Origin of the sequence: Rickettsia endosymbiont of Rhinocyllus conicus (assembly GCF_964026465.1) — a bacterium.
Taxonomy (GTDB): Bacteria; Pseudomonadota; Alphaproteobacteria; order Rickettsiales; family Rickettsiaceae; genus Rickettsia.
This window is the reverse complement of sequence record NZ_OZ032155.1, coordinates 807402-865072: the sequence shown is the minus strand read 5'-3', so window position 1 is coordinate 865072 and position 57671 is coordinate 807402. Positions and strand designations below refer to the sequence as shown.

Genomic DNA, 57671 nt, shown 5'->3' with positions numbered 1-57671 from the left:
CTCTTAGCCAATCGAAAACTTTGTTAATCCAGCTGCTATTTTCATCAAGTTTCATATGGGAAAATTCTTTTTGCTGTTTTAGAGCATGAATTTTTAGCATACCTATAACTGCCGAATAAGCAGCTGGATTATAATCTTCAGTAAAGCCATCAATAAGCTCTGGCTTACCTATTCTAGTTTGCTTCTCAAAAACTTTACTTGAAAGCTCCTTTAAACCTCTAAGCTGCGATCCGCCTCCAGTAATAACAGTGCGGTACACTGATATTTGTCCTTTTATTGCCTTATCATATTCAGATTTTACCATTAATAATATCTCTTCTGCTCTTGCTTTTATTACTTCAGCAAGTTTATAAACCGTTACTGCTCCTGCAGGGCTATGGTGAGCATCAACATTAAAATCCTCCATATTAATAATACTGTCTTTATCAAAAGAGGATAAAATTGCGTTACCATATAAAATTTTTAATTTTTCAGCCGTAGCAAGATCAGTACCGAAAACTTTTGCAATATCAGAGCTAATATGAAAACTACCTATATTTACGTGTCCTGTATATATCAATTTACCGGCAAAGAAAATACCAAAAGAAGTGGTTTTATCACCTATATCTATAATTAGTGAACCGAGGTTTTTTTCATCATTTGTAAGACAGCTGATTGCAGAAGCATAAATCGCTAGAGTAATATTGGTAACTTCAATATGGCATTTGGCAAAACACTGCACGATATTTGATAGCATATTTGACTCAGCTGCAATAACATGTAATTCACAACCAAGTTCTTTTCCATACATACCTACAGGGTTTTCAACCCTATTATTATCAAGAATAAACTCAAGAGGAAAGTAATGAATAATTTCTTGATCCTTAAATTTAAACTCCTGTAATGCTTTTTGTAAAAGCTTTTTTATATCTTGCTCGGTTATAGTTGCTGTACTAATTTTAATAGTATAATTTATATAATAAGATTTAGTAGCAGCTCCTGATAGCGATAATATAACTTTCTTGATATTTTTATTACAATCTTTTTCTAACGCATAAATTGCTGAAATAATACTACTTTCAGCATTTTTTAAGTCTGTTATAACCCCTGATTTTATGCCTTTAGAATGATGTAAATTTTGACTTGCTACCTTAATCTCACCTTTTTTACTAATATAGGCAGCAATGGCAGCAATTTTACTACTGCCAAAATCAAGTGCTACAAAATTCGATATTTTCTCTTTCATTTTTTATGTTTGTTGTAATTCCAAAAACGTCATTGCGAGGAGCATAGCGACGAAGCAATCTAGTTAAATGTCCTGAGCTTGCTTTCGCCCTCTGCTATGCATCTCCTCGCAATGACGAATCTAATTAATACTTCTCTATATAATATTTATTCTTGTCCCTCAAATCTAACTGTTTATAGTTTTGATTAAATAGTTTATTTGCTTTATTGAGTGCATCTATATATTTTAAGGCTTCTTCAAAATTCTTTGCCGGTAATTTAATATTTATTCCACCCTTAAGATTTAAATCCCACCTTCTATCCCCACATCTAATAGCAGATGAAGTTTTATTTATTAATGCCGGATATTTTTGTAGCTCATTTACTAGCTTGCTAGCATATATATTTGCCCCCTCTCCTACAACATGTAATAAATGAGGAAAAGGCTCTATGTTCTTACTGATTTCATAACCCTCTTCATCAATTAAGAAGAGTTGGTTATTGATCTGCCAAATGGCAATAGGTTCTCTTTCAAACAGTTTTATATATATCGTGTTTGGTAATCTTCTTGAAACATATACTTCCTTAATCCATCTATTATTCTTTAAATTATTCCTAATTTCATCTAAATTAAGAGCAAAAATAGAACTACCTTTTTTAGCATTTAAAACTTTTAATATTGTAGGTTCATCAACATTTTGTTGTCCCTCAATTATTACATTCTCAAGTTTAAAGCCAAATTCTGTAGTTGTTTGATATATATTTGTTTTTAAATAGCTTTTTAACGAAGCAAAATATTTTGTGAAAGCAAACAAACATATAAAGATAATTAAAACGATTTTAAGTATTAATATTGTTTTCTTATAGATTAATCCTAACTTCCGACGCAATGAAATGTTATTGTTTTTTTTAGCGGTATTTTTTTTATTTGAGCTTGTTTTTTTTCTCATGATTCAAAGCTTGTCGTCTTTAAAATTTCTTCAATTAAATTAACAAAATCTATACCATGATAAGCAGCTATTTCAGGAACTATAGATAAAGGAGTCATACCAGGATGCGTATTTATTTCTAAAGCATATAACTTATTTGTTCTTTCTTCTAAAATAAATTCAGCTCTAGCTACCCCTTTGCAGTTCATTGTTTTAAAAATTTTTTCTGACTCTTTAAGTAGCTTATCATATATATCGGTAGGCAAAGGAGCAGGACATAGATGCTCGGCAAATCCTTCAGTATATTTAGTTTCATAATCATAGAAACGATTTTTTAATAGCTTAATTTCTAAAGCTCCCAAGGCTTTGCCATTTAATATTGCTACTTGTAATTCACGCCCTTTTATATATTTCTCTATTATTACCTCATCACCATAAGGAAAATCATAGTTAGCAAAGTTAAAATCATCTTCCTCAAATATTACCTCAACACCAATACTTGAGCCTTGTGTAAGCGGCTTAATCACGTATGGGCGTTTTATAGGATCAGTTTTAACATTATCACCTTTACTTATGACAATACTTTCTGCCATATTAATATTGTTAGTCAAAAACCAGCTTCTAGAATGTACTTTATCAAAAGCAAGGCTTGATGCTAAAACCCCGCTATGAGTATAAGGAATTCGCATAATATTAAGAAGTCCAGGCAGGCAACCATCTTCACCATATGTGCCATGCAGACAATTAAAAACAATATCAGGCTTTATTTCATGCAGCTTAACAGCAATATCAGCTCCCATATCTATAAAAGTAACTTTATAGCCTGCTTCTATTAAAGCTTTGCCTACCCCTTCAGCTGATATTAGCGACACTTCACGTTCAGCAGACATACCACCCGCTACTAACGCTATATGCTTCTTGCCTCTATCGCTTAATATTTTGATTTCTGAGCTTTCAACCCAATGTGTTTGATATTTATGCATATTTTCATTTTTTGTTACTAGGTAAACGTCATTGCGAGGAGCATAGCGACGAAGCAATCTCGGAACATTCTTATAAGATTGCCACGCCACTTTCAGTGGCTCGCAATGACGAAGTTAGAATTTCCCAACTCTCTTTATCTCCCAATTTAATTTAATCCCACTATCTTCAAATACTTTCTGCTGGACGAAATTACCCAGATCTTCTAAGTCCTTAGCGGTAGCATTTCCATTATTTATCATAAAGTTACAGTGAAGTTCTGAGATAGAAGCATCGCCTATTCTATAGCCTCTAAGTCCTGCTTTGTCAATAAGTTGCCACGATTTAAATCCTTCCGGATTTGCAAAAGTACTGCCGCCAGTACGCTCCTTAATAGGCTGAGTAGATGATCTTGCAGCATTTATTTCATTCATCCGTGCTAATATTTCTTCACTATTGCCTTTGGTAATTTCAAAAACAGCTTTAAGAATAATTAAATCCTTTGGTAAATTATTACCACGATATTTAAAGCCTATTTCTTCATTTGTAAATGTTAGAAAGTTTCCTGCAAAGTCGATTGCTTCAATCCTAACTAAAATATCTTTAAACTCACAACCATAAGCTCCGGCATTCATCGCAACGCCGCCGCCAATAGTGCCAGGAATGCCGACTAAAAACTCAAAGCCGCTAATAGCATTTACCTGACAAAATTTAGCTAAACTAAAATTAAGGCAACTGCTGCCGACTATTAAATGACCATCATCCGTAAAATCGATATTGCTAAAATTTTGACCAAGCTTTATAACGACTCCCTCTATACCGCCATCTCGTATAATAATATTCGAACCAGCACCAAAAGTAGTTATGGGTAATTTTTGTTTATTTTGTACTAAGAAGCTTGCTAAATCTTCGTTATCTATAGGCTTAAAAAATATTTCAGCATTACCGCCTACTTTAAACCATGTTAAATGTTTTAAGTTATAATCTTTCCTATATTCACCTTTTACTATAGGGAGATTCATGACAAATTACCAAATTTTTGTGGTAATTCATTAGCAAAGTTTGAAATATTACCTGCTCCCATCATAATAATCATATCACCAGGGGATGCTTTATTCATTATAACTTCTACAGTGTCATCTAATTTTGCTAAGAAATTCGCTTGATTATGATATTTGAGCTTAATAATGTTATCAATTAAACTTTGCCCGCTAATACCCTCTATAGGGCTTTCACCTACCGCATATACATCTGTAATATAAAGTAAATCCGCATCATTAAAGCAACGCATAAAATCCTCGAATAAATGCTGCATTCTCGAATATCTATGTGGCTGGAAAATAGCAATAACCTTACCATGTTGTTTATTAGCTATATTTTTGGCAGTAGATAATGTTGCCTTAATTTCTTCAGGGTGATGAGCATAGTCGTCAATAACCGAAGCTTGATTATATTCAGCTACTTTAGTAAATCTTCTTTTTACTCCTTTAAAGCTATTAAAGCCGTTTTTAATAGCCTTAATACCGAAATCTAACTCCACCCCTACACTGATTGCGGCTAAACTATTTAAAATATTATGCCTTCCTGGGGTTGGAATAGTAATTTTCTCTATAATTGTAACACCACTTACATTTGGCAAACTAATTTTTACATCAAAGGTAGATGAAGTAATATCTGTACTAATATTAAATGCGATAATATGAGCATCATCGGAATCAATACCATAAGTGATAACTTTCCGCTCGGTAATATTATTTACTAACTCACGTACTATTTTATGGTCAATACAACAAACAGCAAAACCATAAAAAGGTAAATTTGTGATAAAACTCCTAAAGGCATTAATTAGCGTATCAAAATCTTTGTAATAATCTAAATGTTCTGGATCAATATTAGTTATTATTGCAATGGTCGACGGAATACTTATAAAAGTTGCATCTGACTCATCAGCTTCAGCAATTAAATAATTACTTGAACCGAGATAGGCATTTGTGGATCTATTATTAATAATACCACCATTAATGACTGTAGGGTGTAAACCAGCTGCCTCAAATAAGCAAGCAACTAAAGAAGTGGTAGTAGTCTTACCATGTGAACCAGATACCGCTACCGAGCATTTTAACCTCATAAGTTCAGCAAGCATTTCTGCACGTCTGATAATTGGGATTTTACGCTCCAAAGCTTCTTTTACTTCCGGATTATTTCGATTAATTGCCGAAGAAACAACAACATATGAGACATTTGTAATATTTTGTGGTGTATGACCAACAAATATTTTAATGCCATATGCTTCTAAACGTTTGGTATTATAATTTTCTGATAAATCAGAACCTTGCACCTTATAACCAAGATTATGTAATATCTCAGCAATTCCGCTCATTCCAACGCCGCCAATGCCAATAAAATGTATAGTTTCTAAAGTTTGATTAGTTTTTTTTAATTCAAGTAACAGCATTTAAGTTAATTTTTAAAATTGAGTTGTGCATATATGGTTTTAGGGGTTTTGTCAAGTACTATAAAACGTCATTGCGAGAAGATGCATAGCATCGCCGAAGCAATCTCAGAATGTTAATACTAGATTGCCGCGTCGAAACTGCGTTTCTCCTCGCAATGACACTACTCCGCCCTATCAAATTTTGCTTCGGAGTAGTAATTGCCTTGCAAGCCGCCTACTTTTAGATCTATTAAAAACTTAGCTATTTCACCGTTTTCGACAAATTCAGCTACTGTTTCAATATTTAAATCTTCTGAGATTTTAATTAATCTTTCGACAAAATATCTACTTTGTACATCACTTGTAATACTACGGACATATTTGCCATCAATTTTTATAATATCAATAGGCAAGCTTTGAAGTTGTTTAAAGGATGTAAAGCCTGAGCCGAAATCATCTAAAGCAAATTTACAACCAAATTTACGTAACTTATTGATAAATACGTTTATTTTATCATAATTCTCGTTAAAAGAAGTTTCAGTAATTTCGACAATTAAACGATCTCGAACATCATAAGTTTTTAATAAACTTTCTGCTATCTCCCATAAAGCTTCATCAGTCGTACCAATATTTGAAATATTAACAGATAGCATTAAATTAGGATTGTTTACAAGCTCGTGAATACTCATCTCTAAAACGATCTGATCAATTATAAAAATTAATCCTTTATTTTCAGCAATGGGAATTATAGGACCGAAAGAAATATAAACACCATTCTCATCCGGTATTCGAAGTAGACATTCATAATAATGTACTTTCAAAGTCTTGCGATCAATTATAGGCTGATAAGCAAATCGCATAGTTTTTTTAGCTAAAGCTTGTCTAAGCAAATTGAGTTGTAAATTAGACTTTTTTATATTCTCTAAATCATGATCATCAGAGTTATATTCACGATAATAATAATTATTATTCTGTGAAAGTAACATATTTAGTATTTTCTCAATCTCTTCTGCATTAGCACTTACTTTTGGGAACTCACTACTCGCAATACAACAATTTATATAGATTTCCGGTCGCTCCTCATTTATATAAAGCTGGGAAGATAAATATAATTTTCTAGCAAAACTTTTAATTAGATCAGAATCGGTAATATCTAGTACAAATAATATTATGTCTTTTTTTGTTTTTCTAAATTTTAGAGGAATATCAAGCTCCTTGCTTACATTTTCAATAATTTTTTCTAAATCCTGAATTATGAAATTCTTATTTGGTTCTATGAATGCAATTTCATCATAATTCAATAATTTACAAGCAAAACATACTCCCATCCCTATTTTATCCATTTCAGCTTGTAAAACTTTATATTCTGTGATTAATTCTGACATTGCCATTTTGATAATAAAATTATATATTCTAAGAATACTAAGGTATTTTTTCTATAAATAAAATAAAAATATGAGCAGAATAGACAGGATAACTAAAAGCTTAAGTGTCTTAAAACCACATTTTTGCGAAATAATAGACGAAAGTCATAAACATGCTAGTCATTATGATGGAATTCACAGCCATATTAAAATAAAAATTTCGGCAGAAATTTTACAAGGCAAAAGCCTAATTGCCAATCATCGCACTATTAATAACCTACTTGCCGATGAATTCCAAAATGGCTTGCATGCTCTATCACTTGAGGTATTTTAAATGAAAACAAATGATTTATTAAAAGTAGCGACAGGTGCTAGCAGCGTCTTACATAAAGCAATAAATAATATAAAAGATAAAAGTTGCGACGTGATTGAGGATAAAATACTTAAAGGTAATTATGTTACTAGGGAAGAATTTGAAAAATTACAAACCCTAGTAATAAAATTGAAGAAAGAAATAACGGATATGAAAAGATAATTATACTCCTAATAAATGAAAAGTTGGGTAGACGAAGTTTTATTTGAAAAAGAACATGTGGTCTGTAAGCCGAAGAGCGGAACGTATACTTAATGATAGTACCGGACAGTTTTTATTATGTGTCATTCCCGCGGAAGTGCAGTAGTGTCCGGAAAAAAATAAACGTTGTTATTATTAGGTTTTTTCGTCATTGCGAGAAGAATTACAAAGTAATTCGACGAAGCAAGGAAGTAAAAAAATGCTAAAATTAGTTATTTTTTACTATTTTTCTGGATTGCCACGCGGTCTACGACCGCTCGCAATGACGGTTTTAATAATACTCCAATTTTCTCCGGACACTACTGTACGGAAGCAGGAATCCAGCATAAAGCAAGATACCTAAGCTTTTAATTTTAAAAACTTGCTGCTTTTATATTTATTTTTCTGGATTCCCGCCTCTAGCTAAGAATGACATATAAGGTCACCTATACCTGAATAAAATATAACATTTTTTTAAAACTGTCCGGTACTATTCATAGCTAATTTTTGAAGTTCATCGAGTAGACATCTTTTGATCAGTTCTAATATATACAACTACTGACATACCTGGGATTAAATTAGCAACAGGGGCATCAAAATCAATTAAAACAGGTACACGCTGCACTATTTTAGTAAAATTACCGGTAGCGTTGTCAGGTGGGATTAAGGTAAATTTAGAACCGGTAGCAGGGGAAATATTACGAATTTTTCCATAAAATGTTTTTTTAGGAATAGCATCAAATTGGATTTTTACTTTCATGCCTGGCTGAAATTTCTTAATTTGTGTTTCCTTAAAATTAGCCTGAATATACATTGAATTATCTTGTACTATAGAGAATAAAGCTCTACCGGGCGTTATATAATTTCCTACTTCTAAACTACTATTACCAAATACACCAGATACCGCAGCAATAAGCTTAGTGTTCTGCAAGCTCCGTAAGATAATTTTTTTATTTGCTTCTAATTCTTTTAGCTTTTCTTGTTCTGCTGCTTTTTCAAGCCCAAGTAGCTGTAAGTTTTGCTTAGAGATATCTATATCTAGCTGTGCTTGTTTATAATCAGTTTTTGCTTTTTGATAAGCATTTTTAGAATCGTCCAACGCTTTAATACTGGCAAATTTTGCCTTATTTAACTCTTGTACTCTAGTAAAATCAGTTGAAACAATATTAAAACTTGTTGCGGCAAGTTTTAGTTTTTCGCCTGACTGTTCTAATTGGTTCTGCCCTATAGATATTTTTTGATCAATAATCTCTATATTTTTTTCTGAAGCTCCAATAGACGCCTCAAGTGCTGCAAGCTTGGCTTTATAGTCTCTATCATCGATTTCGCCGATTAAATCGCCTTTACTAACTTTTGTATTATTAGTCACTAATAGATTAGTTAAAACCCCATTAATTTCAGCACTAACATCTGAAATATCAGCATCAATATAAGCATTATCTGTTGATTCTGTATTTACCCAAACATAAATTTTATAACCTAAATAAGTTATTACTATAAGGGCTATAATGAGGATATATTTAGCAAATGGGTGATTTCTATATTTTTGAATATTTTGTTTTAATACATCAAGCATAATTAATTGTTATTAAATTTATGTTTTAAGAAATAACAAAACGGGATAGAAAGAATATATATAACTGCAATAAATGGCAGTGCATACCATGGATATATTATAAGATTTATGATAACAACAGCAAATAAAATCATTGCAAGCGATAAATATTCAGGCTTGATACTTAGATTTTTTGTTGAAATTGTAGGAAGTCTGCTAGCAAGGAGAAAAGCTATTATAGCTAAATATATATTAATTGTTATAGTATGAATACGAACATTTATATTTAATAATGTACCGATTTCAAAATCTATCATTACAGGAACTAAGGCAAGTAAAGCACCGCAAGGGGCAGGTACACCTGTAAAGAAATGCTCAGGTTTTTTATCTTGTTTTGGCTGATAAATACCAACATTAAACCTAGCAAGACGTAGAGCCATACATACTATGAATAGTAACATTACTGCTGAAGAAAATACTTTATACTCATATTGCTGGAAAGACCATAAATATATTAAATAAGCAGGTGCTATACCGAAATTAGCAAAATCACATAAAGAATCAAGTTCAGCACCAAAGGGGCTAGTAGCATTTAGCATCCTTGCAATTCTTCCATCAATGCCATCAATAATTGCTGCTACTATAATGCAATATACGGCAATTTCCCATTTACTATCTAATGCAAATTTCACTGAACTCATACCAGTTACTAAGCCAAGCAGAGTTACAAAGTTTGGTATTAATTTTATTATAGGTACAGGTTTAGATATTATAGTTTTACGAATTTTTAACAATGCAGATACTCAAGAAAATATGGTTTATGATATTATAACGTCATTGCGAGCGAGCGGAGCGAGTGCGGCAATCTCATAAAGTAGAATTCCTGAGATTGCCTTCGCCCTAGGCTTTGCCACTCCTCGCAATGACGGTTGCTTCTACTTTCTTTCAAACTGTAATTCAGCTGTCTTTTTGCGTCCAAAATCTGCAATAATAGTTTCGCCACCAATAGCAGTTTGTCCTTTACTTACTAATAAAGCAGTTTTTAGCGGTAGATATACATCAACTCTACTACCGAAACGAATTATACCATATCGCTCGCCTGCTTTAACTTCATTACTTTCCTCTAAATCACAAACTATACGTCTTGCTATTAATCCTGCAATTTGAACAAAAGCAATTTTTTGCCCTTGCTCTGTTTCCATTAATACAGATTGACGTTCGTTATAAACACTTGCTTTATCAAGAGAAGCATTAAAAAACTTTCCAGGGTTATAATGCAATGCTAAAATTTTACCATTTGCCGGAATTCTATTCACATGCACGTTAAAGATATTTAGGAAAATACTAACTCTAATCATTTCGACATCACCAAGCCCTAGCTCTGCCGGTGGTAAGGCTTCTTTGATTTCTTGAATTACCCCGTCCGCAGGGCTTATTACCAAATCATTACCTATCGGTACGAAACGATCGGGATTCCGGAAAAAATAAATACACCAAGCAGTAGCAATAAATCCCATACAACCAAGCTTCTCGTTGAAAGAAGCAAGTAAGAAGCTTACTAATGCAAAACTAGCAATAAATATGTAACCTTCACGGTGAATAATTTTAAATAAGTAGTTATATTGTTTCATTTTAATCTCTATAGTTATTATTTTTTCTGAATTACCACGCTCATTTCATTTGCGTAGCTCAGATGACTTGGTATCCACGCAAGCAATGCTGCCACGGGATGACATTGAGTACCCACAAGCTGATAATTTATGCTTGTTCTGCTTTATTATCTTCATCATCATTATCCTCTCTTTCTGTCTCATCTTCATCGTTACTTGTGGTTTGAGCTTCTTGAGCAGTACCAAGAGCATAAACACACAAATCTTCAAACGATACATTATTTTTTTTCGAAAGATCATATAGCTGTTTTACTGCATCCATAACAGCATCAGGAATAGTACCGCCTCTCTCATCTAATAACCATTTTGATTGGAACTGCAATGGGTGATGTCCATCTTGCGGTGTACCTATATAAATGGTAAATTTAGACTTTTGTCCTCCAAAATCGCAATCAATGTCAAACTTTTTCATAATACACTTACAGATACAATTAACATGCTTAATTATTATATCTTAATGCTAAAAATGCAAATTTAAAATAATGTTTTGCTTAAGATTTTTTTAATTCTCTAGTAATGTAACGATTTGAATATATAAATTTATCACTAGAATCTACAACTATACCACCTGCTTCTTTAATAAAAAGATCAAAAGAATAATATAGCGTAAAATTTAATAATGGTAAATATATTAAGTCAGCCTTACCTGATGCTAAAAGCATCGCTGCATAACAAGAAGAACCAAAAGTTCTACTGTTATTAATCTCTTGAAAATTATTGTTTTTTAAATCTTCAATAATTGTTAGACAATTTTCCAAATTATCATTATCAGAAACCCTTAACCTTAAACCTTTATGATTAGAGCCTAAATCATTTTTTTCTACCCAAGCCCCTCTACCCCTTTCAGCGTAATATACCTCATTAAGAACCGGAAAATATATAACAGTAGAAACAGGCGTTAGAACATCTTGATTTTGCTTCAAACAAGTTATTGATACAGCAAAAAAAGGAAGACTTCTAGCAAAATTATTTGGACTATCTATAGGATTGACTAAAAAAACAGTTTCATAATTATTGTTGGGATCAAATTGATCTTCAGGAAAAAATAAATATTTTGTATGTTTTTGTAATTCTTCACATAATAAAGTTTTTAATCTTAAATAAGATCGCTTACAAAACTCTTCATTTCTAATAGGATTTTTTTGAAGCATTTCAAGCTCTAAAAAATCTCTATGTACAAACTTAACTGCTTTACGCAGTGAATTAATTAACAAATTAGTTATAGGTTGCATTTAGTAATTATAATATTAGTATTTTTATTTATTTTTCTAGATACCGTGGTCAAGCCACGGTATGACAATGTTACTTAGACCTTTCAACATAGGTTAGATCCTCAGTCTTAACAACAATTTTTTCGCCTATCTCTAAATATTGAGGTACTTTTACCTTAACACCATTTGCAAGGGTTGCTGGCTTGTACGAAGCGGTTGCGGTTGCTCCTTTTATTACTGGATCAGTTTCAATAATTTCTAATATAACTGTTGCAGGGAGTTCAATACTTAGAGGTTTTTCATTATAAAATTCGACTTTAACAATCATATTTTCAGTTAAAAAAGGTAATTTTTCATCTAAAATTTCTTTGTTTACACTTATTTGCTCAAAAGTCTGATTATCCATCAATACTATATTATTATCTTCAAAATATAAAAATTGACAGTCTTTTTGTTCAAGTTCAGCTTTTTCTAAATGATCTGAAGAACTAAATCTTTCGTTACGCTTTGTACCAGTTTTTAGATTTTTCATCTCAACTTGCACATAAGCACCGCCTTTTCCAGGCTGAGTATGCTCAGGTTGTTTGCTTACCACCCATAAATCGTTATTATAAACTAATATATTGCCTGTTCTAATTGAATTCGCTGAAATTTTCATATATTATTACACTTAAACTTACTTTAAAAAAATATAAATATACAAATTATTTTCTTTAAAAACAAGAATTTAATCTTATGAGTGCAAACATATTAATAGTAGACGATATAGAAACGAATATTAAATTACTAGAAGCAAAGCTTTTAAATGAGTATTATACTGTTTTTAAAGCGAGCAGCGGCAAAGAAGCATTAAACATTTTAAAAAAAGAAAAAGTAGATATAGTACTTCTTGATGTTATGATGCCTGAGATGGATGGATTTGAAGTATGTAAAAAAATTAAATCTGATCCTGAAACTACCCACATACCGGTAGTAATGGTAACTGCTCTTTCTGATGTTGATGATCGTGTTAAAGGGCTAGAGGCTGGTGCAGATGAGTTTTTGACAAAGCCAATTAATGATAATGCTCTTTTTATAAGAATTAAATCATTATCAAGAATGAAAAGCTTAATTGATGAGTTAAAAATTCGTAATAGTACTAATGCATTACTTGGTGGTATTAATGTTGAAATACATGATGATTTTGCAGATAAGAAAATATTGCTAATTAACGATGATGTAGTACAAGCTAAAAACATAAAACAAATGTTGCTTAAAATTACATCTAACGTAAAAGTAATAAGTAATTCTGAAGAGACAGATACTATAAATGAATATAAACCTGATCTTATAGTAATTAGTAGTACTCTTGAAAATGAAGATCCTTTAAGAGTAGGAGCTATTTTAAGAGGCAAACCGGAAATAAGTGGAGTAATATTAATTTTACAAATTTATGAAGATGAAAACGGAAACGAAAATCAAATGCAATTAGTTATGAAAGGATTTGAGCTTGGCATTAATGATTATTTTGTTTATCCTATTGATGAAAGTGAGCTAGCTGCAAGAATTAAAACCCAGCTAAGACGCAAACAATATCAAGATAATTTACGTAACGATTTAGAACAAAGCGTAAATTTAGCAGCTAAAGACGGATTAACAGGTTTATTTAATCGCCGTTATTTTGATGTACACATTAAGCAAATGGTCGAAAAGGCTAATAAAGAAGGCATGAAATTATATTTGCTTATGTGTGATATCGATAATTTTAAGCATGTAAATGATACTTATGGACATCAAGCAGGAGATAAAGTTTTAATAACCACTTCTCGTATTTTAAAAAATACCTTTAGAGTAACTGATTTAATAGCAAGATTTGGTGGCGAAGAATTTACTATACTTTTAAATGATATAAATATTGACCAAGCAATATATACAGCAGAGCGAGTTAGAGTTAAAATAGAAAGCATGAACTTTCAAATAGACGAGCAAGAAGAACCTTTAAAAAAGACTGTGTCTATAGGAGTTACAGAGTATAAAAAAGGTGAGTCAATTGAAGAATTTATTGAACGCTCGGACAAAGCTATGTATGAAGCTAAAACAACTGGTAAAAATAAAGTTGTAAAACTATAATTATGAATAAAACTTCTAAAAAACATCTAGCATTACCTTATAGACCAGGCGTTGGTATGATGATATTAAACGCCGATAATAAAATATTTGTTGGTAAGCGAATAGATACTAAAATCTCTGCATGGCAAATGCCGCAAGGTGGAATAGTACCTGGCGAAACCCCAAGTATTGCAGCTATGCGTGAAATGTTAGAAGAAATAGGAAGCAGCAAAGGATATATAATTGCTGAAAGTAAATGCTGGTATAGTTACGATGTACCAAGTTTTTTAATTCCTAAATTATGGGACGGTAATTTTCGCGGACAGAAACAACGCTGGTTTTTAATTAGATTCACCGGCACTAATGAAGATATTAATATAAACACTCTTAATCCAGAATTTGACGAATGGCGTTGGGCATCACTTGATGAATTACTATCAATTATTATTCCATTCAAACGTAAGCTTTATCAAGCAGTAGTTAAAGAATTTGAATCATTAATACAATAGACATTGCAAACAATTAAAAGCGTTGTTGCACAGCACGATTTTCCTCCCATCATCCCGTGGTTTATACGACATTGTTACGTGGATACCAAATCGTCATTGCGAGCGAATGAAATGAGCGTGGCAATGACGGAAAAATTGATCCACGCAACAACGCCAGTTTTTCCTTACAATGATCTTTCGAAATTATGGCTGGGTTAAAGTTACAGTAATAGTATCTTGATAATTACCAACATTAGCAAGAGGTTGAGCAGGCAGGCTTGCATATATAGTATAATTTCTAGTAACCGGTCCAAGGGCAAGCAAATAGCTATCTTGAATTGTTACTGTACTACTTGTTCCATTACCAAGTATTTGACTATGAGCAGCATCTTTATATAAATTATAGGTTAGCTTATTACTGCCGTTAAGCATATTTCTCGGATTATAAATATTTGCTGAACCGGTACTAAATTTTAAGGTATAGCTCACAATTAATGAAATTAAAGCACTACAAGTGACTGAAGCCGTAACTGAAGTAGTTTTGCTAGACGACGTACTAACATTACCAAATCCCACAGTTGGTACAGATACGCTACACGTTGCCATGGTTTGACCTGATAAAGCTAAACTAATTAAACACACTGCAACCAAATATCTTATTCGCATACTATCTCACCTAAATCAATTATCGGATCATTTAAATCTTTATTAACGGGTAAACTAAAATGGCAACATTTACTATTTTCTACATTTTCATTACAGATAGAACCATTTAATACTTCAAGATTTTTTATATCATTTATATAAACTTTTCCATTGTAACCAACAAATAATTGCTCATCTACTCCTTCAATAGTGACAGTGCTATCAAGAGGCATGAAATGTTTATTGCTATCAAATACTGTCATTTCCACACTTCTAACAATTTTAATACCAAAGTCTAATTTTACTGCCGATTTCGTTTTTGGTGCAATATTTAATGCAATATCGGAAAACTCTGCATTAAGAGGTAGTTTTTCATCATCTAATCTTATTTCAGATGGAATATAAGGGGTTACGTTTGGAATAAGTATTTTACCTTTATCATCTGTATAACCAACTAGTTGATTATTATTGTACACTCCAACATCTTTCATATCGCTTACCTTAACTAAGGCAATACCTCCGGTAATTGGTCTTGTCATATAATAATTCTTATCAATAGAGACCACGCTACCTTGAATATTGAACTGTTTAGTTGTTGATGCATCATTTTTATACAAATAGAGTCCATATCATTATGTTCACCATTACGATTAACTTGTACATTATAATTTGTAGATTTAGCTTTAATTAAGTTAGCACTATACCCCCAGCCCATATTTGAGCTAATCGGTGATGAAAAGCCAAGCTGTTTGATATGGTAATTATTTTGATATGAATATTTATTAACCCACCAATTAAATACCTGACTTAAGAGGCATATTTAACATCATCGGCTTGGAACAATTTTTGTATATGTTTAGGATTGTTCTGTAAGCAACGTAAATAAGATTTAAGATTGTATTTTAACTCATCTTTTGTAAGAGGTATATGTTTTCTATTTACATTTCTTTTTAAGTCATTATTTAAGTATTCATCTGGATTATGTTGTGGAGTATAAGGAGGCAAAAAAAACAAAGAAATTTTATCTTTATGCTTATTTGTCCAGCTGTATACTTTTTTACTATGATGTACTTTTAAATTGTCTAATATTAAAAAGATCTTCCTTCTTGCAGATTTCACTAATCTTCTTAGAAATTCTATAAATATATCTGTTTTTAGTGTATCTTCATATAACATGAACCTTAGTTTACCATTGTTCGTAACAGTTGATATCATATTTATAGTAAATCGTTTTGATTTATGAATAACTACGGGTGTTTTGCCTTTTAAAGAATAGCTCTGTAACACCTGACATTCTGATTTTATACCCACTTCATCACACCAGTGTATTTCAGCTTGTTCCATTTGTGCTTGTTTTACTATTGCGGGATATTCTTCATCTAGCCATACTTGAACTTGTTTTGGCTGTTGCTCATAAGCTAATTTCTTTGGTTTTTGTGCAGTATATCCCCATCTTCTTAAATATTCTCCAATCGTACTTAATGGCAAAAAGAAACCACAGCATTTTTTAATCAGGGCATTAATAGCTTTTCTTGACCATAGTGCAGATTTGATATTGTGATCTTCTGGTCTAGAGTGATTTATATAATCTTGTATTTTTTTACCCAGCATTTCATTTATTATTCTTTTCTCTCCTGTCTTTCTTCCTCTAGACTTGCCAGTTATTGCATATTTATCACCTCTTCTTCTTTTGTTAACCCAGTTACTAATAGTCTGACGTGTTACTCCTATAAGATTTGATACATCTGATTGTTTTTCTCCTTTATCAATTGCTCTTAATGCAACTTTTCTTAAAGCTGCTTGTGCACTCGTTGATAATGTCCTAAAATCTTCTTTTTTTAGCATTATTTCATTCTAACATTATATTTTAGTATTTGCAACTATTATGTCAGGTATTTAATTGGTGGGTTAATAGCACTAATCCATCAGGAACAATTAACGTTAATACTGGTTTAACAGCAGGAACTGTAACCTTTAACGCAGGTAATGCAATATAATGGTACCCAAAAACTGGACTACTAAAATGCTAGAATGAGATATAATTTTCAGATACAAAAGAGAAATTATATGTCCAAAAAAGCAAAACAATATAGTGCAGCAGAAAAAACAAAGATAGTTTTAGAAACAATAAAAGCTGAAATGACAATAGCTCAAATTAGTAGCAAATATGGAGTTCATCCGACACAAATACAAGCATGGAAGAAAAGAGGTATAGAAAATTTAATTAGTGGTTTTCAAATTAAGCCACAATCTAAGGATCCAGATCATCAGGATTTAATAAAACAATTGTATGAACAAATAGGCCAGTTAACTGTTGAACGTGACTGGTTGAAAAAAAAATCTACATTGTTTGGACTTGGCAATTAGAAAAAATATGGTAGATAAAGAGTGTAGTAATCTAAGTATCGCTAGGCAATGTACTCTACTGTTTATTAACAAATCTAGCTATTATTACAAGCCACAAGGCTTAACCCAAAAAGACTTAAAAATAATGCAAGTGATTGATGAAATATACACACAGCATCCTTACTTTGGAGCAAGAAGAATGTCTGAGCACCTTGTACCATTGGGCATCACAATTGGTCGCAAGGCAGTAAGTCGTTATTATAGAATAATGGCTATTGAAGCTATCTATCCTAAAATGAACTTAAGTAAGCGCAATCAAGCTCATAAAATATATCCATATCTTTTAAAAGGAGTTGAAATTATTAAAGTAAATCAGGTATGGAGTACAGATATCACTTATATTAGAATGGCACAAGGATTTGTATATTTGGTAGCAATTATTGATTGGTTTAGTCGTTATATTGTGAGCTGGAAGGTGTCTATTAGTTTAGAAAGTGACTTTTGTATTGATGCACTTGAAGAAGCAATAATAAAATATGGTCAGCCTGAAATCTTTAATACAGATCAAGGTTCTCAATTTACATCAAAAGATTTTACAGATAAACTAATTAAACGTGAAATCAAAATCAGTATGGATGGTAAAGGCAGAGCCCTAGATAATGTATTTATAGAAAGATTTTGGCGTTCATTAAAACAAGAAAAAATATATTTGATGGTTTTAAATACTGTCAAGGAGGCAAAAAATGCTATAACTGATTACATAAATTTTTATAATAGAAAAAGAATGCACCAGTCATTAGAATATCTCACTCCAGAACAGGTGTATTCTACAAAAATTATTGAGTAAAATTATAATACAATTTATATCTCATAAATCTTAATTTTTAGTCTAGACAAATTGGGCCACCTCACTTTAACAGATAATACATCTGCACTAACGTTACTAGATAGGATTAATTTTGATGGCAGCATAACAAATGAAGCAGATGCCGGAAATGGTCAATTAATATTCGAAAAAGATGGAACAATTACAGGTGGAGTAACAGGTAATAGTTTAGCTGAAATCGTATTTAATGGCATTGATACTATAGGCGGTAATGTAAATGCAACAACCTTAACAGTTAATGCTGGGGCAGATGCCACAATAGCAGGGGCTACAACAGTTAATGCATTTTATGATGGAGCAGGTAAATTAACATCTACAGGGAATTTTACAGGTGGGGTAGATTTCAAAGGTAAAGGTGGAACATTTACTTTAGGTGACGGCTTTAGTATAGAGGGAATTGTAACAAGCACTGGCAGTGTAGCTGGTACTTTAAATTTTACCTATAATGGTAGAGTAGCTCAAAATATAGGTACTGATGCCGAAAATAGCCCAGCTACTATAAATATACAAGGTGATAATACATCAAAGGTAGTTCTGAAAAATAATGTATTTGCTGAAAATATCAATTTTATAAATGGTGGAAGAATTCAGCTTAGCGGAAATCTAACAACGCCTAATCTTGATTTTAAAACAAATGGCGGTATTTTAGAATTTAGCGGTAATGGTCAATATATCCTAGATGCTATTATAAATGGCAATAATGGCGTATTAAATGTTTTAACTACATTAACGGCTACCAATATAGGTACGCTTAAAACAATTAATATAGGAAACAATTTAGCCTCACAAATTTTTACTATTAAAGAAAATAATCCTAATGTTACTCTTCTAAGTGTAGCAAATAATAGTATTAACTTTAACAATGCAAATTCAGAATTAGTAATATCTGCTCCAGTAGAACAAACTACTAAATTTGCCGCTAGCTTAGCAGGATTTACCGGTGGCGGTGGTACCGTCTCTTTAGATGGTAGTACTGCAAAATTAACAGTAAGTGGTCAAAATGGAGCAACACTTGGCACAGATGGTAATGCACTTACTGCTTTAAATATTATTGGTAACGTTACAATTAGTGATAATTTAGACGTTCATAATGCCAATAAGTTAAATATTAAAGCTGGAGCAAATCTTACTGATCAAAGCCTAACATCAGCTTTAATTCAAAATATAATTATAGGTGAAGCAGGAGCAAATGGAGCAGCTACTTACGGCTTAGATGCAGAAAGTAAAGATTTTGCTTTAAATAGTGCGAAAATGACATTTGCTAATCCAGATTCTGCTTTAAATCTTCAAAATAGTTCAAATACTACTGATAGAACCATCACTTTAACAGGAATTTTAAGTCCAGGCGGTGATCAGTTTGGTAAAGTACAACTAACAACCGGAAATAATAAGTTAACAATTGATAATGGTGGTAATGCTAATTATACACTTGGCGTTAATGGTCAAAGGTTAAAAGAATTAGATTTTATCAGCACTGGTAATGGTACTATAGATTTAAATGTCGGTATATTTGTTGATAAGATATCGCTTGGTGTTAATACAATAGAATTAGGAGAAGTAAATGCTGATGTGTATTTCACAAAAGGTACAATTTATTCAGCAACAGGTAATATAAACGGCAAGGTAGATTTTCAAGGTAATGCAGGCACAATAAATCTTGCTGATGGGGTAAATATTAATGGAACTGTAACAAGCACTGGTATTCAGAATGGTACATTAACTTTCCTAGGTGCAGGACAAGTTACCGATTTAATTACTAATATAGCTATGCTAAAAGCTGGAGCAGGTGATGTATCTTTAACTGCTGGCGGTAATTACTCTATCGGTGAAATTCAAGGTAACGGAAATAATAATATAACTTTTGCAGCAGGCACTAATTTAACTGTAGGCATTAACACAAGCGGCGGTCAGGCTGTAAATTTAGTCTTTACAAATGGTGGTAGTGTTAGCGGCAGCATAGGTTCAAGTGCGGTAGTCGGTAATATTACAGTGCAAGCAGGTAGTGTAAGTTTTGGCAACACTGTTAACAGTGGCAAGGTTATTCTATTAAATGGTGCTACTATAGAGGTTAAGAATAATTTAACTGCTACTGATATTTCTAGCGATAATGCTAATAGCGGTACTTTAAAATTAAATAACCCAGCACCTATTAATATAACATCTACTATTGGGGCTAATAATTCTCTTAATACTATAGAAGTAGCAAATAGCGATGCTATAATTTCAGGTGGTTTAAATGCTCAAAACATTAACTTTTCTAATGCAAACAACCCAGCAACTTTAACTTTAAATGCAGCAAGTAATGTTACAAACGTTACTACAGCAGGAAATAATACTCATACAATAGCAGTAACCGACTTTACAGCAAATGGTGCAATAGGTACTGATACTAATAAATTAAAATCAATAGAGTTACTAGGCAATGGCTTAGTCAATATTAATACTGATAAGTTCTATTCAGGCGTAACTACTGCTAATAACGGACAGGGTAATGTAAAACTTAATATTGATGGTGCTAGTAGTTATGATTTAGGTAGCAGCGGTAAAAGTTTAGCAAGCGTTCAGTTTAGTGGTAATAATACTATCAAAGGTGATCTATATGCTGGCAATGTTAATATTGATGCAGGTAAAACTGTTAATTTTGATCGTGGAACTAATAATACAAATCCTAAGACTTTAAACCTCCCTAACGCCATAGTAGATGGTACACCGCTACCTCGTTCACTTCAATTATTTACTTATTTAACCGATGTTGCGGCAAGTAATTTTAATTTTGCAGATTCTACTTCGTCTGCAGAATTCAAAGACGCTGTTTTAGTAAATGCCCCAATTAATAATGGTGGTACTATAAAATTTGATCAAAATGTTTGGTTCAAAGAAGAAGTTAAAAATGTACAACGATTAGAATTTTCACCTAACACATCTGTTATACTTGAGAAAAATATACAAGCAGGTACTTTAATAGCTGATAAAGCAAAATTAATTTTAACAGCTAACTCAGTGCTGGAGGATGACCTAAACGTAACAGATGCCATTTTAGATTTAGCAAATTATGAATTAAAACATACGGGAAATGTTACACATAATGGCACATTAAATATTATCACATATTTTGATACGACATTAAAAACAGGTGGACATATATTAGTTGATCAGGATTCAAGTTATGATATGTCCAACATAAATAAAATAATAATCAATGTAGTATCCAGATCAGATACAACTAAAATTACAAAAGGTGATAAGCATCAAATAGTTACTCTTAATGAGGGAGCAACTTTCTCTCCTTATCCTAACAGCGACGTAACTATTAATTCTAGCGATACAGGAAATAAATGGAAAAATTGGGTTAGTGATGGTACTGGATTTGCATTAGTTGCAGAAGATGGCGGTGACGGTGGTGACGGCGGAGATGGAGGCGATGGAGGTGATGGCGGTAACGGTGGAGATGGAGGTAATGGCTCTGGCGGTTTTGATCCATCTGTAATAAATCCTATAACCAATCCTGTAGCTAGCGGTATAGCAACACAATTAGCTAATAATGTTAAGGATTCCGACACTACTAGTAGTGCTGCTCAATTAAAGAAAGATCTAGAAGCTATGCCTACAAATACCATGATTGAAACGTTAGATCGTTTAGGTCATAGAGTAAATATTACAGAAGTTAGTGAAGGAGTCGGAGAATTTACTAATATGGAACTCCAAAATATATTAACCGATGTTGCTATAAACATGGATAATTTAACCTCAGAAGGAATTTTTGGACGATTAGAAGAATTAGGAGACGAAACTGGACTAAGCGGACTAAATGAACCAAATTCAACTCTTAAAAATAATAATACTAGCGGTAGAAGACGTACTATTAATAGAACTCAAGCCGCAACTGCTGCTGGTGATGAAGATAATATCGGTACTGGCGTTTGGGGTGTACCATTCTATGGCATCGCAACGCAAAAATCTAAAAATGGTGCAAGTGGTTATAAATCCAACACTGGCGGTGGTATAATAGGAATTGATTATGCGTTCGATAATTCTATAGTACTTGGTGCTGCTTATACTAGAGCAGAGAGTAAATTACGCCACAAGAATACTAAAGCTGGTGATAAAACTAAAGCTACAAGTAATATATTCTCTGTTTACGGGCTTTATAACTGGCTACAAAATAACTTATTTGCTGAGTTTATAGGTTCTCGTATGGTACAAGTAGAATAAAAAATAAGGAAAAACGTATTACTTCTACAGGTAATCAAACTGCTATAGGACAATTTACCAATAGTTTTTATAGTGGTGAATTACTTGGAGGTTATAATTATATTATACCTAACTCTAACCTTACAACTCTAACTCCTATGCTTGGAATTCGTTATGCTACATTTAAAAATAGCAGCTATAACGAAAACAATACTACTTTCCAAAATTTATCAGTTAGAAGAAATTCATATAATAAATTTGAGGGGATAATTGGATTAAAAGGTACAACTAATTTCCTTGTAGAAAATATAATACTAAAACCTGAGTTACATGGCTTTATAAATTATAACTTTAACCATAAATCACCTAATATCAACGCATATCTTGATGGAAATGACGAGCTGCTTACAACAATTGGATTTAAACCAGCAAAAATTCTTTATAATGTAGGTTGTGGTGTTTCAACTAGATATAATATGTTAGAACTAGGTATTAGATATAACCTATCTCTTGCAAAGAAATATATTGCTAACCAAGGTTCTTTAAAAATTAAAGTAAATTTATAGATTAATATTGACTTCCTCACATAATCTCACATAATCTCACATAGTAGCTATGTGAGATTATAAATGAGCCTGCAAAATTTTCGTATTCATAAAAGACTAAGTTTAAATCCTGAAACAGTTGAAGAAATATATGCAATAATTTCTGAAGTCGAGGGCGTAAAAAATAGTTGGCAAATTACTAAGCAACTTTTGCCTCAAACAATAGAGCGTTTGACTCGCTGTGTAATTATAACCTCTACAGGTTCTTCTAACCGTATTGAAGGAAATAAACTTACCGATAATCAAGTAGAAAATCTTTATAAAAATTTAGATGTTCAAAAATTTAAAACACGTGATGAGCAGGAAATAGCAGGAAATAGCAGGAAATAGCAGGAAATAGCAGGATACTTACAATGCCTTGAATTGATTTTTAATAATTATGATGAAATACATATTACAAAGTCATTTATATTAAAACTACATAATGATATGTTAATTTATAGCGATAAAGATATACGTCATAAAGGTAATTATAAATTTGCATCAAATCGTGTAGAAGCAAAAGACCATGATGGTAATATAGTGGGTGTGATATTTGAACCGACACCACCATATTTAGTTAAAAAAGAAATGCAAGAGCTAATAGATTGGTATAATTTAGCTGTTAAAGATAAAGCTAAACATCCACTCATACTTATTGCTAATTTTATTTTTGAGTATTTAGCAATTCATCCATTTCAAGATGGTAATGGGCGGACAAGTAGATTATTAACAAATTTATTACTTTTAAAACATGGTTATTTATTTACTCAAATCGTCTCTCATGAGCGTATTATTGAAGAAAATAAAGTAGATTATTATAAGGCACTTAATAAAACACAAAGTCATTGGAAAAAGGAAGCAGAGGATATTACAGCTTGGTTAAAGTTTTTCTTAAATGTAGTTAAATTACAAAGCACTAAAGCTTTACAAATAATTAAAGAGGATAATATAGAGTATTTATTATCGGAAAAACAATTATTATTATGGAATTGGATTAACAAAGAAAATAAAGAGTTTAGTCGAAAAGATGCTGTAAGTGCATTAAATTTTCCAGAAAGAACAGTTGAGTCTATTATAAAAAAATTAGTTGATTTAAAACGTTTAAAATCTATTGGTCAAGGAAAAGCCACACGTTATAAGCTTAAGTAAATACGTATAAAAGACTAAGTTTAAATCCTGAAACAGTTGAAGCTATATTAAGTTAAATATTTGCGTTATGTTATTGTAAATAAATAGATTTCCGTAACGTCCCCACTATATTACAGTATTTAATATATTTGTAAGCTCTTCATTCTTATATTCCTTTCTTAAGTGACTAATAAGAGTTTGCTTTTTCATTTGGTTTTTAGATTCTTGTAAAATACGCCTAATAGAAGCAGCTACGGGAATATATTCAATCAAATGTCTACCAAAGATTTTTCTTCTTTCTTCTGCATCCCCATCAAGGAACACCCTACCCGCTCCGGTAATATGTACATCACTATTTTGGATTTCAATAAACTGAAAAAGTTGCAAAGCTCCTAAAATGCTAAAGAAATTATCAGATGATATATTTAACGACTTAGCTAAGGTAGCAAGGCTAGCCTGACCGCTATATGGCTTAGATATCAAAATTTCCATCATTCGTTCCATATTATAAGGCTCGGCAGCATGAATCGACATAATATCAGCACTGTTAGATTTTAAATTAATCTTCATCAAATCGTAAATTTTATTTACAAGACAAGTGAATTCTTTACTCAAACGATCACGTGGATGCGGCAAAGTAACAGGGATTTCTGCTATAATCTTACCGGGATTTGAAGATAATACCATAACTCTATCACATAAAAATATGGCTTCTTCTATATTATGCGTTACTAATAATATAGATTTTAATGATATAGTTTTTTCTGACCATAAATCTAATAAATCTGTTTTTAATGCTTGACCGGTTAAAATATCCAAAGCAGAAAACGCTTCATCCATAAGTAAAATCTCAGGTTCAACTGCAAGCGATCTTGCAATCCCTACACGCTGTTTCATACCTCCTGAAATTTCTTTTGGGTAATTATGTTCATATCCGCTAAGCCCTATTATATTTAAAGCGTTTATGGCTTTTTTTCTTACTTCGTCTGATGGTAAATTTTTTGCTTTTAAGCCAAGTTCAATATTTTCAAGTACTGTAAGCCACGGGAAAAGAGCAAAATTTTGAAATACCATAGAAATTTCCTCTATTGGTTCTTCAATTTTTTTGCTATTAAATATTACTTCCCCACTTGTAGGGGGTACTAATGCCGATAATATCCGCAGTAAAGTAGATTTACCTGAACCAGATTTACCAAGCAACCCAACAATTTCTTTTTCATAAAGAGTAAAATTAATATTGTCCAAAATTTTAACTTCATTACCTGACGGAGCAATAAAACTTTTATTTATTTCCTTTAAAATCAATATTTCTTTATTGGTCATAGGATTATTTCTATTAATTAGGTAACTTCAAAATCGTCATTGCGAGAAGAAACTGAAAGTTTCGACGAAGCAATCTCATTAAGCATCCTGAGATTGCCACGTCGCTTCACTCCTCGCAATGACGTGGTATAAAACAACATCTAACTTAACTTACTCTTACTTACCGACAAATTATATAACGGACGCCATACCAAACGGCTTATAACTATAACATATAGAGACATTACCACTACCCCAATAGCTACTCGGCTGTAATCACTAGCATTTGTAATATACGAACCAAGACCAATTGCAGAAATACGCACATTTCCCCAAGATACTATTTCTGCTACTATACTTGCATTCCAAGCTCCTCCATAAGCTGTTATAACGCCAGTAACTATATGAGGGAAAATTCCAGGTAATATAATATTTTTCCACCATAGCCATCCTTTAACACGAAATATATTAGCTGATTCTTTTAAATCAGCAGGAAATGCCGAAGTTCCAGCTATAACATTAAAGAGAATATACCATTGAGTGCCAAGTATCATAAGAAAACTCAAAGCTATGTTGGGATTGAGATTATAGTGCGAAATAAAAATAACCACGAAAGGAAATAAAAAATTAGCAGGAAATGCTGAAGCAATCTGTATTACAGGCATCATTTTTTCGGTATAGCTACTATTTAATCCGATAAATACACCGATAGGTACCCATATAATAATAGCTAAAATGACCATAGCAATTACTCTTAGTAGAGTAAAAAAGCCTAATTTTATTACTAATAAAAACTCCGATAAACTAATTGCTGTTTTAGCAAAGCCATAGTATTTATTTGCAGCATATATTGCTAAACAAGCTAAACACCCATACCATAGGATAGCTATAAGTAAATTTGGTATTGGTTTTATAAAAATAATATAGAGCTTAGATAAAAGATTTGAGATAATTTTGGTTATATTATTAATAAAAAAATTACATGGTATGAATATAATAGAGATAATTTTTGCTATATATTATGGTGATAAAATTTGTCTTTTTAAATAAATCCACAACCATGGATTTAGGTGTACAAGCTTTTACTATATTCTCATAACGAAATTTATCTGCCCACACAATTAACGGACGAAATATAATTTGATCATATAATATAATTACTATAAACATAGTGATTACAGAATAGATTATAGAAATTATATCTTTCTCATATATCGCTTTAGCTATATACGAACCAATACCAGGTACACTAATTGTATTCCCGCCTATTACTACAGTCTCTGATGCTACGAGAAAAAACCAACCACCAGACATCGACATCATGCTATTCCAAATTAGCCCTTGTGTGGCAAAAGGCAATTCAAGCTTTAAAAATTTTTTCAGCGGTGAAAGTTTAAATATATTACTTGCTTCGACTAAATCATTCGGGATAGTTTTAAGTGATTGGTAAAAGCTAAAGGCTATATTAGGCACTTGGTTAGTAAATGTAGCAAATATTACCGCACATTCTATACCTAAACTACTATTTGGAAATATTGATACAAACCATGTAACAGTAAATGTTAAAAAGCCTAATATCGGTACAGATTGAAAGATATCTAATATTGGTATTAAAATATTTTCTGCTGTTTTATATTTTGCGGCAATAGTCCCGTATATTATAGCAGTTATCAGCGAAATAATAATCGCTATAAACATTCGTAATGTAGTTTGCAGCGTATATTCTAATAAATGGATTGGATCTAAATATATTTCGTTTTTTGCAATAGCCACAATGGATGAATCCATTTCATGCAGCCCCTTACCTATTGCAAATATAATCCCGCATATAATCAATATTATACATAGATCCCAAATGTTAAACGAGCCTCTATGAAAATTGTTTTTATATATATGCATGTGCTTTGCTTTGAAAATTAGAAAACGTCATTGCGAGAAGAAACTGCAAGTTTTGTACGTACGCAATCTCAGGATGCTTAACGAGATTGCCACGGCGATGCTACGTATCTCCTCGCAATGACGACAAAAAACACTTTACTCCAAACGTTCAATATATGTAATAGCCTTATTAAGATCATATTGATTAACTGCGAAAGGACCACGGAAAGGTTTATCTAATATAAATAATAAGAAAATCATAGAACCGGAGGTTATACAAACTAACATGACTGAAATTTTATGCAAGTAGACCCTAATCCCAAGCATACAAACAAAAATTAGGTTAATAGTAGTCATAATAAATACGACTACCCAATATTGAACATTTAAGGAAAAATAAGACATTTTAATCCTATTATACCTGATGGTATAAAGCTCTTTGATCTCTTTAACTATTTCTTTTTTAATAAATAATTGCATCTGATCATTTACTTTATAATCTTTAAGACGACTAGTAATATCTTGCAGAAAACTAAGTGCTTCATGACCGATTTTTTTACCATCCCTCATTAACTGCCATTCACGCCCTATTACATCTTGTGCATAATTTTTAATATCTGCATAAATTGCAGGCTTCATCTCGTGGGGAAGCCAACTAACACTATCTGCAAGCCTCATTAATATTGTAGATTCGGTTGCCACTACTTCTTGAGCTTTATTAAAATTACCAAGCAGATATATTAATACAAAACCGGTTGATACTGCATACATGCTTCCTACTACACCTGATAAAAATCCTCCAAGGCTGCCTAATTCTTCTCTTTGGAAATTAGTTGGGATGATATATTTAGAGAGATATAAGCATATACTGCAAAACCCCATTAAAATAATGTTGATTATAAGAAATAAGACAATATTAGGAATGTTATAAATAAAATCAATTATCTGTTCAGGCATAGAATAATATTTATGTTTGTATCATTTTAAATAATTAGCTGCTATACAATGTCATTCCCGCAAAAGCGGGAATCCAGCATAAAGCGAGATAAATCGAGCTTTTATTTTAAAAAATTTACTGTATTTAGACTTTTTTCCTAGATTCCCGCTTTTGCACAGTAGTGTCCGGAGAAAAAATAAACGTTGTTATTATTAGGTTTTTTCGTCATTGCGAGAAGAATTACAAAGTAATAAGGGCGAAGCAAGGAAGTAAAAAAATGCTAAAATTAGTTATTTTTTACTATTTTTCTGGATTGCCACGCGGTCTACGACCGCTCGCAATGACGGTTTTAATAATACTCCAATTTTCTCCGGACACTACTGCACTTTCGCGGGAATGACATAGGAGTCATGCAACAACACCGGACAAGCCTTATAAGAAAACTATTATGCATAATAAATCATCCTTTATTTAGACCTCCACTTCCTCCAAGGTTATTGTAGAATCGGTAAGCTTAGTAATTTTCTCAATCTTCAAACGGGCTTCTTTAAGTTTCTTTTCACAGTGATTTTTAAGCAAAATACCACGCTCAAAACTATTAACTGCCGCTTCTAAAGTCTCTTGCCCGTTATCTATTTTTTTTACAATTTCTTCAAGTTCGCTTAAAGCTTCTTCAAAACTAATATTTTCGTCTAAATTTTTATTGGTAGTCATGTGTTTTTATTTTTAATGGTTAACTAAATTAGTTTCTTCTGTAGTTGTTTGCTGAGGTATTAGCAATTTTTTTAATTCACTACTATTAAAGGTCTTTTTAGGAGCAAACATATTTCCTTGTATTTTCAAACTAAGATTGCTTAAAATACTTTTATCTGCATTAGAACTAGTATTTTTTGGATCAGATTTAACAAGGCTAGACGGAATATAAAAAGATAGAATATTAGATGAATCCATATCAAAATTATATATATTAACTGCGAAAGATGCAGCCCCTGTACTATATTGCGTGACAAAATTTATATCTTTTAAAAGAGCAATGCCTTTTTGTAAGTCAATATTACCACTTATACCCGTAATTCTTTGTTGTCCTGTCGTTATAGCACTATTTATATCTTTATCAAGATTCGATGCATTATAATCATAATTATTAATTTTCTGTATGAAAGAATCAATATTAAAGTTATTAACCGTGATAACATTTATAGCAAATTGTGATTTACTAGTAAGGTTATATAGTTGATTTTGCAGAGTATTGCCGTTAGTGGAAAAACTACCGCTAATACTTATTTCACCTTCTGAAGCAGCAAATATTTTAGGTAAGAGTGCTGAAGCCTTATCTAAATCTATAGTATTTAATGCATATACAAAATTAAGAGAGTAAGGATCTAACAAAATATTACCACTACCTTGCAATTTACCACCTAATAGTTCTGCTTCAATATTATTGAATTGTAGTAAATTATTATTATTTACTGCATAGAATTTAACATTTTTTAGTACTAAATCATTTTGCGACAAGCTAGATAAATTACCATATATTTGTAACGTAACTTTATCTAAACTATAATCATTTACTAATTTATTTCTTAAATCAAGTAACTTTGCAGGTGATAATAAATCAGTACTTAAACTACCATCTTTAATTTCGACAGTTAGAGATGGTAATACGCTAGAAGCATCCAAATTCCAGCTAGTTGATAAGTAGCTATTATTTGTTTTTAAATCTAGATTACTAATTTTTACACTAGCTGGTGAAATTTTAGCAAGTAGATTCATCTTATCAAAGATTTGATCATTATATTTAACACCATCTACTAAAATATCTAAATTAATTGTATAAGGATTTGTTCTAATTGGGATAAATTTACTTGGATAATCTAGGCTCTTCATATCCTTAGTCAAGCCTTGCACAAATTCGATAAAAGGTGAAATTACTGGATAACTATTTTTTGTTAAATCAAGCGAAGATATACTAAGTGTAGCATTTAAATGAGGTGTTTGAGCAATAAATTTACCAGAAAAATTCCCTGATAAACTTAAATTATCTGTTTTTAGCAATAAATCTTTAAAAAATAAATCTATTAAGGTTAGTTTTAACTCAGACGATAGAGTAAATGGTATAGCATCTTTAACTGTGATATCAGCAAATCCTAATATATTTAGTAACGAATTAAAATCGTTATGCTTTAAATATATTTGTCCATCAAACATACTTCTAATAGAATTCTGCGTTACATTACCTAGAAGCTTGAACTCACCATCTGGTTTAATACTTCCTAAACATTCATCTATTTTTAAAGTACCTTTTGATAAGCTAGAAGTAAACATTACTTTCTCTAATGTATTATTATTACTTAAAATTACTTCATCAATTACAATATTGATTTTAAGCAACTTATCAGCAAAAATAAATCTAATATTCGATGGAGCAGTATTAAATGTTACCGGAGCATTTGAAGAAACTATTGAATTTAAATCTATTTTAGAAAAATTTAAATTAACAGTACCAGTAGTATTATCATTTTTAGCAATGTTAATAGCACCACCCCCCGTAATAAATGGTGATTCTACAACTATATCTTTTAGCTCTACTGCATCTTCTGAATTTAAAATGTTAAACTTAACATTTACTACACTTGTTTGATTCAGCTTATTTAAAATATGGCTTAAATCCGGTAGTATGTTATACATTGCTAACGCTAGGTTTTTGATATTATATTCACCATTACCGCTATCAAGTTTAGAATCCTTATAAACTTGCGACAATTTAAAATTATAATCTTTATTATCAATATCAAAGCTAAAATTTACTATATTCTCACTCTTATTAATTGAGCCTGAAATTATGCCTAACTCGTTATTTGTAGTTTTAAATATATAATTAGATGCTAAATTTTCCTTTTTTAATGAACAATTAGAAAAATTTAAAATGGAATAATCTTGTTTATTAATAATATTGAGGTTTGTAATATTAAGATTTATATTTTGCAGTTTATATTTAAAAAACTTATCTATTAGCTCTTCATTATTATAAATATTGAGCATCTTAGAATCTGCATAGATCTTAGCGTCTAATATTTCTAACCTACTAATTTGAGGGCTAAGTTTTATAAGTGACCAGACTGAGAAATAGACTTTAACTTCTTCTAAATCTACTTTTCCCTCTTCCTTTATTGATTCAATGGCTAAATAAGGTATTGGGAATTTATTTATTTTTATTTTTCCGATATTCTCATTGGCAATTCCTAAGCGATTAGTGAAATTACTCGCAACAGAATTATAATTAACTAGAGACAATGCACCAAAAAAAAGAAATAGTAATAAGGAGCAAGAAATTATTATGCCAGCAATTATTTTTTTTATCATATCTATAAAAAATTATTTAAATATATTATTATATATAACTAGCAAAATTTAAAGGTAAATTAATGAATTCCTTAGAAAATTTAATTCTAGTCGGTGTAATAAAATCATGTCATGGGATTAAAGGACATGTAATTTTAAGATCTTTTACCGATCCTGCTATAAAAATAACTGAAAGGGAATTAGTAAACGAATCAGGTGAGAAAGTAAATATTAATCTAATTAAACAAAATTCTAAAGGTGAATTAATTTGCCAATTTAATGATATATCTACTCGCAATGAAGCAGAAAATTTAAAAGGCTATAAATTATTTTGTTTACGTTCAAGTTTGCCAAAACTAAAAGAAGACGAGTTTTATATAACCGATTTAAATAATTTATCAGTATTAGACAGTAACCATACTGAAATCGGTAAAATTAAAAATATCCTCAATTTTGGTGCTGGTGATATAATAGAAGTAGAATTTTTAGATAAAACAACCGAATTATTACCTTTCAACAAAGATTTCTTTCCCGCTATAACTAAGGATTATGCCATTTTAAATTATAAGAGGGATGAATGATAATGTCATTGCGAGGAAATTACGAAGTAATTGACGAAGCAATCCAGCTAAAAAATGCTAATTTATAGCATTTTTTATTATCTTTTTTGGATTGCCACGCTCATTTCATTCGCTCGCAATGACGGAAAAATCAATTCACAGAGGCAACCCATACACAAACGTTAATAAATTTACATCATGGAAATGATTGTCCTTTTTTAGTGCCATTAGGAGCTTTGACATTGGATATTGTAGGATTTTCTAACTGTATAGCATTTTTTGCATCCGTCAATTTTGCCATAATTTGGACATTATCCTTAATATTAACTTTATCTTTTCCTACAACCATTTTAGCTCTTTCAATATCCGGTTCATCTTTACTTACAGTTTTTAATTCAGACTTTCCTGATAAAGTTCTTACATCTTCTGTTTTATCTTGAGATTGTCCTGAAACAGCTGCCCCTCTTTTTTCCACCTGTTCTTGTAATAAATTATCTATAGCTTTTAAACGAGCATCTTTAGATAAATCTTTATTATCAATTAAATTAGCCTGTATGAAATCTAACTGATCTTTAGTAGAAGATTTTTCATTAAACTTTTCAGTTAAATCTTTAGCTTGCTTTTCTGATTCAGCTTTCTTTTCTTCATTAGTTTTAAAGTTACTACCACTGGCAGAAAGAATATTACGTAGTTTATCAACTTTGTTACTTACAAAATTAGATACATCGCTTAACATATTTGAAGTTTCTTGTACAACTTTTTCTTGTTCAGATATTATAGGTTTTTCTATTTGTTGTTTTGATGTATCATCAACAGGTCCTTTTTCAAATCCAGGCTCAGCAGCTTTATTAAGATTTCCCAAAGCCTCCATTGTTTCTCTTGCAGCTTTAACTATATCTTTCTCTGGTTTATCTTGTTCTAGATTTTGTCCTTTTAACCCTTGAGTTAAATTCTGCATTTCCCTTTCTAATATTGCTTCGTTTGCTATATTTTCAAGAGCAGATCTTTCTTCAGGTACAGCATTAGCTTTAATGCTTTTAACAACACCTTGAGTTATTTCAGGACTTTCATTTCCTATACCCTTATGAATTCCATCTATCAAGCCCTTGGTCATTAGTTCTTTATCTTTCAGCTCAGCTGTGCTTTTTACAATTCCATCTTCTGCAAATGAAGCAATAGTAGCTTTCTCTGGTATAGACATGTCTTTATGACTAGCTATAGCTTCACCCACAACCTCAATAATACCTACTTTATCCTTAATACTTAAAGGACTTTGAGCAACTTCTTTTGTAATACCTTCAACTATTTCACCTTTTATTTCCGCTTTAGCTGGACCATCTAAAACATCTGTAGTGATAGTTTTTATTGCATCCGTCTTTTTTACAGCATCAGATAAAGGATCATATAAAATACCCTGTACTTTCTTTATTGTTTCTTCTGCTGCTTGCTTTTCTTTAATTTTATCTAAATTTTGCTGCATTAATTGTTGCTGCTCTGGACTTAGAATTCCTGCTTCTCTAGCTTTATCTAGTACATCACTTTTTAATTGACTTTTTTCTTGAGCATCATGCTTAGAAGCTTCTATTACATTGCTTATTACTTCAAATATCTCTCCTTTTTCGTCTTTATTCAGGTTACTATCTAATACAGCATCAGTTATGCCATTAATAGCCTGCAATCTTACATCTGAGGTATTAAGCTCTAAAGCAGAGTCAGTTATCTTTTCTACTATTTGTTTTTTAGCAGCTTGACTTAAACTATCTTGATCTAGAGCAACAGATGTTATTCCTCCAAGCAATTTTGCTTTTTCTGGTTCTGATAAAACATTATCATTATTTATTGTGTCTAATATTTTACCTAAACCCTCTATCCTTACCTCTTCAGGAAGCTCTTTATTACCTAATACATTTTCAGCTAAAGTATTAATTCCTGCTTGTTTTTGGTCGACGCTTGCTTCTTTCTCTCCTAAGATTTTCTCTGCTACCTCACCGATTAAACCAGCTGGCTCATTTTCATTTTTTAAATCTTTATTTAACTGATTTAATAAATTCTGCATAGCTTGCGATAAGCCTGTTGCTGCATCAACTATATCTTGTGATTGTGGTTGTGGCTGCGAAATCTCAACTTGTTGTGGTTGTGGTATTTGTGAAACCCCAGGCTTTTGCCCTGAACTAAAAGGTGTTATAGGAGGCACTTGATTGGAAGCTATCCCCGATTGAGGTTCAGGTATCGCTGTATTTTTAGTTTCAATAGGCTTTTCATTTGCTGGATCTATTTGTTGTGAAGATACAGATTTTTCACCTCCTTGAACTCTATAAATATCTTGGTCTATAGTTTGTGAGACATCAACGCCCTGCCCTTTATTTACTGCAACCTCTTTCATCATGGCTTCATATTTGCTTCGTGTTACAGGCAGCGTATAAATTTCTCCACCATGCTCTATATAACCTACTGCATTTTCATCTTTTCCCATAAATTTTATAGGTTGCGGTGAGCTTATTTCTTTGAGTTTAGGAGTACCATCAGGATGCGGATCTGCTTCATAGTGAGCAGTAAAACGGAGTGCATTATTAGATTTACCCTCTTTATTTTGTGCAACAAGCGATAAATGCATCGTACCACTTTTGCCCTCAAGGTCTGTAGGAAAGTCTATCGCTCTATATGAATTAACTGTAACTGGAGTACCATCCTGCTTATAGACAGTCATCGGGGCAGTTTTATGAGTTTTTTCGGCTAACGTACAAATTTCTTCACCGGCATCATTTTTAATTACTGTTGATCTAAGATCACCTGCACTTATTTGATTTTCCCATTGCATTGACCTAAATCCACCAACATATTTATTGGCATATTCTTGTCTAATGTTTTCATATTGCCCTTTAAACTGCTCGTTAGATAAAGCTTTATCATATAAGCCTTGTCTTTCCTCTGCATTAAGGTTTGCTAGAAATTGTCTGAATTTTTCTTTATCTTTTGCTTCTTCTGAGTAAGCAGGATCATTATTAAGATAATTTCTTAATAACTCTTCTTGTTCTTCTTTAATTTTATTTTCACGATAAACTTCTGCACTATGTGATGCAAGAACGTTCTTATAGCCTGCTATTTCTATATTTTCTAATCCCTTTTTAAGATCAGGATTTTCTAAAGCTTTATCGTATAATTCTCTTTTATTTGGATCTTCATTCAAAGTTCTTAAAAAATCTCTAAATTTTTCGTCATTTTCAAAATTAGGTTTCAGATCAGGATTTTCTGCATTTTCTTTTAGTAACTGATTTCTTATTAAATCACGCTGCTTTTCCAGAATTTCTTTTCGAATAGCTTCAGTTATTGGATCTATAAAGCCATCTCCTGATATACCTCCTGCTAAAGCACTAGCCGAAAGCGAAGATGTTGAAGTGGCAGTAGCAGGTGTAGTATCAGTACTACTAAAAAAAATACTATCTCCCTCAGACTCAAACAACTCTTGCTCCTGTCTTGTTTGTTCTTGCTTTTCTGCTTCAGTGAACTCTTTATTTGCTATTGGATCAAACTCCTTTATAATTTCTTCTACATTAGGATCTTTACTCATAAAACCTCCAGGCTATATTTTAAATTACATTAATTCTAATAATAGTTTGCTAGTAATAGCAAGAAAAAAATTGTTTTTTATTGAGAAAGTTTAACAGATTTTTTATATTCTTTGTTTAATTCTTTTACTGCCCAAAACCATATTAAACAAGTGATTATAAATATAAACATTAAACATACGGAAATAGATTGATAACTTGCAGAAGGTAAAATAATAAAAACTAAAGATTGTAAAAATGCACTTCCTGATTTTCCAAGTTTTGTACCAAGCACATCAGCAGCAGCTTTTCCTTTTATCTTTATTTCTTTATCTAACGGCACATAAGCCATCTCTTTTGTTGAATCAAATAAGGTATATTTACTTGATTTACTGAGTACATTTTGAATAGCACCGATAGTTATAGCAATTAAAGCCGGATCAGTTAAGATAATACTTGCTACTATCAAACCAGCAGAGTTTTCAAAATTATTAACAGTAAAAAATAATATACCTGTAGTAAAAACTATTATAGGAGTAATAATAGCTGCCGTAAACCAACCGAGTTTTCTAACTATATTTGAGCCAAGTACAACAAAAAGAATAGTAAACGCTCCCGTATAACTTAAATAATTACCGATAAATGCAACATATTCAGTCGGGGTTTTGTATATTTTAGTAGCTGCTGCTTTCCAAGGTCCTTCCACTAAATTTATAGCAATACCATAACAAATAAGTAAAGTTGCAATTAATCTAATATGTCTGGAAGAAAGGATCATCTGAAAGCTTTCGGCAATTGTCATGGTTTTTTTCTTTGCCTTAAAACGCAACAATGCCATATGTTCTTTATCTAGCACTTTGTGATTTAGCAACCAAAAAGTTTTAATACCTACTATCCCTAGAATCAATACTATAGTTAATATAATCTGCACGGAAAGAGTATGAAAAGATGCCTGTAGTGAAAATTTTGCGGCTACATACTCATTAATATGACTTAAATTTTCTAAAAACTGTCCTGCTAAATAAATCCCTGTTTGGCTAAGTAATCCAAATAAAGGATAAAATCTTTTCGATTCTTCAACAGTAGTTATATTATTTACAAATTGCCAAAAAAGTAGTGCAAAAGCTACATTTGGCCATAATTCAGCTATTATATAAAATAGAGAAAAACTCCATTTCGATAAAAGCAAAATAAACCATTTTAAGTTTGGCAGACTTGTAATTAAATTTTGAGCAGTAGTTGGACTTAAATGTAATATCTCGTGATTTGGGAAAATAACATAAGCAAAGAGGGCAAAAAATGCTAAAAATATTGAAATGATCAGATAAAATATATTTTCTGCTTTCATTCTATTAACAAGCTTTACATAAATAGCCGTCATTAAAAAAGCACAAGGCATAACTCCCCAGAACTTTAGAAAGGAAATTGTTTCCGCTCCAATCATCGTAGTAACTATACTATCTTTTAATGCTCTGATTAAATTTTGAATAAATAAAATACAAAACATTAACAAAGTAATGAATAAAAACTTAGAAAGCTCTTGGCGTTTTATTGGCCAAATATAGTCTGAAAATTTATTTATTAACTTGTTGATTTTACGAGGGGAATTATCTAAATTATGACTTGAAAAAGTATGGTTTGAATTATTTTGGTTAATTGTCATTGATTTCGGTCTAACCTAATTGGCTAGAATTATATATTATAGATTTTTTAAACCCACGTCAAGTATATACTCGTTGAACTTGAAAAATTGGCTACGTTATCTTTGCAAGTCCTCCGGTCCTCACGTATTAAGTGATACGCTTCGGTCCTCGGCTTACAGACCGATTACTCTTTTCCAAGTTGATCTTCGTATATAATTCTTCATTTCAGAAAAATAATGTATGAATAGTTATTGGTTAAATGTTTATAAGCCTAAAGGAATAAGCTCGGCTAAACTTGTTAGTATAATAAAAAAAGTACTTGGTAAAGTTAAGATAGGACATAGCGGCACTTTAGATGTCGAGGCAGAAGGAGTACTGCCTCTTGCTATAGGTGAAGCTACAAAATTAGTGCAAATGCTGATTGACGCTAAAAAAACCTATATTTTTACCGTAAAATTTGGTAAGCAAACCGATAGCGGTGACTATGCCGGCAAAGTAATAGACACAACAGATTTTATACCATCGAAAGAAAGTGCCTATGCCATATGCTCTAAATTTATTGGTACTATAACACAAACCCCCCCTGCTTTTTCTGCTCTTAAAGTTAATGGAGTACGAGCATATAAATTAGCACGAGATGGTAAAGAAGTAGAACTAAAACCACGTAATATAACAATTTATGATCTAAAATGTCTTGATTACGATGAACAAAATGCTACTGCTATTTACTATGCTGAATGCTCAAAAGGTACTTATATAAGGACTTTAGCAGAAGATTTGGCATTGTCCTTGCAAAGTTTAGGATTTGTGATAGAATTACGCCGTACTCAAGTTGGAATATTTAAAGAAGAAAATTCTATTCGAATTGACTCTTCTAATGATATTACCAAACTTTCCCTTGAGGAAAAAAATATAAAGATAGAAGCAATACTGGACGACATCCTGGTTCTTGATGCTAACGACGAGCAAGCACAAAAAATTAAATATGGTCAAAAATGCCTATTTGATTATGATAAAAACGTAGATTTTATGTGGGTTCGCTATAAAGGTGCTTTGCTTGCAATTGGTAGCTTAAATAAGAATTGCTTCCATTCTTTACGAGTATTTAATTTAACGCAATAGACTAATAAGGAGAAATTATCGATGTCGATTACACAAGAACGTAAACAAGAATTAATTAAAAATTATGCTATAAATGATAATGATACAGGCTCAAGTGCAGTACAATGTGCTATTTTAACTGAGCGGATCAATAATTTAACTGAGCATTTCAAATCTAACCATAAAGATCATACCTCAAGAAGAGGGTTATTAATCTTAGTCGGACGCCGCCGTAGATTACTTAATTATATAAAGAAAAAAAATGTAAGCGAGTATTTAGATTTAATAAGTAAGCTCGGTATTAGAAAAATTAAGTAAATTTATGTCATCCATGCGTGGATACCAAAGCGTCTGAGCTAAGTGAATGAAATGAGCGTGGCAATCTCATGAAAAAGCATAAGATTCCTAAGATTGCCGCGTCGAAACTTACAGTTTCTCCTCGCAATGACGCAAAACACTAAAATATAAATTAAGAGATATATATAGATGTTTAATGAGATAATTAAAACAGTTGAATGGGGCGGAAAAACTCTTGAACTGAGTACCGGCAAGATAGCTCGCCAAGCTGATGGAGCAGTTACCGTTAAAATGGGTAATTCTGTACTACTATGTACAGCAGTAACTGCTGCCAAAGCAAAAGAAGGTATTGGCTTTTTTCCTCTAACAATTAATTACAGAGAAATGGCATATGCTGCTGGTAAAATACCAGGCGGCTTTTTTAAGCGTGAGGGCAAAGCATCAGATCGGGAAGTTTTAGTATCACGTCTGATAGATAGACCGATCAGACCATTGTTCCACCCTGCTTTTGTTAATGAAACATTTGTTACCTGCACTGTTCTTTCATATGATCCTGAAACACCAGTTGATATACTTGCTATTATCGGTGCTTCCGCTGCACTTAGCCTTTCACCTGCACCTTATCTAGAAATAGTTGCTGCAAGTAAAGTAGGCTTAATAAACGGGGAATTCGTTTTAAACCCAACACTTGACTTATTAAAGACAAGCCAGCTTGATTTAGTTGTTGCAGGAACAAACGACTCTGTAATGATGGTTGAGTCAGAAGCACATTTACTTTCTGAAGAGCAAATGCTTGCTGCTGTAAAATTTGGCTTTGATAGTTTCCAGCCAGTAGTAAATATTATTAAAGAACTTGCAGCTGAAGCTAAAAAACCAAAGCTTGAAATGCAAGATTTATATCCTGCTGAATTAAAGAATGAAATTAAAAAATTATTTGCAAAAGAAATTGAGCAAACTTTTGCGATTAAATCTAAACAAGAACGTAGTACTAATTTAGAACTAATACCTGAAAAAGTACTTAAGCATTTTGCAGATGATATAGAAAGTAAAAAATATAATAATTACCAAATCGAATCAGCTTTAAAATCTGTTGAATCAGATGTATTACGTGGTAATATTTTACAAAAAAATAAACGTATAGATGGACGTACTACAACAGATATAAGACAAATTACTTGTGAAGTTGGATTATTACCTTGTGCTCACGGCTCAGCTTTATTTACTAGAGGCGAAACACAGAGCTTGGTAAGTAGCACATTTGGAACTAGCTTAGATGAACAAATAATTGATAGCCTTGAGGGTGAATATAAAGAACGCTTTATGCTTAATTATATCTTCCCACCTTACTCTGTTAATGAAGCAATGCCGATGAAAGCTCCAGGAAGACGTGAAGTTGGGCATGGTAAACTCGCTTGGCGTGCTGTTAATCCGGTATTACCTACTAAAACACAGTTCCCTTATTCTATTAGAGTAGTTGCAGAAACTACCGAATCTAATGGCTCTTCTTCAATGGCAACAGTTTGCGGTAGCTCACTTGCTTTAATGTATGCTGGTGTTCCAATAAAAGCACCAGTAGCAGGTATTGCTATGGGGCTTGTTAAAGAAAAAGAAAAATTTGCGGTATTATCTGATATTCTTGGCGATGAAGATTATTTTGGCGATATGGACTTTAAAGTTGCAGGTACTAGCGAAGGTATCACAGCTTTACAAATGGATATTAAAATATCTGGTGTAAATTTTGACATAATGAAAATAGCTTTAGAGCAAGCACGAGCAGGACGTTTGCATATACTTGAGCAAATGAATAAAGTTATTAGTAAACCAAATAATGAGATGAGCAAAAACGCTCCATCTACTACTACTTTAAAAGTTGATAAGGATAAGATCAGAGATATTATCGGTCCTGGTGGTAAAGTAATAAAGGAAATTTGCGAAACTAGCGGTGCTAAAATTGATATAAGCGATGATGGCACAGTTTCTATTTATGCTCCGGATAAGGATAAGCTAAAAGTTGCTTTAGATAAAGTTAAGGCTATTGCTATTGAACCTGAAATAGGTGAAGTATTTAACGGCACAGTGATGAAAATATTAGATTCTGGTGCTTTTGTTAATTATCTAGGCAATAAAGATGGTTTTGTTCATATTAGCGAAATTGCCGAAGAAAGAATCGAATCAGTTAGCAGCGTTTTAAAGCAAGGCGATATAGTAAAAGTTAAGCTTATCGGGTTCGATAATAAAGGTAAAGCAAAACTAACTATTAAAAATGCTGAGAAAGATAAATCTTCAGCAAGCCCAAAACCAAAAAATAGTCCTAAAGAACACCAAGAACCTGAAAAACGGGAAAATGGTAAAAAAAGAGCTTGGAACGAAGATAATAATGCTGAAACGACTGAAGTAGTTACAGAACGTAAATATTTTAATTGATAATAACCGTCATTGCGAGCGAACGTAGAGAGTGCGGCAATCTCAGGAAGTAGTATCTGTCTCCTAAGATTGCACACGTACAAAACTTACAGTTTTTCCTCGCAATGACGATTTTTATAAAACAACTATAAAAGCAATGAACCCTATAAACAATTACCAGAATATTGCTAAAAGAGTAATTTCTAGTGAAGCTAGTGCTTTAAAAAAGCTATCTGAATATATCCCTGAAGATTTCAACCGAATTGTAGAGTTTTTACTATCTTTTAAAGGAAGAGTAATTTTAACTGGTATAGGTAAAAGTGGTTATATTGCAAAGAAAATAGCCGCAAGCTTTTCTTCAACTGGTATGCCAGCTTTTTATATACATCCAGCGGAAGCAAGCCATGGGGATCTTGGGATGATTACTAAAGATGATTTAGTAATTATGCTTTCTAATTCCGGTGAAACTAAAGAATTATTTAACATCATTAAATATTGCAAAGATTTTTCTGTAAAAATTGCCGCAATGACAATGAATAAAAATTCTACTTTAGCTGCAAATAGTGATTTCTTACTTATAGTGCCTGAATATTCAGAAGCCTCAATAATTGGAGCTCCTACAGTTTCATCTTTAATAATGCTATCACTTGGCGATGCATTAATGACTGTCATACATGAAGTAAAAGGTTTTACTAAGGATGATTTCAAGTCATATCATCCAGGCGGTAGCATAGGGGCTAATTTGACAGAAATTAAACATTTAATGCGTAGCGGTGACCAAATACCTTTAGTGCATGAAGATACACCTTTTGCTGAAACTATAATTGTTATGAATAAAAAACGCTTAGGTTGTACCTTAGTAATAGATAAAGCTAAGAATTTAGTAGGGGTTATAACAGATGGTGATTTACGTCGTCATATTAACGATCAAATTCATTTAAAAACAGCCTCAGATATTATGACTAAAAATCCTGTATATATTTCATCTGAAATATTTGCAAAAGAAGTTTTAGATTTAATGAAAGCTAAAAATATTACTAATTTACCCATTGTTGACAATAATATCATTATAGGCATTACTCATATACATGATTTATTGCGAGCAGGAGTCAATTAGTATATGCCCTCTTCTTATAAAAGACGGAAAAAATTTTGGAAATTTACTTATTTCCTAATTACACTTGGAATTTTATATGCAGGATATATATTAGTTAAAAGTAGCTACCCTACCGAAGAAAATAATACTAATATTGTAGAAAAAGCTCCAGAAAAAAACCTTGATTTAAAATATAATATTATATTAAAAGATTCAGTTTTTGAGGGGGTAGATAAAAATTTAAATAGCTATTTAGTTAAAGCTGAGCAAGCTATAAAAGATTCGGATAACAAGTATAAATTAGATATAATAAACGGCATATATAACGTAAATCAAAACCAATCAGTTACTGTTTATGCAAAAGAAGGGTTTTTAAACGAAGAGTCGCATATATTAGATTTAAAAAATGATGTAAAATTTTATTTTGAAGATATGATATTTGACACTAATGATGCAAGAATTGATTTAATAAATAAAAGTATAATTAGCAATTCTCCTGCTACATTATTTCATAAAAACTCTACTATTACTTCAGATAGTTTTAACACGCAAGACGACAATAATATTATAATTTTTAAAGGCAATGTCTACACAACTATTGATCTATCGGATTATTAAACTTGTAATATTCTTTACTATTAGTATCTCAACATATGCTGATGATAAAGATATTTCAAACTTACATATCACATCTGATACTTTAATCATTAATAGAGTTAAACAAAAGGCAGAATACCTTGGAAATGTAGTTGTTTATTTTGATAATGCAATACTTAGAACTGAAGAATTATATATTTTTTATAAAACAGTAGATAATAAACAAACCATTGATTATATAGTTGTTCCAACTAAATTGAGTGTTGAGAAAAAAATTAATAATGAGTTATTATTAGCAGATTCAGGAAAATATTTTTTAGATAATAGACAACTTATTTTACTTGGTAATGTTGTATTAGAACGTAATAATAATATTTTAAAAACTAATAAACTTATTTATTATGTGGATATTATTAATAAAAATAGTAAGAAAATAAATTAAATGGACAGCTTACAAGTTAAAAATATATCAAAATCCTATAAAAAGAGAACCATATTAAGTGATATATCTCTTAATGTCAAACAAGGCGAAATAGTTGGTCTATTTGGTCCAAACGGGGCTGGTAAAACAACTTGTTTTAACATCATTATTGGCTTAATGAAAGCAGATTCCGGACAGTTATTATTAAATGATATTAATATAACTAATTTGCCGATTTATTTAAGAGCAAGGCTAGGTATTGGTTACCTTCTTCAAGAACCTTCAATTTTTCGCGGCTTATCGGTTGAAGATAATATTAAAGCTATAATTGAAATATCTGAAAATGATAAAGAAATAATTGAACAAAAAACTCATAATTTACTAGAAAAATTTTCTATAATACATTTAAAGGATCTATCGGCTGCTAGCTTATCAGGCGGTGAAAGACGCAGGCTTGAGATTGCAAGATCGCTTGCAATAGAGCCAAAATTTATCATGCTTGATGAACCACTTGCCGGTATTGATCCGCTGGCTATTTCCGATATCAAAAATCTAATTACTTACTTGCGTGAATTCAATATCGGTATTCTAATTACTGATCATAACGTGCGTGATACTTTAGATATAGTTGACCGAGCATATGTTATTTTCGAGGGGAAAGTGTTATTGGAAGGAAGTAGCAAAGAAATAGCAAATAGCAAGAAAGTTAAAGAGGTTTATCTGGGCGAAAGCTTTAGCCTTTAAGCTATAATGTCATCCCGCGGCTTGTACCTAGGTTGTTGCATGGCTCGAAAAAAGTCCTAGGTGTCATCCCGTGGCTTGTCCACGGGATCCAGTAAAATATACAAATTAAAAAAAACTCGATTTATCTCGCTTTATGCTGGATCTAGTTCCCAAGTCACGGGATGGCAGGGGTAAAATTGAGCCACGCAACAATACGGGTACAAGCCACAGGATAACACCAAATAATATAATAAGGTCTTCATGAACATTAACAAAGACATTTTTAGGGCTTATGACATAAGAGGTAATAGCCTTACCGATTTAACAGTAGAAGTAGCTTATAAGGTTGGTTTTTGCTTTGCAAAGATGACTATAAAGGATGGCAATAATAAGATCTGCGTCGGTATGGATGGTCGCCTTAGCTCCCCTGCTCTTTACAAACTCCTAGAAATAGGATTGGTTAATGGAGGAGCTGAGGTTATAAATATTGGCGTTGTCCCAAGTCCAGTTCTATATTTTGCCGATAAAAAATTTACCCCAGCTGGTAGTATTATGGTTACCGGTTCACATAACCCTCGTGATGATAACGGCTTTAAAATAATACAACATGGCAAATCTTTTTTTGGTTCTCAAATACAGGATTTATTAACAGAGATTTTAAATACTGACTTCAATGTCATTACTGCGGAAGCAGGAATCCAGCTTAATATGAATATGGATTCCCGCTTTCGCGGGAATGACAGGAAAGGCGGAAATAACAGTGAGGGCGGGAATGACATACAATCAAAATACCTAAATCGTATTCTAGAAAAAATAATAGTAAATTCCAGCCTAAAAGTAGCTTGGGATCCTGGTAACGGAGCAACCGGAAATATTGTTGAAGAGTTAAAAAATCGTTTAAATAATGAAAACATTATCATCAATAGTAAAATTGATGGAAATTTTCCAAGTCATCACCCTGATCCTACTAAAGTCGATAATTTACAAGAATTAATTAAACTAGTTAAAGAACAAAATTGTGACCTTGGTATAGCTTTTGATGGCGATGGCGATAGAATAGGCATTGTAAGCTCAAGCGGTAAGATGTTATTTGGTGATCAAATTTTATGTATTTTTGCCGAGGATATTTTAAAAGAAAACCCAAATGCTACTATAATACTTGATGTAAAAGCTAGCCAGCTTATAGCCGATAGAATCAAATCATATGGTGGGCAAGCTATAATATGGCGAACTGGTCATCCCTTTATTAAAAGTAAAATGGCTGAGTCAAAGGCTTTACTAGCCGGTGAGATGAGCGGGCATATATTCTTTGCTGATAAATATTTCGGTTTTGACGATGCAATCTATGCAGCATTAAGATTTTTGGATTTACTGACTAGATCAAGCAAAACTTTAGACGAAATAATAGATGAGCTACCGAAAAGCTATAGCACGCCGGAAGTTAAAATTTTTGTTTCTTCTGAATTAAAATTACAAATTATTGAAGAAATCAAAGAAAAATTACTAAAGGATAAAATAGAGTTTAATGATATTGATGGAGTAAGAGTAAACACAGAAGATGGTTGGTGGTTATTGCGTAGTTCTAATACTGAATCTGCCATTATTGCAAGAGCTGAATCAAGTAATGCTGAAAAATTAGAAGAGCTAAAAACGATGATTAATCAATTATTAAGCAAGTACGGACTTAATATTTAAGTGCAAAAAAAAGAAATAATTATCTTATGTGGTCCTACTGCTAGTGGAAAATCTTATCTAGGTCATGCACTTGCCAAAGCTTGCGACGGGGAAATAATAAATATTGACTCAATGCAGGTTTATAAAGAAATTCCAATTATTACCGCCTCCCCTCCGGAAAGCTATAAAAGCGAAATTCCTTATCATTTATATAACTTCTTGCCTATTACTGAAGATTTTTCGGTAGTAAAATATTTAAAGCTTGCTGCCGAAAAAATAAATCAGGTAACTACTAGCGGTAAGCTTCCTATATTAATAGGTGGTACGGGATTATATATTAACTCCTTAGTTTTTGGATATAATAATATTCCTGATATATCTGATGATTTAAGGCAACAAGTAAGAAAGCTACATAACGAAATAGGCAATATAGAGCTACATAATAGGCTTACAAAGCTTGATCCACTAGCTTCATCTAAAATTAATCAATCAGACACTCAAAGGCTAATTAGAGCTTATGAAGTAGTACTGCAAACCGGCAAGTCTATTTTCTCTTTCCAAACTTTGCCAAAAGAACAAATTTTATCTGAATTTAATTTTAAAATTATCTTCTTAAACCCTGAGAGAAAATTTTTATATAAAATATGTGATGAACGTTTAGCTAATATATTTAAAGATGGTGCAATAGACGAAATTGCTTTAATCAAAAAACAATTCAATCCTGATTATCTAAATTTAAAAGCTGTAGGCATAAAAGAAATTTTGGCTTATCTAGAAAACAAACTAACTTTGGGTGAGGCTTTAAACTTAGCTCAAACACGAACACGCAGGTATGCTAAAAGACAAATCACATGGTTTAAACATCAGATAAAAGAAAAAATAACTTTAGACTATTCTAACGAAGAAGAGTTTTTACAAGTAACTCGAAAACTTCCTATTTTTATTGACTTGCCAAATAGCAATAAATAATAGACAAGTAGTAAATATTTGAAGTATTTGTAATATTGTACCTAATACCGGTACAAAAGGAACAACTGGCTGCAGTAATATCGGCACTCCGCTTGAAAACATTACTAATCTTGTAGCATCTTGTACTGAGACTTTATTGAATAATAATTTGAATGCAACACATACTAATAATATTATAATACTTCTTTCTAAAAAGAATGTTACAAACCAAAATAATATAATAGCTGGCATACCAAGATAAATAAATAAATTTGGTAAATGCATTAAATTATCAGCAAAATATTTTTTTATTATTTCAGGAGTTAAAGTCATCTGACTTTGATCGAATAAACTTGAGTAATTAATGGTACGAGGGAAGCTTTTTTTAGTGTTATCTATTGCAAAATTTATCGTAAGTTTATCTGCCTCAATTACAAAAGGTATCTTGCTTTTTTCTCTAATTGAAACCTGATTTTTTGTATCAATAACAGCTACTTTATCATTATTTTTATTATATAAATAAATAGGTTCTTCATCTTTTACAAGAATCCGTGAATTAGCATATTGCATTTCCGGTAATTGATTGATGATATACTCAATATTATCTGTCGTTTTTGTCTGTTTTATTCCGTTAAAGCTGTCTTTCAAGGTTATTAGATAATTTAATATAAAGATACAATAAATTATTGCTGGAATAAAAGATACGATAAATAAATATCTTATTCCATAACCATGATATTTTTGATATACATCTTTATAGAACTCTATAGAGCTAATTGATAGACGTAACTGGCGGAGTAATGTATTCAATCCTCCTAATATATATGATAACAGATACATTATTTTATTAAACTTTTATACATAAACAGCAGTAATATAGCGTATTATTATAGAAAATTGCAAATTTTTAGTGTATTAAAGTCTAATTTATATATAAGTTTATTGATAAAAAATTATTTATTTACTAATATTTATATTTCGATAAACAATATTAATTTTATATGCTACTTCCTGAAATAACTTTAACTTTAACGGCACTTTTAAGCCAATTCTTTGCCGTAATGCTGCAAGGTAAAAATAGAATTGTTGCTAATATAACTATTTTACTTACCATATTAACAATTTTCGTTATTTTAAAACATTCTTACTCTGAAAGTATATTATACCTAGATTATGTAATGTTTACTACTAATGCAAATATTGCTAATTATAAGGCTATCATATTGATATTTACTATAATATCTATGATAATTTACCGAGATTATTCGGTGCGTAGCGGTGAACCACTAAAATTTGAATTTATAACTTTGATATTATTATCTACAGTTGGGATTTTTGTGGCAATTTCAGCACAGAATTTTTTATTACTTTTCTGTGCTATGGAGCTTACTGCTCTAACTTCTTATATACTTGCTGGTTTTAAATTGAGCGATATTAAATCATCAGAGGGAGCATTAAAATATTTTATATTAGGCAGTTTAGTTAGCTGCTTATCATTATTTGGTATTTCTTTTATATATGGATTTGGCGGAAGCTTACAATTTTCAGATATATTTTATAAGCTAAATGATAGCTCTTCGGTAAATTTAGGTTTAGTAATTGGTGTAGTATTATTTTTAAGCAGTATTTTCTTTAAGCTTTCAAGTGCCCCCTTGCATTTTTGGGTACCAGATGTATATGAGGGATCACCTATCGCTTCAGTTACTTATTTTACAGCGGCTTCAAAAATTGGAGCTGTTGCCATTTTATTAAATATCGAAAATTTAATTATCAAAAACTATCACCCTATTAGCTATAATCTGATAAAAATAATTGCTTTATTATCTATGATATTTGGTGCTCTTGGTGCTATTCGTCAAACTTCCTTAAAAAGATTAATGGCATATAGTACCATTCTAAATATCGGTTATGTATTAATCGGCGTATTGCTACGTACTGAAGATGGCAATAAAGCTGCTATGCTCTATATGTTGATATATGCAGCCGCAAGTATAGGGTTCTTTACTTGCCTGATTATGTTACTCGGAAACCAAACAGACAAAGCCAATTTTGAAAGCATACAAGGAATTGCAGAAAACCATAAAGCTATAGCTGCTGCAATTTGTATAATTATGTTTTCTATGATAGGTATCCCGCCGCTTGCTGGCTTTCTTGGAAAATACTACCTCTTTTACCAAGCAATTACCCAAGAAGAGTTTTTGCTTGCTTATTTTGGTATCTTTACTAGCATCATTGCGGCTTTTTACTATCTTAAAATAATTAAAACGATGTATTTTGCTGAAAAACCTAATCCAACAAAAATACCTATTTCCTACGGGTTATTATTAATTAATTTTGTAGTAATAGGGTTTTTACTCTTCGGATCTTTCATTATTTCATCTTAGGTTTAAATGAATTTAGGTAGATATAAGCTATTTGTTTTTGATGAATTAGATAGCACAAACCTTGAAGCCATTAGAATAGCTAAAAATAATAAACCTGATAGAGATTATATCATACTTGCTAAATCTCAAACCGAAGGACGTGGCAGAAGCGGTAAAAACTGGCAATCTACTTCCGGCAATTTACATGCTAGTTTACTAATTAAGCCAAATAAAGAGCTTGAATTACTACCGCAATTGTCTTTCGTTACAGCCCTAGCGGCTTATGATAGTGTGGTACATGTCATACCGTGGCTTGACCACAGTATCCAGAAAATAAATGGGATTCCTATACAAGCACGCGGGATGACGCCCCTAGTTCTTAAAAAAATCCAATTAAAATGGCCAAATGATGTTTTAGTAGGGGGTAAAAAAATATCCGGTATACTTCTTGAATCGGTTAAAGTAGAAGATGCTTATTATCTTATTATCGGTGTTGGTATTAATATTACTTATCACCCAATAAATATCGACCAACCCACTACTAGCTTAGTAGCTGAAGAACTTCCCGTTATCACCCCTCAAGCTTTACTTGAAATATTAATAGAAAATTTTGAAAAATATTATCAAATTTGGGAGCAAGAAGGCTTTTCATTTATTAGAGAAGCATGGCTGAAACATGCTTATAAGTTACATGAAAATATTAGTGTTAAATATCAAAATGACATTGTTACAGGCACTTTTCAAGGTATCGATTCCATAGGTAGAATAATATTGCAACTACCTTCCAAAAAAATACTCTCTTTTTCTACTGCTGAACTTTCCTTTTAGCAAAAATATTACTAAATTTAAGTTGTAAATTTAATTATTGTTAATTATTTTTCCGTCATTGCGGGAAGAAACTGCAAGTTTCAACGCAGCAATCTCATGTGTTCCTTGCAAGGCATTGTCTGCGTGGGTACTAAGTCGTCATTGCGAGCGAATGAAATGAGCGTGGCAATCCAGAAAAAATAATAAAAAATGCTAATTTTATTAGTATTTGGATCCCGCGATCAAGTCGCGGGATGACAGGGGGAGAATGATTCACGTTGGTAATACCTCCTCTCAATGACAATAAAAGCTTAAGCCCTTAAATTAAAAAGTAATAACATATGCCTCAAAACAATAACCCTAACCCTATTTCACAAATATTTATGAATAAGGCTAATGAGCAATTTAGTAAAATAAAAAAACTGAACTTTAGCCCAACTCCTAGTATTGATGATATTAAAAAACTAAAAGCCATGTCAGAGCATGCAGAAAAATATTTTAAATATGCTTTATTCACAGGTTGTGATAATGCAGCTTATGAGTTAATTCAATTATATGATTTTATATTTACAAAATACCCTGACTCTCAGAATAATGATTTGGAAAAAAAATATTCCGCGATGATTTAGTTTTATTAGGTCCGAAATTTGAAATTGCCGAATGTGAGCAAATGAATTTAATATTTAACCCACCTACGACAAACGAAAGCGAGATAAATATTTCCTACGATGCTATTTGCAGAACACGAGAATATTTTAGTAATAAAAAATTAGTTGATAATCCTGAAACAAATGATGAGATTATTAATTATTACCTCAAATCTTTTGAAGCAATATCAGAGAAACAGTATTTTAATTCAATAAAAGAAATTACAGGTACAGTTTTAAATTGTGCTGATAAAAAAACTTTAGATTTTATAATTGATGATCATAAACCAAAGATAAAGCCGACTATTACTTTTTATAAAAATAATAAATTACATGAGATCTATTGCGATGCAGAAAAAGATATATCAATAACGATAGTTTATGACACACAAAACAACAACGAGGAAGTTAATCTTAGCGGCTATCCAAACCTTTTAGAAATTATCAATCATTTCTTTAGTATATAAAATCGTATTCAATATGACAAAAAAGAAACCTCCTAAAGTTTATAAAAATGTATATATGACACATGATTATCTATACGAAGAAGGAAAAAAATTCTATCAAGAAGCTATAAACATAGAATTTCCACAAGAGAGAGATCTAACTCCAGATAAAGAAAAGAATTTTAATGCAGCTAAAGAAACTTATTTTAAAGCCATACTATATTTTCAAGGAGCTATGCTTTTAGGAAGTAAAGATGCTTGTGCATATTTGAATGCATTTTATAATAAAAATTATTTAGGAATCGACAATCAATATGCAAGTAATTTAATAAAAATGCTGAGTACTATAACAAAATATACAGATCATATAAATAGGACAAATTCCATATATTTAAAGAATTTTGGAATAGTCAGTGATTCTGATCTTAAAGAGCTAGCTTTTATAGAAACAGGAATAATTAATATTGCATCCAAAAGCTGGGATAAAATTCCTGTTCCTGAGTACTTAATTCTTGCTAATATACAAACCATTATAAGAGATTTTAATAATCCTTTACCTCCTGAAGGTCGCTTAATTACTAATATAAGCGTTTTTGATGGTAGGGAGGAAGTATTTAAAAAAATAGAACTGGAAAAAGAAGAAAAAGAGCAAGAGCTATTAAGTGCATTCACTATATTAAATAACGATACTGCTTCTGGGGTAGTGAAAAAACAAATATTTAATGACAAATCAACAAAATTAATGGGAGAAAATCTAGACTTACTAGATGGTGCAGTACTTTGCACTATATCTTAAAAAAGGAATGAAAACGATGAAAGAAAAATTACCTCATCTTTACGAAATAATAAAAAAGGCATTAAGCGATTATGATGAATATATTGAAATACCTCTTAGAACATCAAAGGATTTAGAAATAACACAAAATAATGAAGCAGTTCTAATTGAACTATTAACCCACCAATTAAATACCTGACTTAAGAGGCATATTTAACATCATCGGCTTGGAACAATTTTTGTATATGTTTAGGATTGTTCTGTAAGCAACGTAAATAAGATTTAAGATTGTATTTTAACTCATCTTTTGTAAGAGGTATATGTTTTCTATTTACATTTCTTTTTAAGTCATTATTTAAGTATTCATCTGGATTATGTTGTGGAGTATAAGGAGGCAAAAAAAACAAAGAAATTTTATCTTTATGCTTATTTGTCCAGCTGTATACTTTTTTACTATGATGTACTTTTAAATTGTCTAATATTAAAAAGATCTTCCTTCTTGCAGATTTCACTAATCTTCTTAGAAATTCTATAAATATATCTGTTTTTAGTGTATCTTCATATAACATGAACCTTAGTTTACCATTGTTCGTAACAGTTGATATCATATTTATAGTAAATCGTTTTGATTTATGAATAACTACGGGTGTTTTGCCTTTTAAAGAATAGCTCTGTAACACCTGACATTCTGATTTTATACCCACTTCATCACACCAGTGTATTTCAGCTTGTTCCATTTGTGCTTGTTTTACTATTGCGGGATATTCTTCATCTAGCCATACTTGAACTTGTTTTGGCTGTTGCTCATAAGCTAATTTCTTTGGTTTTTGTGCAGTATATCCCCATCTTCTTAAATATTCTCCAATCGTACTTAATGGCAAAAAGAAACCACAGCATTTTTTAATCAGGGCATTAATAGCTTTTCTTGACCATAGTGCAGATTTGATATTGTGATCTTCTGGTCTAGAGTGATTTATATAATCTTGTATTTTTTTACCCAGCATTTCATTTATTATTCTTTTCTCTCCTGTCTTTCTTCCTCTAGACTTGCCAGTTATTGCATATTTATCACCTCTTCTTCTTTTGTTAACCCAGTTACTAATAGTCTGACGTGTTACTCCTATAAGATTTGATACATCTGATTGTTTTTCTCCTTTATCAATTGCTCTTAATGCAACTTTTCTTAAAGCTGCTTGTGCACTCGTTGATAATGTCCTAAAATCTTCTTTTTTTAGCATTATTTCATTCTAACATTATATTTTAGTATTTGCAACTATTATGTCAGGTATTTAATTGGTGGGTTAATATATAGAAGATTAAAAGAAATATTCGTTTATGGCGAAGCAAAAGCAGCTTGGTATCTAGCTCAATTCTATTATAATGGTTGGTTATTTGAAAAAGATTGTACGATAGGCAATTTTATTATTGCAATAGGAATAAAGCTTGGTTCTATAAGATGTGCAAATAATGGATTTAAAGGTGACATATCAAAAGATTTAAAAAATTTAGCCAAAGATTGTGCTAAAGCTATTAAAAATACTAAAAATCAATATCAATTAGACACAAATAGTATTATTACTGACGAAATAAGGAAAAATGCCGAATCTAATTTTAAAAGAAATTTAGTGTCATTGCTAAAGTAAAGGGGACCACTAAATTGCACGAAAAAGGGACCAGAGAATTTGGTGTAACCTAATAAGGTTATAATGTGCAATATTCACTAGATAATTAATTAAAATAAATATCTAGTGATACAATGATAAGAATAAATATGTACACAACAATTATCACCCTTTATAAGCAAGGCAACAGTCAAAGAAATATTGCCAAACTAACAAGGATAGACCGTAAAACAGTAAGAAAAATAATAAATCGTTACGTAGAGTCTGGTACAGAATATCCTGCACCCTATGAACGATCTTCAGCACTGGATTCTTGGCACGAACAAATAATTGAGTTATTAGAAAAGAATCTAAGTTACATAAGAATTTTTGAAGAGTTAAAAATTCAAGGTTATACAAAAAGTTATGGTTCGCTAACCCGTTATATCAAAAAATATAAGATTCAGAATAACAGTTGCATTCGTTTTCATACTTTAGCAGGAGAGGAAGCACAAGTAGATTTTGGTGACATAGGCTTACAGTATAATGCCCAAGGGCGTAGAGTTAAAGCATATGTGTTTAATATGCGTTTAAGCTATAGTCGCCTTGATTATTATGAAGTAGTGTTTGATCAAAGTTGTAAAACATGGATACAATGTCATATCAATGCATTTAATTATTTTGCTGGTAGTCCAAAAGTAATAAAACTTGATAATCTTAAAGCTGGGGTGGTAGATAGCAATTTCTATGAGCCTGTATATCAGAAGGAATACAAACGTTTAGCTGATCATTATGGGATTTTACTTTCTCCTTGTCGTATATATCAACCTCAAGAAAAAGGCAAAGTAGAATCAGGCATAAAGTATGTCAAAAATAATTTTTTTGCTGGACGTAAATTTCATAGATATGAAGAATTAATACACGATCTTGCAAACTGGTTAAATAAAGCAAATAACCGAATACATGGTACTACTAAAAAAATTCCTCAGGAACTATTTGAGCAAGAAGAAAGTAATAATTTAATGCCCTTACCATTAGAAACGTTTGATTTATCATCGTGGCATAATCGAAAAGTAGCAAAAGATTGTCATATCACCATAGATAATAATTATTATTCCGTACCAGCAAAATATATATACAGTGAAGTATTGGTACAATTATCACCAAACCTTGTTCAAATATTTTCTATACAAAATGATTTAATAGCAAGGCACGTTAGAGTAGATGGCAAAGGAATATTTACCACTAATCCGTCTCATTATGCCAAATATAAACGTCTATGCCCAGGTTTTATAGAATATAGCGAACATTATCAACAACAAATGCAGCAGATAGGCAATAATTGCAGTTTATTATTAGAGTTATTACAACAAACACGAGTAAATGATTGGCAACGTTGTGCTAGAGGTATTATTTCTTTACGTAAGGTTTACAATGATGAATTAATAGATAAAGCCTGTCATAGAGCATTACATTACGGTATAAGTTCTTACTCTAAAATTAAAAATATCTTAAATAGTAATGCAGTAAACTTACCATTGCCAGAGTTTGGAGGTCAGAATGCAGAACTTGCTTAATGACCTACGTAGTTTTAGATTATCAGGTATAGTCAATAGCTTAAATGAAAGGATTATTTATGCTCAAAATAATAAACTAGGATTTAAAGAATTTCTCTCACTATTATGTGAAGATGAAAAATCTCACCGTAAGGATAATAATTACCGTCGTCGTAAAAGTGCTGCTAAATTACCAGTCACTAAAAATTTAGAAGACTTTGATTTTCAGTTCCAACCAAGTATTGATACCAAAGTAATAAGTGATTTATCTACTTGTGATTATATTAATACTAAGGGCAATGTCATATTCATAGGTAATTCTGGAACTGGCAAAACTCATCTTGCTATTGGATTAGCATTAAAAGCTTTAACACGAGAATACTCTGTATATTTTACTACGGTATCGGATATGCTTTATAATTTACATATTGCAAGAGCAGATAATAGCTATCACAAAAAAGTTAAATTACTCTTATCATTTGACTTATTAATTCTTGATGAGTTAGGTTTTAAGCAATTACCAAAACATTCAGTAGATGATTTTTTTAATATTATTGCTAAACGATATGAAAATAAATCTACCATTATCACCACAAACAAGGATTTTGAAAGATGGAATGAAATATTTGCTGATGAGTTATTAACTCATGCAATTATTGATCGAGTAGTACATCATGCACATATACTAAACATCACAGGTAAAAGTTATCGTATTAATAACTATAAATCTGGAGGTAATATGACATAAAAAATTTTAAATAAAGTGGTCCCTTTTTCACGTAATTTAGTGGTCCCTTTTTATTTGACAATGACATAATGCATCTTACTATTTAGAACATGATTTAAATTCCGGTGAAATACGTGGTAAAATTTTTACTGATTCTACTGTGGCAAGGATATTATCAATACGCAAGTTAAACAATATAAAAGAACTTGGGGAAACAGCAAGTATTTTAGGCAGTGGAGCAACAACAGCAGATGGAGCGATTTATGATTCTTTACGTTGGGGACCAGGTGAATCAACAAAAAAAATAGAAGATTATACAGATGGACGTAGCCTTATTAAGTTTGATAAGGAAGAAAAGAAATTAAAATATTTAACCCCAAAAGAATTTTTTAAATATCCAGATAAAGATTACAAGAAACAATTTTTCCAAACTGAAGAAGGACAAAATATTAAAAAAGAAGAACCGATAATAAAATTAATTGCATCAAACGTTCGTATTGCTCGTACAATTTCACATGCACAAAATATTAAATCAGCATCTAATCAAAAATCTACGGGTATGAGCAGGTAAAATATTTTGTAGTATCGGACTCGTCATTGCGAGGAAATTACGAAGTAATTGACGAAGCAATCTCAGGAGTTTTATATTGCTTTATGAGATTGCTGCGTCGGTTATTAAAATAACCTCCTCGCAATGACAAAATATTTCTAAATAATCACTTTCAGCTTCTCTATTGTCTTAGAATCTTTAGCTTTGCAAATCATCATATTTTGATGTATCTATTTCTTTCGCTAGGTCTATTTTTGGCAAAGTAAGCTTATGAGGAGCTGGCACTATTTTCTTAGGTAATTTTAACGCCAGTGCTTCTTCTAAAATATAATGCTTATTCATATTTATAGAAATATTTTCTACACTATAATCTGCTTTAAAATAATCCGCTGAACTTGATTTATTTTGTTCTAAAATATTTCTGATATTTCTAATTAATTTAGCTTTATCACCTTTGCTTCTTACAAACATTTCAGTAATTCCGCCCCAACCTGGAACTAAACCAACACCAAACTCCACAAGCCCGGAATTTAAATCCGCATTTGCAACAATATGGCTTGAATGCAGTAATATTTCACACCCACCGCCAAGTGCTACACCTTTCGCAGCACTAATAATGTGAGCCGCAGAATATTTTAAATGCAGCATAGTTTGCTGCCCTACTTTCAGTAAATTCTCTAAGTCGTGGAAATTTTCATCTTCAATATAAGAAAGCAGCAGCTTTAAATCTGCCCCAGCTGAGAAATTATTACCTTGCGGGTAGATATATAGATGCTTCCCCTGCTCTTCTGCTTTTGTTGCTGATTCTTGAAGTAAATAGAACACATCATGATTTAGACAATTCATTTTCGTAGTAATAACAAAAACTAGATTTTCTTTATAATCTAACAGCTTTGCCGAATCATTTTCTAAAACTATTTTACTTTCTTTTAAGATATCTTTATGGGCATTAAATTTCTGTTTATCGATTTTTTGATATTCTTTATTTGCTAAATATGGCGGAATTGAATTTGCATTTTTCACTATTAAATCCCAGCTATTTTTAGTTTGTGAAGTTAGCAACTCGAATGGTCCATATTTCCAGCTATAGCCAAGTTTCATAGCCGCATCAATATCATAAATATTATCGGTAACAGATGGCACTAAACTTGCTAAATAAAGATAAAATTCTGTAATAATCTCATTAAAAAACTTGCCATAAACCGAATTACTAGCAAGCAGCTCATCAAGATTATTAAATGAAATATCCGTTTTCTGGGCAGGCTTATAAGATAAATTATCTATATTTATAACTTCCTTAGTTTTTTTACCATTTGTTACTGATAAGCGATAAAAACCACCTCCCCCTTTACGTCCTATTAATTTTTGTTCTATCATCTTATCTAGCGAAGGTGTATTCACATATATTTTATGATAGGCATCATTGTTAGGCAGACTGGCAAGTAACGAGCTAGAAATTAGCTTCATCACATCATGACCAATTAGGTCATATAG

The 57671-nt window shown here is 31.5% G+C and carries 53 protein-coding genes and 2 pseudogenes (2 of these 55 cut by a window edge); 29 read left to right on the top strand and 26 right to left on the bottom strand.

The window, feature by feature from the left end; translation table 11 throughout:
* From ftsA to AAGD54_RS04555, 6 genes are all read right to left on the bottom strand, one after another.
* A protein-coding gene (gene ftsA / locus AAGD54_RS04580) for a cell division protein FtsA (RefSeq protein ID WP_341789175.1) crosses the window boundary here: on the bottom strand, positions 1-1225 show its 5' portion. Its footprint begins 11 nt before the window's first position; the window shows 1225 of its 1236 coding nt (coding positions 1-1225); the start codon lies at positions 1223-1225; its stop codon lies off the left edge, out of view.
* 124 nt (positions 1226-1349) lie between these two features.
* The gene (locus AAGD54_RS04575; protein ID WP_341795134.1) at positions 1350-2153 is read right to left on the bottom strand and encodes a cell division protein FtsQ/DivIB; all 804 of its coding nucleotides are present in this window, start codon (positions 2151-2153) and stop codon (positions 1350-1352) included.
* On the bottom strand, positions 2150-3115 hold the full coding sequence (locus AAGD54_RS04570) for a D-alanine--D-alanine ligase (protein ID WP_341795133.1): 966 nt from the start codon (positions 3113-3115) through the stop codon (positions 2150-2152). Before AAGD54_RS04570 ends, AAGD54_RS04575 begins: the two co-directional genes overlap by 4 nt.
* Before the next feature lie 114 nt (positions 3116-3229).
* Positions 3230-4114 (bottom strand): UDP-N-acetylmuramate dehydrogenase, encoded by an 885-nt coding sequence (gene murB / locus AAGD54_RS04565; protein ID WP_341795132.1) that lies wholly within the window; start codon positions 4112-4114, stop codon positions 3230-3232.
* Complete coding sequence (gene murC, locus AAGD54_RS04560) at positions 4111-5547, bottom strand: UDP-N-acetylmuramate--L-alanine ligase (protein ID WP_341795131.1); 1437 nt, start codon at positions 5545-5547, stop codon at positions 4111-4113. Before murC ends, murB begins: the two co-directional genes overlap by 4 nt.
* 161 nt (positions 5548-5708) lie before the next feature.
* Positions 5709-6926 carry an EAL domain-containing protein gene (locus tag AAGD54_RS04555; RefSeq protein ID WP_341795183.1) on the bottom strand — a complete coding sequence of 406 codons (1218 nt, stop codon included), beginning with the start codon at positions 6924-6926 and terminating at the stop codon, positions 5709-5711.
* Between the two features lie 55 nt (positions 6927-6981).
* Between AAGD54_RS04555 and AAGD54_RS04550 the strand changes: the two genes are divergently transcribed.
* Both AAGD54_RS04550 and AAGD54_RS04545 read left to right on the top strand, forming a co-directional pair.
* Entirely contained in the window at positions 6982-7224 is a 243-nt protein-coding gene (locus AAGD54_RS04550; RefSeq protein ID WP_341789170.1) for a BolA family transcriptional regulator, read from the top strand.
* Positions 7225-7425, top strand: coding sequence for a hypothetical protein (locus AAGD54_RS04545; protein ID WP_341789169.1), 201 nt, complete (start codon positions 7225-7227; stop codon positions 7423-7425).
* Positions 7426-7957: 532 nt separating this feature from the next.
* Here AAGD54_RS04545 and AAGD54_RS04540 read toward each other — a convergent pair.
* The 6 genes from AAGD54_RS04540 to efp form a co-directional block, all read right to left on the bottom strand.
* Positions 7958-9019 (bottom strand): HlyD family secretion protein, encoded by a 1062-nt coding sequence (locus AAGD54_RS04540; RefSeq protein WP_341789168.1) that lies wholly within the window; start codon positions 9017-9019, stop codon positions 7958-7960.
* A 2-nt stretch (positions 9020-9021) separates the two neighbouring features.
* Positions 9022-9792: a CDP-diacylglycerol--serine O-phosphatidyltransferase gene (pssA, locus tag AAGD54_RS04535; protein WP_011477629.1), complete on the bottom strand. Its 771-nt coding sequence runs from the start codon at positions 9790-9792 to the stop codon at positions 9022-9024.
* A gap of 141 nt (positions 9793-9933) precedes the next feature.
* Positions 9934-10629 (bottom strand): phosphatidylserine decarboxylase, encoded by a 696-nt coding sequence (locus AAGD54_RS04530; protein WP_341795130.1) that lies wholly within the window; start codon positions 10627-10629, stop codon positions 9934-9936.
* A 127-nt stretch (positions 10630-10756) separates the two neighbouring features.
* Positions 10757-11080: a DUF2610 domain-containing protein gene (locus AAGD54_RS04525; RefSeq protein WP_341795129.1), complete on the bottom strand. Its 324-nt coding sequence runs from the start codon at positions 11078-11080 to the stop codon at positions 10757-10759.
* A gap of 79 nt (positions 11081-11159) precedes the next feature.
* Positions 11160-11900, bottom strand: a complete 741-nt coding sequence (locus AAGD54_RS04520) for an inositol monophosphatase (RefSeq protein WP_341789166.1) — start codon at positions 11898-11900, stop codon at positions 11160-11162.
* A 70-nt stretch (positions 11901-11970) separates the two neighbouring features.
* On the bottom strand, positions 11971-12537 hold the full coding sequence (gene efp / locus AAGD54_RS04515) for an elongation factor P (RefSeq protein ID WP_341795128.1): 567 nt from the start codon (positions 12535-12537) through the stop codon (positions 11971-11973).
* Positions 12538-12614: 77 nt separating this feature from the next.
* On the opposite strand from efp, the gene AAGD54_RS04510 reads away from it, so the two are divergent.
* Together AAGD54_RS04510 and AAGD54_RS04505 are read left to right on the top strand one after the other, a co-directional pair.
* A complete protein-coding gene (locus AAGD54_RS04510; RefSeq protein ID WP_341795127.1) occupies positions 12615-13988 on the top strand; it encodes a PleD family two-component system response regulator in 1374 nt (457 codons plus the stop codon).
* 2 nt (positions 13989-13990) lie between these two features.
* The gene (locus AAGD54_RS04505) at positions 13991-14476 is read left to right on the top strand and encodes an RNA pyrophosphohydrolase (RefSeq protein ID WP_011477635.1); all 486 of its coding nucleotides are present in this window, start codon (positions 13991-13993) and stop codon (positions 14474-14476) included.
* A gap of 183 nt (positions 14477-14659) precedes the next feature.
* Here the strand turns inward: AAGD54_RS04505 and AAGD54_RS04500 are convergent, their stop codons facing one another.
* The 3 genes from AAGD54_RS04500 to AAGD54_RS04490 all read right to left on the bottom strand — a co-directional run bounded on the left by AAGD54_RS04500 (position 14660) and on the right by AAGD54_RS04490 (position 16945).
* Complete coding sequence (locus AAGD54_RS04500; RefSeq protein WP_410526053.1) at positions 14660-15121, bottom strand: spore coat protein U domain-containing protein; 462 nt, start codon at positions 15119-15121, stop codon at positions 14660-14662.
* Positions 15112-15666, bottom strand: a complete 555-nt coding sequence (locus AAGD54_RS04495; protein WP_341795125.1) for a fimbria/pilus outer membrane usher protein — start codon at positions 15664-15666, stop codon at positions 15112-15114. Before AAGD54_RS04495 ends, AAGD54_RS04500 begins: the two co-directional genes overlap by 10 nt.
* 241 nt (positions 15667-15907) lie before the next feature.
* Entirely contained in the window at positions 15908-16945 is a 1038-nt protein-coding gene (locus AAGD54_RS04490; protein WP_341794233.1) for an IS630 family transposase, read from the bottom strand.
* 29 nt (positions 16946-16974) lie between these two features.
* On the opposite strand from AAGD54_RS04490, the gene AAGD54_RS04485 reads away from it, so the two are divergent.
* From AAGD54_RS04485 to AAGD54_RS04455, 6 genes and pseudogenes are all read left to right on the top strand, one after another.
* Complete coding sequence (locus AAGD54_RS04485; protein WP_341795124.1) at positions 16975-17097, top strand: hypothetical protein; 123 nt, start codon at positions 16975-16977, stop codon at positions 17095-17097.
* Between the two features lie 70 nt (positions 17098-17167).
* Complete coding sequence (locus AAGD54_RS04480; protein ID WP_341794311.1) at positions 17168-17467, top strand: transposase; 300 nt, start codon at positions 17168-17170, stop codon at positions 17465-17467.
* Positions 17468-17474: 7 nt separating this feature from the next.
* The gene (locus tag AAGD54_RS04475) at positions 17475-18293 is read left to right on the top strand and encodes an IS3 family transposase (protein WP_341794310.1); all 819 of its coding nucleotides are present in this window, start codon (positions 17475-17477) and stop codon (positions 18291-18293) included.
* A 1080-nt stretch (positions 18294-19373) separates the two neighbouring features.
* Positions 19374-23089 (top strand): annotated as a pseudogene (locus tag AAGD54_RS04470) (autotransporter domain-containing protein); the annotation flags it as partial.
* 63 nt (positions 23090-23152) lie between these two features.
* Complete coding sequence (locus AAGD54_RS04460; RefSeq protein ID WP_341795122.1) at positions 23153-23458, top strand: hypothetical protein; 306 nt, start codon at positions 23153-23155, stop codon at positions 23456-23458.
* A 99-nt stretch (positions 23459-23557) separates the two neighbouring features.
* Positions 23558-24259 carry a Fic family protein gene (locus tag AAGD54_RS04455; protein ID WP_341795121.1) on the top strand — a complete coding sequence of 234 codons (702 nt, stop codon included), beginning with the start codon at positions 23558-23560 and terminating at the stop codon, positions 24257-24259.
* A 105-nt stretch (positions 24260-24364) separates the two neighbouring features.
* On the opposite strand, the gene AAGD54_RS04450 is transcribed toward AAGD54_RS04455, so the two are convergent.
* From AAGD54_RS04450 to AAGD54_RS04425, 6 genes are all read right to left on the bottom strand, one after another.
* On the bottom strand, positions 24365-25561 hold the full coding sequence (locus tag AAGD54_RS04450) for a nitrate/sulfonate/bicarbonate ABC transporter ATP-binding protein (protein WP_341795120.1): 1197 nt from the start codon (positions 25559-25561) through the stop codon (positions 24365-24367).
* Between the two features lie 140 nt (positions 25562-25701).
* A complete protein-coding gene (locus AAGD54_RS04445; protein ID WP_341795181.1) occupies positions 25702-26205 on the bottom strand; it encodes an ABC transporter permease subunit in 504 nt (167 codons plus the stop codon).
* A 313-nt stretch (positions 26206-26518) separates the two neighbouring features.
* Positions 26519-27328 carry an ABC transporter permease subunit gene (locus tag AAGD54_RS04440; RefSeq protein ID WP_341795119.1) on the bottom strand — a complete coding sequence of 270 codons (810 nt, stop codon included), beginning with the start codon at positions 27326-27328 and terminating at the stop codon, positions 26519-26521.
* 246 nt (positions 27329-27574) lie between these two features.
* Positions 27575-28300, bottom strand: coding sequence for a hypothetical protein (locus AAGD54_RS04435; RefSeq protein ID WP_341795180.1), 726 nt, complete (start codon positions 28298-28300; stop codon positions 27575-27577).
* Between the two features lie 526 nt (positions 28301-28826).
* Complete coding sequence (locus AAGD54_RS04430) at positions 28827-29069, bottom strand: exodeoxyribonuclease VII small subunit (protein ID WP_341795118.1); 243 nt, start codon at positions 29067-29069, stop codon at positions 28827-28829.
* Between the two features lie 12 nt (positions 29070-29081).
* The gene (locus AAGD54_RS04425) at positions 29082-31718 is read right to left on the bottom strand and encodes an AsmA-like C-terminal region-containing protein (protein ID WP_341795117.1); all 2637 of its coding nucleotides are present in this window, start codon (positions 31716-31718) and stop codon (positions 29082-29084) included.
* A 62-nt stretch (positions 31719-31780) separates the two neighbouring features.
* Here AAGD54_RS04425 and rimM point away from each other — a divergent pair, with 62 nt between their 5' ends.
* Positions 31781-32278, top strand: a complete 498-nt coding sequence (gene rimM / locus AAGD54_RS04420; RefSeq protein WP_341788133.1) for a ribosome maturation factor RimM — start codon at positions 31781-31783, stop codon at positions 32276-32278.
* A gap of 175 nt (positions 32279-32453) precedes the next feature.
* Here rimM and AAGD54_RS04415 read toward each other — a convergent pair whose 3' ends face one another.
* Positions 32454-35825 carry a Sca4 family spreading effector gene (locus AAGD54_RS04415; protein ID WP_341795116.1) on the bottom strand — a complete coding sequence of 1124 codons (3372 nt, stop codon included), beginning with the start codon at positions 35823-35825 and terminating at the stop codon, positions 32454-32456.
* A 77-nt stretch (positions 35826-35902) separates the two neighbouring features.
* Complete coding sequence (gene tlc4, locus AAGD54_RS04410) at positions 35903-37465, bottom strand: NTP/NDP exchange transporter Tlc4 (RefSeq protein ID WP_341795115.1); 1563 nt, start codon at positions 37463-37465, stop codon at positions 35903-35905.
* 220 nt (positions 37466-37685) lie between these two features.
* On the opposite strand from tlc4, the gene truB reads away from it, so the two are divergent.
* The 9 genes from truB to miaA all read left to right on the top strand — a co-directional run bounded on the left by truB (position 37686) and on the right by miaA (position 46726).
* Positions 37686-38567: a tRNA pseudouridine(55) synthase TruB gene (gene truB / locus AAGD54_RS04400; protein ID WP_341795114.1), complete on the top strand. Its 882-nt coding sequence runs from the start codon at positions 37686-37688 to the stop codon at positions 38565-38567.
* A gap of 21 nt (positions 38568-38588) precedes the next feature.
* Complete coding sequence (rpsO, locus tag AAGD54_RS04395; RefSeq protein WP_011477440.1) at positions 38589-38864, top strand: 30S ribosomal protein S15; 276 nt, start codon at positions 38589-38591, stop codon at positions 38862-38864.
* 168 nt (positions 38865-39032) lie between these two features.
* Positions 39033-41267, top strand: coding sequence for a polyribonucleotide nucleotidyltransferase (pnp, locus tag AAGD54_RS04390; protein WP_341795113.1), 2235 nt, complete (start codon positions 39033-39035; stop codon positions 41265-41267).
* A 136-nt stretch (positions 41268-41403) separates the two neighbouring features.
* On the top strand, positions 41404-42363 hold the full coding sequence (locus AAGD54_RS04385; protein WP_341788138.1) for a KpsF/GutQ family sugar-phosphate isomerase: 960 nt from the start codon (positions 41404-41406) through the stop codon (positions 42361-42363).
* 3 nt (positions 42364-42366) lie between these two features.
* Positions 42367-42960, top strand: a complete 594-nt coding sequence (gene lptC, locus AAGD54_RS04380) for an LPS export ABC transporter periplasmic protein LptC (protein WP_341788139.1) — start codon at positions 42367-42369, stop codon at positions 42958-42960.
* A complete protein-coding gene (locus AAGD54_RS04375) occupies positions 42926-43381 on the top strand; it encodes an LptA/OstA family protein (protein WP_341788140.1) in 456 nt (151 codons plus the stop codon). Before lptC ends, AAGD54_RS04375 begins: the two co-directional genes overlap by 35 nt.
* On the top strand, positions 43382-44104 hold the full coding sequence (gene lptB / locus AAGD54_RS04370) for an LPS export ABC transporter ATP-binding protein (protein WP_341788141.1): 723 nt from the start codon (positions 43382-43384) through the stop codon (positions 44102-44104).
* A 240-nt stretch (positions 44105-44344) separates the two neighbouring features.
* On the top strand, positions 44345-45778 hold the full coding sequence (locus AAGD54_RS04365; RefSeq protein WP_341795112.1) for a phosphomannomutase/phosphoglucomutase: 1434 nt from the start codon (positions 44345-44347) through the stop codon (positions 45776-45778).
* On the top strand, positions 45779-46726 hold the full coding sequence (gene miaA / locus AAGD54_RS04360) for a tRNA (adenosine(37)-N6)-dimethylallyltransferase MiaA (RefSeq protein WP_341788143.1): 948 nt from the start codon (positions 45779-45781) through the stop codon (positions 46724-46726).
* Here miaA and AAGD54_RS04355 read toward each other — a convergent pair.
* Positions 46670-47545 (bottom strand): DUF1189 family protein, encoded by an 876-nt coding sequence (locus AAGD54_RS04355; RefSeq protein ID WP_011477448.1) that lies wholly within the window; start codon positions 47543-47545, stop codon positions 46670-46672. The two genes, miaA and AAGD54_RS04355, sit on opposite strands and share 57 nt — an antisense overlap.
* A gap of 161 nt (positions 47546-47706) precedes the next feature.
* Here AAGD54_RS04355 and nuoN point away from each other — a divergent pair, with 161 nt between their 5' ends.
* From nuoN to AAGD54_RS04325, 6 genes are all read left to right on the top strand, one after another.
* Positions 47707-49089 (top strand): NADH-quinone oxidoreductase subunit NuoN, encoded by a 1383-nt coding sequence (gene nuoN / locus AAGD54_RS04350; protein ID WP_341795111.1) that lies wholly within the window; start codon positions 47707-47709, stop codon positions 49087-49089.
* Between the two features lie 6 nt (positions 49090-49095).
* Positions 49096-49896, top strand: coding sequence for a biotin--[acetyl-CoA-carboxylase] ligase (locus tag AAGD54_RS04345; RefSeq protein WP_341795110.1), 801 nt, complete (start codon positions 49096-49098; stop codon positions 49894-49896).
* A gap of 320 nt (positions 49897-50216) precedes the next feature.
* Complete coding sequence (locus AAGD54_RS04340) at positions 50217-50504, top strand: hypothetical protein (protein ID WP_341795109.1); 288 nt, start codon at positions 50217-50219, stop codon at positions 50502-50504.
* Between the two features lie 41 nt (positions 50505-50545).
* Positions 50546-50989, top strand: coding sequence for a hypothetical protein (locus AAGD54_RS04335; protein ID WP_341795108.1), 444 nt, complete (start codon positions 50546-50548; stop codon positions 50987-50989).
* A 13-nt stretch (positions 50990-51002) separates the two neighbouring features.
* A complete protein-coding gene (locus tag AAGD54_RS04330) occupies positions 51003-51764 on the top strand; it encodes a hypothetical protein (protein WP_341795107.1) in 762 nt (253 codons plus the stop codon).
* A gap of 16 nt (positions 51765-51780) precedes the next feature.
* Positions 51781-51942 (top strand): hypothetical protein, encoded by a 162-nt coding sequence (locus AAGD54_RS04325; protein ID WP_341795106.1) that lies wholly within the window; start codon positions 51781-51783, stop codon positions 51940-51942.
* 1 nt (position 51943) lies between these two features.
* Here AAGD54_RS04325 and AAGD54_RS04320 read toward each other — a convergent pair whose 3' ends face one another.
* A complete protein-coding gene (locus tag AAGD54_RS04320; RefSeq protein WP_341794233.1) occupies positions 51944-52981 on the bottom strand; it encodes an IS630 family transposase in 1038 nt (345 codons plus the stop codon).
* A 533-nt stretch (positions 52982-53514) separates the two neighbouring features.
* Between AAGD54_RS04320 and istA the strand changes: the two genes are divergently transcribed.
* From istA to AAGD54_RS04305, 3 genes are all read left to right on the top strand, one after another.
* Positions 53515-54921 (top strand): IS21 family transposase, encoded by a 1407-nt coding sequence (gene istA / locus AAGD54_RS04315; protein ID WP_341794291.1) that lies wholly within the window; start codon positions 53515-53517, stop codon positions 54919-54921.
* Entirely contained in the window at positions 54905-55648 is a 744-nt protein-coding gene (gene istB / locus AAGD54_RS04310; RefSeq protein WP_341795105.1) for an IS21-like element helper ATPase IstB, read from the top strand. Before istA ends, istB begins: the two co-directional genes overlap by 17 nt.
* A 139-nt stretch (positions 55649-55787) precedes the next feature.
* Positions 55788-56198 (top strand): hypothetical protein, encoded by a 411-nt coding sequence (locus AAGD54_RS04305; RefSeq protein WP_341795104.1) that lies wholly within the window; start codon positions 55788-55790, stop codon positions 56196-56198.
* Between the two features lie 180 nt (positions 56199-56378).
* On the opposite strand, the pseudogene AAGD54_RS04300 reads toward AAGD54_RS04305, so the two are convergent.
* Positions 56379-57671: pseudogene (locus tag AAGD54_RS04300) on the bottom strand (3-hydroxyacyl-CoA dehydrogenase/enoyl-CoA hydratase family protein) (its annotated part continues 714 nt past the right edge of the window); the annotation flags it as partial.

Coding starts and splice junctions, on each gene's coding strand:
- AAGD54_RS04575 (WP_341795134.1), bottom strand. CDS start 2,153: ATGAGAAAAAAAACAAGCTCAAATAAAAAAAATACCGCTAAAAAAAAC.
- AAGD54_RS04570 (WP_341795133.1), bottom strand. CDS start 3,115: ATGCATAAATATCAAACACATTGGGTTGAAAGCTCAGAAATCAAAATA.
- murB (WP_341795132.1), bottom strand. CDS start 4,114: ATGAATCTCCCTATAGTAAAAGGTGAATATAGGAAAGATTATAACTTA.
- murC (WP_341795131.1), bottom strand. CDS start 5,547: ATGCTGTTACTTGAATTAAAAAAAACTAATCAAACTTTAGAAACTATA.
- AAGD54_RS04550 (WP_341789170.1), top strand. CDS start 6,982: ATGAGCAGAATAGACAGGATAACTAAAAGCTTAAGTGTCTTAAAACCA.
- AAGD54_RS04545 (WP_341789169.1), top strand. CDS start 7,225: ATGAAAACAAATGATTTATTAAAAGTAGCGACAGGTGCTAGCAGCGTC.
- AAGD54_RS04540 (WP_341789168.1), bottom strand. CDS start 9,019: ATGCTTGATGTATTAAAACAAAATATTCAAAAATATAGAAATCACCCA.
- AAGD54_RS04530 (WP_341795130.1), bottom strand. CDS start 10,629: ATGAAACAATATAACTACTTATTTAAAATTATTCACCGTGAAGGTTAC.
- AAGD54_RS04525 (WP_341795129.1), bottom strand. CDS start 11,080: ATGAAAAAGTTTGACATTGATTGCGATTTTGGAGGACAAAAGTCTAAA.
- AAGD54_RS04520 (WP_341789166.1), bottom strand. CDS start 11,900: ATGCAACCTATAACTAATTTGTTAATTAATTCACTGCGTAAAGCAGTT.
- efp (WP_341795128.1), bottom strand. CDS start 12,537: ATGAAAATTTCAGCGAATTCAATTAGAACAGGCAATATATTAGTTTAT.
- AAGD54_RS04510 (WP_341795127.1), top strand. CDS start 12,615: ATGAGTGCAAACATATTAATAGTAGACGATATAGAAACGAATATTAAA.
- AAGD54_RS04505 (WP_011477635.1), top strand. CDS start 13,991: ATGAATAAAACTTCTAAAAAACATCTAGCATTACCTTATAGACCAGGC.
- AAGD54_RS04500 (WP_410526053.1), bottom strand. CDS start 15,121: ATGCGAATAAGATATTTGGTTGCAGTGTGTTTAATTAGTTTAGCTTTA.
- AAGD54_RS04490 (WP_341794233.1), bottom strand. CDS start 16,945: ATGCTAAAAAAAGAAGATTTTAGGACATTATCAACGAGTGCACAAGCA.
- AAGD54_RS04480 (WP_341794311.1), top strand. CDS start 17,168: ATGTCCAAAAAAGCAAAACAATATAGTGCAGCAGAAAAAACAAAGATA.
- AAGD54_RS04475 (WP_341794310.1), top strand. CDS start 17,475: ATGGTAGATAAAGAGTGTAGTAATCTAAGTATCGCTAGGCAATGTACT.
- AAGD54_RS04460 (WP_341795122.1), top strand. CDS start 23,153: ATGAGCCTGCAAAATTTTCGTATTCATAAAAGACTAAGTTTAAATCCT.
- AAGD54_RS04455 (WP_341795121.1), top strand. CDS start 23,558: ATGTTAATTTATAGCGATAAAGATATACGTCATAAAGGTAATTATAAA.
- AAGD54_RS04450 (WP_341795120.1), bottom strand. CDS start 25,561: ATGACCAATAAAGAAATATTGATTTTAAAGGAAATAAATAAAAGTTTT.
- AAGD54_RS04445 (WP_341795181.1), bottom strand. CDS start 26,205: ATGCCTGTAATACAGATTGCTTCAGCATTTCCTGCTAATTTTTTATTT.
- AAGD54_RS04440 (WP_341795119.1), bottom strand. CDS start 27,328: ATGGATTCATCCATTGTGGCTATTGCAAAAAACGAAATATATTTAGAT.
- AAGD54_RS04435 (WP_341795180.1), bottom strand. CDS start 28,300: ATGGGGTTTTGCAGTATATGCTTATATCTCTCTAAATATATCATCCCA.
- AAGD54_RS04430 (WP_341795118.1), bottom strand. CDS start 29,069: ATGACTACCAATAAAAATTTAGACGAAAATATTAGTTTTGAAGAAGCT.
- AAGD54_RS04425 (WP_341795117.1), bottom strand. CDS start 31,718: ATGATAAAAAAAATAATTGCTGGCATAATAATTTCTTGCTCCTTATTA.
- rimM (WP_341788133.1), top strand. CDS start 31,781: ATGAATTCCTTAGAAAATTTAATTCTAGTCGGTGTAATAAAATCATGT.
- AAGD54_RS04415 (WP_341795116.1), bottom strand. CDS start 35,825: ATGAGTAAAGATCCTAATGTAGAAGAAATTATAAAGGAGTTTGATCCA.
- tlc4 (WP_341795115.1), bottom strand. CDS start 37,465: ATGACAATTAACCAAAATAATTCAAACCATACTTTTTCAAGTCATAAT.
- truB (WP_341795114.1), top strand. CDS start 37,686: ATGAATAGTTATTGGTTAAATGTTTATAAGCCTAAAGGAATAAGCTCG.
- rpsO (WP_011477440.1), top strand. CDS start 38,589: ATGTCGATTACACAAGAACGTAAACAAGAATTAATTAAAAATTATGCT.
- pnp (WP_341795113.1), top strand. CDS start 39,033: ATGTTTAATGAGATAATTAAAACAGTTGAATGGGGCGGAAAAACTCTT.
- AAGD54_RS04385 (WP_341788138.1), top strand. CDS start 41,404: ATGAACCCTATAAACAATTACCAGAATATTGCTAAAAGAGTAATTTCT.
- lptC (WP_341788139.1), top strand. CDS start 42,367: ATGCCCTCTTCTTATAAAAGACGGAAAAAATTTTGGAAATTTACTTAT.
- AAGD54_RS04375 (WP_341788140.1), top strand. CDS start 42,926: ATGTCTACACAACTATTGATCTATCGGATTATTAAACTTGTAATATTC.
- lptB (WP_341788141.1), top strand. CDS start 43,382: ATGGACAGCTTACAAGTTAAAAATATATCAAAATCCTATAAAAAGAGA.
- AAGD54_RS04365 (WP_341795112.1), top strand. CDS start 44,345: ATGAACATTAACAAAGACATTTTTAGGGCTTATGACATAAGAGGTAAT.
- AAGD54_RS04355 (WP_011477448.1), bottom strand. CDS start 47,545: ATGTATCTGTTATCATATATATTAGGAGGATTGAATACATTACTCCGC.
- nuoN (WP_341795111.1), top strand. CDS start 47,707: ATGCTACTTCCTGAAATAACTTTAACTTTAACGGCACTTTTAAGCCAA.
- AAGD54_RS04345 (WP_341795110.1), top strand. CDS start 49,096: ATGAATTTAGGTAGATATAAGCTATTTGTTTTTGATGAATTAGATAGC.
- AAGD54_RS04340 (WP_341795109.1), top strand. CDS start 50,217: ATGCCTCAAAACAATAACCCTAACCCTATTTCACAAATATTTATGAAT.
- AAGD54_RS04335 (WP_341795108.1), top strand. CDS start 50,546: ATGAATTTAATATTTAACCCACCTACGACAAACGAAAGCGAGATAAAT.
- AAGD54_RS04330 (WP_341795107.1), top strand. CDS start 51,003: ATGACAAAAAAGAAACCTCCTAAAGTTTATAAAAATGTATATATGACA.
- AAGD54_RS04325 (WP_341795106.1), top strand. CDS start 51,781: ATGAAAGAAAAATTACCTCATCTTTACGAAATAATAAAAAAGGCATTA.
- AAGD54_RS04320 (WP_341794233.1), bottom strand. CDS start 52,981: ATGCTAAAAAAAGAAGATTTTAGGACATTATCAACGAGTGCACAAGCA.
- istA (WP_341794291.1), top strand. CDS start 53,515: ATGTACACAACAATTATCACCCTTTATAAGCAAGGCAACAGTCAAAGA.
- istB (WP_341795105.1), top strand. CDS start 54,905: ATGCAGAACTTGCTTAATGACCTACGTAGTTTTAGATTATCAGGTATA.